This window comes from Paenibacillus chondroitinus NBRC 15376, from assembly GCF_004000765.1.
GTDB classification, from domain to species: Bacteria; Bacillota; Bacilli; order Paenibacillales; family NBRC-103111; genus Paenibacillus_E; species Paenibacillus_E chondroitinus.
The window spans coordinates 57,672-115,342 of record NZ_BILW01000008.1 but is presented as its reverse complement, the minus strand read 5'-3'; the positions used below and the strand labels follow the sequence as shown (position 1 = coordinate 115,342).

The 57,671-nt window shown below is 41.8% G+C and carries 47 protein-coding genes (1 of these 47 only partly in view); 46 read left to right on the top strand and 1 reads right to left on the bottom strand.

Features of this window, described 5'->3' with window-relative positions:
* From PCH02S_RS12415 to PCH02S_RS12385, 7 genes are all read left to right on the top strand, one after another.
* Positions 1–5, top strand: partial view of a WecB/TagA/CpsF family glycosyltransferase gene (locus PCH02S_RS12415; protein WP_127453376.1) — the final stretch only. The gene continues 781 nt to the left of window position 1, outside the view; only the last 5 of its 786 coding nucleotides appear in the window; its start codon lies off the left edge, out of view; the stop codon is at positions 3–5.
* 132 nt (positions 6–137) lie between these two features.
* Positions 138–1,247 (top strand): glycosyltransferase family 4 protein, encoded by a 1,110-nt coding sequence (locus PCH02S_RS12410; RefSeq protein WP_127453375.1) that lies wholly within the window; start codon positions 138–140, stop codon positions 1,245–1,247.
* Positions 1,248–1,512: 265 nt separating this feature from the next.
* The gene (locus tag PCH02S_RS12405; protein WP_164819540.1) at positions 1,513–5,403 is read left to right on the top strand and encodes an S-layer homology domain-containing protein; all 3,891 of its coding nucleotides are present in this window, start codon (positions 1,513–1,515) and stop codon (positions 5,401–5,403) included.
* 389 nt (positions 5,404–5,792) lie between these two features.
* The gene (locus PCH02S_RS12400) at positions 5,793–8,882 is read left to right on the top strand and encodes an S-layer homology domain-containing protein (RefSeq protein ID WP_127453371.1); all 3,090 of its coding nucleotides are present in this window, start codon (positions 5,793–5,795) and stop codon (positions 8,880–8,882) included.
* Between the two features lie 240 nt (positions 8,883–9,122).
* Positions 9,123–12,098 (top strand): S-layer homology domain-containing protein, encoded by a 2,976-nt coding sequence (locus PCH02S_RS12395; RefSeq protein WP_127453370.1) that lies wholly within the window; start codon positions 9,123–9,125, stop codon positions 12,096–12,098.
* A 266-nt stretch (positions 12,099–12,364) separates the two neighbouring features.
* Entirely contained in the window at positions 12,365–15,448 is a 3,084-nt protein-coding gene (locus tag PCH02S_RS12390) for an S-layer homology domain-containing protein (RefSeq protein ID WP_127453368.1), read from the top strand.
* Positions 15,449–15,838: 390 nt separating this feature from the next.
* The gene (locus PCH02S_RS12385) at positions 15,839–19,078 is read left to right on the top strand and encodes an S-layer homology domain-containing protein (protein ID WP_246069052.1); all 3,240 of its coding nucleotides are present in this window, start codon (positions 15,839–15,841) and stop codon (positions 19,076–19,078) included.
* 43 nt (positions 19,079–19,121) lie between these two features.
* Here the strand turns inward: PCH02S_RS12385 and PCH02S_RS12380 are convergent, their stop codons facing one another.
* The gene (locus PCH02S_RS12380; RefSeq protein WP_127453366.1) at positions 19,122–19,820 is read right to left on the bottom strand and encodes a stalk domain-containing protein; all 699 of its coding nucleotides are present in this window, start codon (positions 19,818–19,820) and stop codon (positions 19,122–19,124) included.
* Between the two features lie 104 nt (positions 19,821–19,924).
* Here PCH02S_RS12380 and PCH02S_RS12375 point away from each other — a divergent pair, with 104 nt between their 5' ends.
* The 39 genes from PCH02S_RS12375 (at position 19,925) to PCH02S_RS12185 (ending at position 57,281) form a co-directional block, all read left to right on the top strand.
* On the top strand, positions 19,925–20,479 hold the full coding sequence (locus PCH02S_RS12375) for a hypothetical protein (protein WP_127453364.1): 555 nt from the start codon (positions 19,925–19,927) through the stop codon (positions 20,477–20,479).
* A gap of 145 nt (positions 20,480–20,624) precedes the next feature.
* Positions 20,625–20,897: an alpha/beta-type small acid-soluble spore protein gene (locus PCH02S_RS12370; protein ID WP_127453362.1), complete on the top strand. Its 273-nt coding sequence runs from the start codon at positions 20,625–20,627 to the stop codon at positions 20,895–20,897.
* A 324-nt stretch (positions 20,898–21,221) separates the two neighbouring features.
* The gene (metK, locus tag PCH02S_RS12365; RefSeq protein WP_127453360.1) at positions 21,222–22,427 is read left to right on the top strand and encodes a methionine adenosyltransferase; all 1,206 of its coding nucleotides are present in this window, start codon (positions 21,222–21,224) and stop codon (positions 22,425–22,427) included.
* 192 nt (positions 22,428–22,619) lie between these two features.
* A complete protein-coding gene (locus PCH02S_RS12360) occupies positions 22,620–23,042 on the top strand; it encodes a hypothetical protein (protein WP_127453359.1) in 423 nt (140 codons plus the stop codon).
* Between the two features lie 190 nt (positions 23,043–23,232).
* Complete coding sequence (locus PCH02S_RS12355) at positions 23,233–25,836, top strand: stalk domain-containing protein (RefSeq protein ID WP_127453357.1); 2,604 nt, start codon at positions 23,233–23,235, stop codon at positions 25,834–25,836.
* 95 nt (positions 25,837–25,931) lie between these two features.
* On the top strand, positions 25,932–27,119 hold the full coding sequence (locus PCH02S_RS12350; RefSeq protein ID WP_397370667.1) for a sensor histidine kinase: 1,188 nt from the start codon (positions 25,932–25,934) through the stop codon (positions 27,117–27,119).
* Complete coding sequence (locus PCH02S_RS12345; protein ID WP_127453353.1) at positions 27,097–27,822, top strand: response regulator; 726 nt, start codon at positions 27,097–27,099, stop codon at positions 27,820–27,822. The genes PCH02S_RS12350 and PCH02S_RS12345 overlap by 23 nt, the downstream gene beginning before the upstream one ends.
* Positions 27,823–27,886: 64 nt before the next feature.
* Positions 27,887–28,282 carry a hypothetical protein gene (locus PCH02S_RS12340; protein ID WP_127453351.1) on the top strand — a complete coding sequence of 132 codons (396 nt, stop codon included), beginning with the start codon at positions 27,887–27,889 and terminating at the stop codon, positions 28,280–28,282.
* Positions 28,283–28,332: 50 nt separating this feature from the next.
* Complete coding sequence (locus PCH02S_RS12335) at positions 28,333–30,204, top strand: DEAD/DEAH box helicase (RefSeq protein WP_246069051.1); 1,872 nt, start codon at positions 28,333–28,335, stop codon at positions 30,202–30,204.
* Positions 30,205–30,975 (top strand): ComF family protein, encoded by a 771-nt coding sequence (locus PCH02S_RS12330; protein WP_127453349.1) that lies wholly within the window; start codon positions 30,205–30,207, stop codon positions 30,973–30,975.
* Between the two features lie 112 nt (positions 30,976–31,087).
* Entirely contained in the window at positions 31,088–31,504 is a 417-nt protein-coding gene (locus tag PCH02S_RS12325; RefSeq protein ID WP_164819544.1) for a TIGR03826 family flagellar region protein, read from the top strand.
* Positions 31,505–31,614: 110 nt separating this feature from the next.
* A complete protein-coding gene (flgM, locus tag PCH02S_RS12320) occupies positions 31,615–31,890 on the top strand; it encodes a flagellar biosynthesis anti-sigma factor FlgM (RefSeq protein WP_127453345.1) in 276 nt (91 codons plus the stop codon).
* A gap of 38 nt (positions 31,891–31,928) precedes the next feature.
* Positions 31,929–32,429, top strand: coding sequence for a flagellar protein FlgN (locus PCH02S_RS12315; RefSeq protein WP_127453343.1), 501 nt, complete (start codon positions 31,929–31,931; stop codon positions 32,427–32,429).
* A 28-nt stretch (positions 32,430–32,457) separates the two neighbouring features.
* Positions 32,458–34,059 (top strand): flagellar hook-associated protein FlgK, encoded by a 1,602-nt coding sequence (gene flgK, locus PCH02S_RS12310; protein WP_127453341.1) that lies wholly within the window; start codon positions 32,458–32,460, stop codon positions 34,057–34,059.
* Between the two features lie 34 nt (positions 34,060–34,093).
* Positions 34,094–34,990: a flagellar hook-associated protein FlgL gene (gene flgL, locus PCH02S_RS12305; protein WP_127453339.1), complete on the top strand. Its 897-nt coding sequence runs from the start codon at positions 34,094–34,096 to the stop codon at positions 34,988–34,990.
* Positions 34,991–35,002: 12 nt separating this feature from the next.
* Positions 35,003–35,575, top strand: coding sequence for a DUF6470 family protein (locus tag PCH02S_RS12300; RefSeq protein ID WP_127453337.1), 573 nt, complete (start codon positions 35,003–35,005; stop codon positions 35,573–35,575).
* Positions 35,576–35,674: 99 nt separating this feature from the next.
* Complete coding sequence (gene fliW, locus PCH02S_RS12295; RefSeq protein ID WP_127453335.1) at positions 35,675–36,100, top strand: flagellar assembly protein FliW; 426 nt, start codon at positions 35,675–35,677, stop codon at positions 36,098–36,100.
* Complete coding sequence (csrA, locus tag PCH02S_RS12290) at positions 36,100–36,333, top strand: carbon storage regulator CsrA (protein WP_127453334.1); 234 nt, start codon at positions 36,100–36,102, stop codon at positions 36,331–36,333. Before fliW ends, csrA begins: the two co-directional genes overlap by 1 nt.
* A 268-nt stretch (positions 36,334–36,601) precedes the next feature.
* On the top strand, positions 36,602–37,429 hold the full coding sequence (locus PCH02S_RS12285; protein ID WP_127453332.1) for a flagellin N-terminal helical domain-containing protein: 828 nt from the start codon (positions 36,602–36,604) through the stop codon (positions 37,427–37,429).
* An 84-nt stretch (positions 37,430–37,513) separates the two neighbouring features.
* Positions 37,514–37,801: a hypothetical protein gene (locus PCH02S_RS12280; protein ID WP_127453331.1), complete on the top strand. Its 288-nt coding sequence runs from the start codon at positions 37,514–37,516 to the stop codon at positions 37,799–37,801.
* Between the two features lie 12 nt (positions 37,802–37,813).
* Positions 37,814–39,817, top strand: a complete 2,004-nt coding sequence (locus tag PCH02S_RS12275; protein WP_127453329.1) for a motility associated factor glycosyltransferase family protein — start codon at positions 37,814–37,816, stop codon at positions 39,815–39,817.
* Positions 39,817–40,170, top strand: a complete 354-nt coding sequence (locus tag PCH02S_RS12270) for a hypothetical protein (RefSeq protein ID WP_127453328.1) — start codon at positions 39,817–39,819, stop codon at positions 40,168–40,170. The genes PCH02S_RS12275 and PCH02S_RS12270 overlap by 1 nt, the downstream gene beginning before the upstream one ends.
* Positions 40,167–41,552: a motility associated factor glycosyltransferase family protein gene (locus PCH02S_RS12265; RefSeq protein ID WP_127453326.1), complete on the top strand. Its 1,386-nt coding sequence runs from the start codon at positions 40,167–40,169 to the stop codon at positions 41,550–41,552. The genes PCH02S_RS12270 and PCH02S_RS12265 overlap by 4 nt, the downstream gene beginning before the upstream one ends.
* A gap of 15 nt (positions 41,553–41,567) precedes the next feature.
* The gene (locus tag PCH02S_RS12260; RefSeq protein ID WP_127453325.1) at positions 41,568–42,596 is read left to right on the top strand and encodes a polysaccharide biosynthesis protein; all 1,029 of its coding nucleotides are present in this window, start codon (positions 41,568–41,570) and stop codon (positions 42,594–42,596) included.
* The gene (locus PCH02S_RS12255; RefSeq protein WP_127453323.1) at positions 42,593–43,321 is read left to right on the top strand and encodes a cytidylyltransferase domain-containing protein; all 729 of its coding nucleotides are present in this window, start codon (positions 42,593–42,595) and stop codon (positions 43,319–43,321) included. Before PCH02S_RS12260 ends, PCH02S_RS12255 begins: the two co-directional genes overlap by 4 nt.
* Before the next feature lie 61 nt (positions 43,322–43,382).
* Positions 43,383–44,891 (top strand): flagellar filament capping protein FliD, encoded by a 1,509-nt coding sequence (gene fliD / locus PCH02S_RS12250; protein WP_127453322.1) that lies wholly within the window; start codon positions 43,383–43,385, stop codon positions 44,889–44,891.
* A gap of 12 nt (positions 44,892–44,903) precedes the next feature.
* Positions 44,904–45,284: a flagellar export chaperone FliS gene (fliS, locus tag PCH02S_RS12245; RefSeq protein ID WP_127453320.1), complete on the top strand. Its 381-nt coding sequence runs from the start codon at positions 44,904–44,906 to the stop codon at positions 45,282–45,284.
* Positions 45,285–45,295: 11 nt separating this feature from the next.
* A complete protein-coding gene (locus PCH02S_RS12240; RefSeq protein WP_127453318.1) occupies positions 45,296–45,658 on the top strand; it encodes a hypothetical protein in 363 nt (120 codons plus the stop codon).
* A gap of 19 nt (positions 45,659–45,677) precedes the next feature.
* Entirely contained in the window at positions 45,678–46,034 is a 357-nt protein-coding gene (locus tag PCH02S_RS12235) for a flagellar protein FlaG (RefSeq protein WP_127453316.1), read from the top strand.
* Between the two features lie 30 nt (positions 46,035–46,064).
* The gene (gene pseG / locus PCH02S_RS12230) at positions 46,065–47,189 is read left to right on the top strand and encodes a UDP-2,4-diacetamido-2,4,6-trideoxy-beta-L-altropyranose hydrolase (RefSeq protein ID WP_246069060.1); all 1,125 of its coding nucleotides are present in this window, start codon (positions 46,065–46,067) and stop codon (positions 47,187–47,189) included.
* Positions 47,190–47,219: 30 nt separating this feature from the next.
* Positions 47,220–47,777, top strand: coding sequence for a UDP-4-amino-4,6-dideoxy-N-acetyl-beta-L-altrosamine N-acetyltransferase (gene pseH / locus PCH02S_RS12225; protein ID WP_127453312.1), 558 nt, complete (start codon positions 47,220–47,222; stop codon positions 47,775–47,777).
* Positions 47,778–47,803: 26 nt separating this feature from the next.
* Positions 47,804–48,862 carry a pseudaminic acid synthase gene (pseI, locus tag PCH02S_RS12220; protein WP_127453310.1) on the top strand — a complete coding sequence of 353 codons (1,059 nt, stop codon included), beginning with the start codon at positions 47,804–47,806 and terminating at the stop codon, positions 48,860–48,862.
* Positions 48,863–48,900: 38 nt separating this feature from the next.
* Entirely contained in the window at positions 48,901–49,839 is a 939-nt protein-coding gene (locus PCH02S_RS12215; RefSeq protein ID WP_127453309.1) for an SDR family NAD(P)-dependent oxidoreductase, read from the top strand.
* Positions 49,840–49,903: 64 nt separating this feature from the next.
* Positions 49,904–51,112, top strand: coding sequence for a UDP-4-amino-4,6-dideoxy-N-acetyl-beta-L-altrosamine transaminase (pseC, locus tag PCH02S_RS12210; RefSeq protein ID WP_127453307.1), 1,209 nt, complete (start codon positions 49,904–49,906; stop codon positions 51,110–51,112).
* Between the two features lie 274 nt (positions 51,113–51,386).
* Positions 51,387–51,584, top strand: coding sequence for a cold shock domain-containing protein (locus PCH02S_RS12205; RefSeq protein WP_028556842.1), 198 nt, complete (start codon positions 51,387–51,389; stop codon positions 51,582–51,584).
* A gap of 231 nt (positions 51,585–51,815) precedes the next feature.
* On the top strand, positions 51,816–52,370 hold the full coding sequence (gene hpf / locus PCH02S_RS12200; protein ID WP_127453305.1) for a ribosome hibernation-promoting factor, HPF/YfiA family: 555 nt from the start codon (positions 51,816–51,818) through the stop codon (positions 52,368–52,370).
* A gap of 253 nt (positions 52,371–52,623) precedes the next feature.
* Positions 52,624–55,143, top strand: a complete 2,520-nt coding sequence (gene secA / locus PCH02S_RS12195) for a preprotein translocase subunit SecA (protein ID WP_127453303.1) — start codon at positions 52,624–52,626, stop codon at positions 55,141–55,143.
* 56 nt (positions 55,144–55,199) lie between these two features.
* Positions 55,200–56,319, top strand: a protein-coding gene (gene prfB, locus PCH02S_RS12190) for a peptide chain release factor 2 (RefSeq protein ID WP_127453301.1) whose coding sequence is annotated in 2 segments (ribosomal slippage) — positions 55,200–55,271 and positions 55,273–56,319 — 1,119 coding nt in all. Because the reading frame shifts where the segments join, the coding sequence is not laid out codon by codon here.
* Positions 56,320–56,408: 89 nt separating this feature from the next.
* Positions 56,409–57,281 (top strand): YitT family protein, encoded by an 873-nt coding sequence (locus PCH02S_RS12185; protein ID WP_397370699.1) that lies wholly within the window; start codon positions 56,409–56,411, stop codon positions 57,279–57,281.
* Positions 57,282–57,671 lie beyond the last annotated feature (390 nt).

Sequence of the window (57,671 nt, the reverse complement as noted above, 5' to 3'; positions counted from 1 at the left end):
CATGAAAATTTTTATGAAAATTGGCTGAAAACGGTCATTTCAGACAAAATTAGCAGTAGTATTTGTGGAAAAATGGGAGTATAATTCTCTTCGGCGGATCACCTGCCACCCAAGACAAGAGGAGCTGTGAAGAAGACATGTATGGATTATACGCGATTGGGTTCATCGCTGCCTGCATTATTGCAGTGCTGCTGACACCCCTGGTCAAAAAATTTGCCTTCTGGGTTGGAGCTGTAGATGCCCCCAACCATCGAAAAGTTCATACGCGAATTATGCCGCGTCTCGGAGGTCTAGCTATCTTCCTTGCCTTCGTCGGAGCTTATTTCGTCGTCTCTCCAGCGCTTGATGCCGTTAACTCCAATGCAGCGTTCGGTTTGCTGCTCGGCGGGTTAGTTATCGTCATCACAGGGGCTTTGGATGACCGTTTTCAACTATCCCCCAAATGGAAGCTTCTTGGGCAGCTCATTGCTGCGTGTATCGTCGTTTCCTTTGGCCTCAAAATCGATCTCGTTAACATTCCGTTCGGAGAGACGAATCTGCCTATCGGCTGGTTGAGTATCCCGATTACGATATTATGGATTGTCGGCGTATCCAATGCCATTAACCTGATTGACGGTCTAGATGGGCTGTCAGCGGGAGTATCTGGTATTGCTACTACTACAATTCTTGTTTTAGCGCTTATGATGGGCAATGTAACTGTTATTCTATTGGCTGTGATCTTGCTAGGAAGTATCGTAGGATTCATGTTCTATAACTTCCATCCCGCCAAAATTTTTATGGGCGACTCGGGCGCTTTATTCTTAGGTTTCGCACTTGCGACATTGTCGATCCTAGGCTTTAAACAAGCAGCTGTTGTATCGCTTCTAATCCCGATTATGATCTTAGGCGTACCTTTATCGGATACCTTCTTTGCGATTATGCGTCGTTATGTGAATAAATTGCCGATTTCGGCACCGGACAAAAGCCATCTTCATCATTGCTTGTTGCAGCTTGGCTTCAGCCATCGTACAAGCGTACTGATCATTTACGGTATTGCATCCGTATTCGGCGGCAGCGCGGTAATCTGCTCCGTCTTCATTTCCCAGGATTCCACTTGGGGATTAATCATGATCATTGTTGCTCTATTCCTAGTGATGCTCGTCGGAGCAGAAGCAATCGGCATCATTAGTAAAAGCCGCAAGCCGGTTCTTAATTTCCTGCAAAGACTTGTAGGCAAGACCGTGCAGAGCGACCGGATGGGCAAATAAACAGCACTTATACCTGTTTCACTCAAATCCAACCTTCGGGTTGGATTTTTTTTCTATTTTGTGAACTTATTTCTTTCTCTAAACAATTGAGAGGTTTTGACCGATAAGAAAGGTACAAGAACTTTTGGCGGTATACCGCGTCAAATCATGGAGAATGATAGAAGGATTTGGGAGGGATTGTCGAAAGTAAGTTTGTCTAACCGACGGTTAGCAGCATTGCTATGTCGAATGAATGGAATTTAGAGGACATAAGGAGGAACTAGCTTTGAAGACCAAGCAAAGAAATAAGTGGATTAGCATCAGCCTCATGGTTGCTATGTTGTTGGCCTTGCTTCCACCACTCGGGGCTTCGGCCGCGCCTGTAATTAATATTACGAATTACTACGTACATACTGACCCTAATGATACTACTGTGGTCCAGGATCCTGATCAATTCCTTGATGCATTGATTCCAAGGATTACGGCAAACCCAATTACGCTAAGTGCAGACATTGGGGGCATTTCGGATGATCAGATTACGAACGTTTTCTATGAAATCAAAAATATGACCACAGGTATTACGACACCAAACAAAACAAATCGCGCGATCAAAAATCCTAATAACAGCAACCAAATTACCTTTGAGAATATTCAATTAACGGAAGGTTTAAATAAAATTGTTGTTAAATACGGAAGCACTTCAACGGTTGATTCTAAGCCGGCTTGGGTTTACTTCACACCGGTATCCAACATCACAAATTTGAAAATCAATGATGTTGATTTCGCAGATGGTGGTATGTACCCAGCAACAGGTCCTTATACGAATCTTACAATTACAGGTAATTCTAATAATGCTTATCAAGTAAACGCTACGGTATCGGGAACTACTTATGAAGCAACTAATTTTTCTGGCGGTATTTTTACATTCTTAACAAACACGGGAAGGGCTTCGGATCTCACCTTAACGCCAGGGGACAATCTAATCACTTTCGTTGCCAAGAACCCGACAAACTATTATACAACGTCAAGAAACTTTATTTATAACAATGGCTTAGGCTTTGCTTATAATGGTAAAGTTCGTTTTAAAGAGGCAGCAGCAGGGAACTCAGACCAAGCATTGGTCAATATCCCTAATTTGGTGAGTTCAACGGATAATAACATTGTTTTTACAGCTGATTTAAAGAACAGTAAAGGAAACATTACGGCAGGTAGCCCAGATTACTTATACGCGGATATCAGCGTTGCGGGAAGTGGGACAACTCTCCGTTATACATTTGCAACAAATTCGACAACCCCTATTGGCGGCTACTTGAATGTTAACCCTAATGTTCCTAGTGGAACGATTCCTAGCCTGGTTAATCCTGCGACTGTAACAGGTGGAACAGCTTACGATGTCCATCATATTGAAGCAAACCTACCACTCAGCGGTACTGCGACTTCTCAGGAAATCGACGTCAAATTCGTTACAAGTTTGGGTGGAGAATATACAACCAGATATAATTTTAATTTCGTTAACCCAACTTTGCCTTACATTGATTACACTGCGCAATATTTTGCTCCACCTGTTGGAGCAGGTTATGAAGTTAAGCTTACAGAGCAAGGAACGAATCAAATCAATGAATTTCCTGCAAAACTCAAATTTCATGTTAATGGCAATGCCGATAAAGTGAAAGTAACGATCCCCGGATTTGCAGGCAATGGTGATGTGAACGTTACTGCGGGCGTAGCGGAGATTGATCTTCACGATATTCCGGATGGCACCACCAAGCTGACATTGGTTCCGTGGAATGCGACAACCGGTTATAACCAAGCTGGTGCCAAAGTGTATCAGTTGAATATCTCGAGTGCACCTTACGTCATTGTGAACAGTCTTTATAATGGGAAAGTAGTGAGTAATCCGGCTCAAATCACTTGTGCAGAAGGTGCGGCTCCTTGTATCACAGGTAAAATCGTTAATCTACCTGCGTCAAACTACGGTGATGTTGAGTTGTCTGTTAATGATTCAAATATTGCTTTGCTACCTGGAATGATTAAGACAGACGGAAGCTTCACTATTCCTGCTACAGCATTCATTCTACCTGGTAATACAAGTTCCCTTTTTGATGCAGATGGTAAGAAAACAATTAAATTCTCACTGTACTTGAAGCCTGCAGGCGTAAAAGTGCTTGTTACACAAACGATTTATGAGATCTTCGTTTTAAGCGATTTCGCACCGCTAGTTGAAGAACTAGCCCTTGACCCAGCTATCACGCCTTTTACACCTAGCTCAGTGCCTGGAGCTTTCCTGACGACGTCTGATAAGCTGCAGCTCTCTGGTACAGTGTTAAACGCAAAATTAAATTCAGCAGATGCTACTTCAACAGCTATTTTATATGTAAGAAGTGTTCCTAATGGTTCCACTCTTACTGTTGGTACTACACCGCTACTAGCCCAAATCTCTCAAGTGACCAATCCACTGGATGGTAACCAAATTACGACCAAATTCAAAATATCGACTCCTTTAAGTTTGGATGCGTATGGAGATTATGTGTTAGAACTGGTGGCTAAGAATAAGACTGGTCGTACGACAAGCAAAATGATTACTGTTACAAAACAGCCTGTAGACTATCTGCTTCTTCAACCAACAAATTTCGTTAAAAATGCAGATAAGATTGATCAAGCCAATGTAAATACAAATTTCCAAACTGTCGTGATTCAAGCTGATGGAGCAGACTCCATTATCTATAATAAAACAGAAGCCAAACTTACTGCGCCAGGTATTTTCCGTTTGGATGTACCGAACTTGAAAGCAGGAAAAAATACAGTTAGCTTTGAAGTTATTCGAGGCAGTGCTAAATCAAAAGGTACATTTATTCTCAATAATTTGAATACACCAATTGAAGGTGCACAGTATCGTACGAATATTGCAGCTAAAATGAGCCTGTTCGATGGGGATCTTACATTAACTTTCCCGAAAGACACGAAGTTGATGAGAAATGACCGTACACAAACGGAACAATTCATCACATCTGATCGTAAATTAGTGTTTGGGATTGCCAATCAAGATGACGGGCGTGTAGATAAGGCTTCTGAGACTCAAGCCGGCATGCGCTTTCTTCAAGAGCCAACAGGACGATTCAGAGCTGCCAGTAAACTGTTCTGGATTGATGGCGGTTCGATTGATAGTAGTGCAGCAAGCACAAATGCGACGCTTAAAGACGCTCTACAAGGCAGTGGTAACCTACCATCTCCATCGCTACCTGGACCTGGGGAGACGGCGTTTTACTCCCGTTACATTAAAAATCTAGTTATACCTACGGAACGTGGAACGCTAACGTTGAAATACGATGAAGAGATTCGTAACGACTCTTGGAAGTATCTCACTGTGTACCAATTCGGTACGTTCTTGGATCCAAGCGGAACCGGGAACCAATACGTAGGTTGGAAGAATATTGGCGGCGTTGTAGATGCCAAATCCCATACGATCAAAGTACCGGTTGAAAATTTCGGCTATTTCCAAGTCATGTATATGGATAACAGCTTTAATGATGTAACGAATCATGACTGGGCCCGCGATTACCTGGATATTCTTTATTCCAAAGGGATTATGAATAATAAGACACCTGGACAGTTCTTGCCGAATGACGCTATTACTCGCGGTGAGTTTGTAACGATGTTGGTTAACATTTTTAATATCCCATTAGTAAATGAAGATACAACGTATCATACAAACGATCCGACCAACCCTAACTTCCAGGGTACTTTCGCGGATGTGCGTAGAGGCCTTGGATTGCCGAATAGCAGCAGTTTGTATGACTTCATGCATATTGAAGCCGGAGCACGTGCGGGTATCGTCAGAGGTAACTCTAACGGCTTGTTCCTTCCGACCAATTCTATTAGCCGTCAAGATGCCGCTGTTATGATCGAAAGAGCAGCAAACATGAAAACCAGCGCGGATTCAGTTAAATCACTTGCTAATCTTAAAAAGCAATTCACAGATGCAGGTGACATGGATACCTATTCAATAGCTTCTATAGAAGCAGTTATTAAAGCAGGACTAATGGATGGCATTGAAAACGCGCCTGTTCAAGGACAGAAGAAGCCAACCTACAGCTTTGATCCAAAGGGCAATATGACCAGAGCGCAAGCTGCGGCGATTGCTAACCGCGTTCTTAAGCAACAGAAGAAAATTCCTTAAATCTTGAGTTGAAGTGAACAAAGACTGCTCCGATATAATCGGATGCAGTCTTTTGCTTTTCTTATGGTCAAAAAATCGTTTCAGCTTATCTTAAGCTAACTTTTAGGTTAATTTCAGCTTCTCTACTTATTTAGTTCACAATTAACATGTAAATTGTAAATGTGAGTGATACATGCACAAACCGATAATTATTTATCTAGTAAATAGAGCCTACTGGAAAATACTTATCAATGAAATTTAGTATATACTCACGTATACTAAGTCGTGTAGCCGAGATGATAGCCGCGGAGCTACATAGAACGGCTGAAACAATGATTCAAACTGTCGTCCCGTTGGTTATAAGTTTTTATAACAAAAAACTTTAAAATATTAGGAGGAAACAAAACCTTATGAAGAAAACTCTATCCGTAGTCCTTACATCCGCTATGGCTCTTTCCATGTTTTCATCTCTAGCATTCGCAGCAAAATCGTCTGCGGATTTCACAGATTTGAAAGACCTGGATGCTGCTACAAAAGCGAAATTTGATGCGATGATCTCCGCTGGTATCTTCGACGGCGTATCCGAGACAACATTTGGTCTGAAAGATGAAATGAACCGTGCGCAATTTGCAAAAGTTGCTGCATTGATCATGGGTCTTGACGTTAATAAAGATTTGAAAACTTCCAGCTTCACTGATGTTAGTGTTGACGACGCGGCTAACGGTTATGCACTTCCTTACATCGAAGCTTTGAAAACTGCTGGTGTTACTGACGGTTATGCAGAAGGCCAATACAACCCGGCTGGTAAAGTAACGAAAGAACAATTGGCTACTTTCTTGGTTCGTGTTCTTGGTCAAGATGAAGCAGCTAAAGGTAAAACAGGTACAGATGCAACAGTATCCGGTTGGGCACAAGGTTATGTCGCATTGGCGCTTGAATTGAAACTTCTTTCTAACGGTGAAGATGGTACATTCGGCGGTATGGCTAACGCAACTCGTGACCTGCTTTTGACTGGTGCTTATGAAGCAAAACAACAATACGTACCAGCTGGTAAAGTTTCCGTTACAGGCGCAAAAGCAACAGGTGCGCAACAAGTAACAGTAACTTTCAACAAGCCGGTTGATACAGACAAAGCTACGTTGAGCTTGAAAAAAGGAACTAGCGATGTTGTTACAACTACAAAATTCTCTGATGACAAGAAATCCGCGGTTTTAACATTGACTGATGTAAAAGTAAGCAATGGCGAATACACAGTAACTGTTTCCGGTTTGGATGCAGCTACAGTTGATAAAACAACAGCAACTTTCACAGGTGAAGATGAAGTTCTTACAAAAATCGACTTCGTAAATGCTGGCGACACAATCGCATATGCAGATAAAACGATCGTAAAAGTAAAAGCTTCTAACCAATATGGTGAGAATGCAACAACAAACGCTGGTTCTTACAATGTATACACATCTGCGGCAACATTCACTAAGATCACAAAAGATACTGATGGTACTTTGTTGATCACTTTGGATACAGCTAATGAAAGCACAACACAAGGTGTATCTGTAATCCCAGTAACTATTGTTAACAACGACAGCCACATCACAGCTACGAAAAACTTCAAATTGGGTACACAACCAATCTTGACAAAACTTGAGCTTGGTGATGCTCGTTACTCCGTAGGTACAACACTAAATGGTAAAGGCGAAAACGTGAAATTTGACCTTAACCTGTTTGACCAATACGGTGGTACAATCTCTTACGACTCTTTGATGAACGCAAAAGTATACAGCAACGGTAACACAAGCACGTCTAAATTGTTCGGTGACACAACTGTAATCTGGAACGATTACATCCCAGCTGAAGATGTGAAAACAGAAGTAGAAGATAACGGTAATGATATCCCACAAGTGAAAATCTCGTTGCTCAATGATGTAGATAAAGCTGGCGACTATAACTTCACAGTATTCAACCAAGCAGCTACAGCAAGTGGTAAAGTATCCATTAAATCTTCGAAACTTGCGAACAAAGTTGAAATTGGTGAAATGAACGATGTGATCGCGGCTGGTGACACAGAAGTTTATATTCCTGTCGTAGCTTATGATGCAGCTGGTAACCAATTAAGCATGGATGACCTGACTAGCGATGAAAACATCAAACGTATCCAAGTGAACGTTTCTGGTGTTGAAGGTCAAACAACTGCTAGCATCCTTGATTCCGGTGAGCACAAAGGTTCAATTAAACTGAACCAAATTAGCAACAACACTAAAGGTGCAGTATCGATTACAGCGATCATCGCAACAGCGAATGCAAGCAGCACTTCCACAAAAACATTTACAGTTGCTGACGCTCGTGTACCTGATCACTTCAAAGTAGTAACAGATCCTGCGAAATCCATTGTAAAAGGTGGAGAATCTGATATTGAGCTCGCGGTTATTGACCAATACGGCCAAGTACTTGACGATGCACATTTCACAGATAGCCAAGGTAACAATGCTCCAACTTTCGTTGACGGTTCGAACAACAAGTATCAAGTAAAAGTTGAAGTAACAGCTACAGGTACTGCTGCTGGTACAATCGGCCTGAAAAAAGGTGACGATAACAACAATGCAATTACTTCTGCCATTTTTGGTAAAGGTGAAACTGCTGGTGACTTCAAAGCATTCAATGACGAGTACACACTGTTCACAACTGAAGGTGCTACTGAAGGTGCAAAAGCAGATTACACAGCAACAATCACGAAAAATGGTACTGAGATCTCCAAATTGACAAGAACGATCACAGTTGCTAGTGCAACAGACGACCTAACTTACTCCGTGAACGCTGTTCCAACATTGTTCAACTTTAGTGATAGCGGCGTAGTTGTTGGATCGACTTATGGTACTGATGGTACAGCGATCTCTGCTGATGATCTGAAAGATGTAACGAAATCTCAAGTATTTGCACAAGAAGTTAAACTTACAGCTAAAAACGCTTCTGGCGACACTGTAAAACTTCCAGCTGGTACAATCACAGACATTAAGACATCGAACAACGCAGTTGCAAAAGTAGCGCTTGTTGGTGGTAAAGCATATGTTCTTGGTAACAAAACAGGTACAGCTACATTGAATGTAACGTACAGAACAATTAAAGGTGAAATTAAAACAGCTACTGTTGCAGTAACATCGAAAAACGATGCACTTGCAGTTGACAAAGTTGAAGCAGACAGCACAATGACAGTTGCTACAACTGGTGGCAATGCATTCATCAATCCAGACCTAATTGTTACTGATAACTATGGTGTTGAGTATGAGCAAGAAGATGCTCAAAAAGCTAACGGTGTACTCGGCGTAACATTCTCTGCTAACGGCTACTCCGCTAACGTTTCTGCAGTGTCCATCGATGCGAATGGTAACATTCAAGTAACGAAAACATCTGATGCTGATGGATCCTTTGATCTAACAATTACATCACCAAGTGGTAAATCCGATGTGGTTGCAGTAACTGTAACTGGTACAGCTAATAACAAATAAGATTCACCATTTCAAGAAAGAAGGCCAATTGGCCTTCTTTTTTATTTATATGCTTTGCATAAATCACCATGGGAAATAGTTATCAATGATTTTATCACTAGTCGATAGTATACTAAGTTTGTAGCCGAGATGATATACAAAAAGATATACGAAAATGATTGCAAGGCACTATTCACTCAAAAAGTTAATCCTAAGTTTTTATAACAAAAAACTTTAAATATTAGGAGGAAACAAACCTTTATGAAAAAAACACTTTCCGTAGTTCTTACTTCCGCTATGGCTCTTTCCATGTTCTCATCCTTGGCATTCGCAGCGAAATCCTCTGCTGACTTCACAGATTTGAAGGATCTGGATGCCGCTACTAAAGCAAAATTCGACGCGATGATCTCTGCAGGTATTTTCGATGGCGTATCCGAAACAACCTTTGGTTTGAAAGATGAAATGAACCGCGCACAATTTGCAAAAGTTGCCGCATTAATTATGGGTCTTGACGTAAATCAAGATTTGAAAACATCGAGCTTCACTGACGTTAGTGTTGACGATTCAGCCAATGGTTATGCACTTCCTTATATCGAAGCTTTGAAAACAGCTGGTGTAACTGACGGTTATGCGGAAGGTCAATACAATCCGGCAGGTAAAGTAACCAAAGAACAATTGGCTACTTTCCTGGTACGCGTTCTTGGACAAGACGAAGTTGCTAAAGGTAAAACAGGCACGGACAAAACAGTCTCCGATTGGGCACAAGGTTATGTTGCTTTAGCACTTGAATTGAAACTTTTAACTAATGGCGAAGATGGTACATTTGGCGGCCAAGCTAACGCAACTCGGGATCTTTTATTAACTGGCGCTTATGAAGCAAAACAACAATATGTACCGGCTGGTAAAGTTTCTGTTACTGGAGCGAAAGCAACTGGAGTTCAAAAAGTTGAAGTTACCTTTAACAAGCCTGTTGATGTAGAAAAAACCAAGTTATCCTTGAAAAAAGGTAACTCTGATGTTGTAACAACTACCGCTTTCGCGGCAGATAAAAAATCTGCGGTTTTAACACTAACAGACGTTAAAATCAGCAATGGCGAGTACACAGTAAATATGAGCGGTCTTGATGAAGCTGCTGTTGATAAAACGACAGCTACTTTTAAAGGCGAAGACGAAGTAATGAAAAACATCGAATTCGTATCCGCGAATGACACGATCGCTTATGCAGATAAAGTAATTGTTAAAGCTAAAGCTGTAAACCAATATGGTGAAGCTGCTTCCACAAATGCAGGTTCTTACGATGTATACACATCAGCTGCAACTTTTACGAAAATAACAAAAGACAATGATGGCACACTACTGATCACATTGGACACTAACACAAATGACACGACGCAAGGTGTAACTGTGATTCCAGTAACAATTGTGAATAATGACAGCCATATCACTGTAACAAAAAACTTCAAGCTTGGTACGCAACCAATCTTGACGAAACTTGAGCTAGGCCAACCGCGTTATTCTGTGGGCACCGCTCTAAATGCGAAAGGCGAAAATGTTAAGTTTGATTTGAACTTATATGACCAATATGGTTCTGTTATGTCCTATGAAACACTATCCAGTGAAGACAAGCTTAAAGATACTAGCTTAATCTGGAATGACTATCTTGCAAGTGAAGATGTTAACTATGTAATTGAAGATAACGGCAACGACATTCCACAAGTGAAAATCTCCTTGCTCAAAGATATTGATAAATCGGGAGATTTCGGCTTCACTGTATTTAACCAAGCGGCAACTGCAACAGGTAAAGTGAGCATTCAATCCGCAAAAGTAGCGACTAAAATTGAAATTGGCGACATGAATGATGTGATTGCATCCGGAGACACAGATGTATATGTTCCATTGATGGCTTATGATGCAAATGGCAAGCAACTGAGTGCAGACGATTTGGCAAGCGATGCGAACGCTGAACGTATTAGAGTTTCAATCTCTGGGGCAACGGGCAGCAGCACAATTGCAACTTCGGGTGAGCACAAGGGTATGATTAAACTAGATAAAATTGATGCTGGTTCTAACGGAGCAGTATCTGTGACAGCAGTTATTGCAACTGCGAATGCAAGCAGCACAGCAACTAAAACGTACACTGTTCACGATGCACGTATTGCGGACCATTTGAAAGAAGTAACAGTGCCAGCTAAAAATGCTGTTGCTGGAGCAACTTCTGATTTTGAGTTCAGCGTGATTGACCAATATGGTCAAGTGTTGGATGATTCCAACTATGTAAACAGCAATGGTTCTGTGGTTCCAACGGCAGATGGCAATACGAAATATAGCGTCGTCGCAACAGCAGTAACTTATGATGTAAATGGTAATGTTATTGATAATGCTACTGCGCATGTTCTTACGCCAAATGGCGACGTATTGACGAAAAATACGTACGAAAAAGGTACTAACGACTACAAAGCTTTCAATGATGAGTTCACTTTTGAAACAACAAGCGCAGCAAAAGAGGGGACTTACGTTAAGTTCACTGCTCAAATTCTTAAAGGTGATCAAGAGATTTCCAAAGTAGAAAGAACACTTAATGTTGTTGGTAAAAACGCAGATTTAACTTATAGTGTTGGAACAGTAGCACCATTGTTCAATGCTATGGATAGTGATGTTGTAAAGGACAGTGAATTGTCAATTGCAAAAAGCAAATTATCCCGCGAAGTAAAAATTACAGCTAAAAACGCTGCAGGTGAAATCGTTGAGCTTCCGGCTGTGGCTACACAAATTACAACTTCGAACCCTAGCGTGGCACAAGTTGCGATGGGTACTGGAGAGGATGCCGGTAAAGCTTTTGTTATGGGGAATAAAGAAGGCACTGCAACATTGAGTGTGACTTATCAAACGGTTGACGGTAATGTTAAACAAGCAAGTGTACCTGTAACGGTAAAAAGCGATATGGTTGCTGTAGACAAGTTGGAAGCTGGGGAATCGGAAGCAACGATTTCTACAGGTGCTAATGCTTATGCGGTAGCAGATCTGACTGTAACGGATAACTATGGTGTTGAGTACGACAAAGATGAAGCACCAGCTTACAACTATTTGATGGGTCTGGCATTCTCCGCGGATCAAGTTAAAGGAAAAGTGGAGATTAGTGCTGACGGAACAATCAAAGCTGATAGTGGCACAACATTTGATTTGATCATCACATCGCCAAATGGCAAGTCGACTGTAACGTCGGTAATTGTGAAGTAATTATTTTGGAGGAGAAGAAGGCCCTTCGGGGTCTTCTTTTTTTGCATTTTCCTAGTGCGAGCACAGACTAATCTAGCTATCTACTTGGAAAATACTTGTCAATGAATTAATGGCGAGATAATAGTATACTAATTCATGTAGACGAGGTGATAGAAAAGAAGCTACACGAAATTGATAGCAAGTTATTTCAATGTCGTCCCGTTGTCCCGTTGGTTATAAGTTTTTATAACAAAAAACTTTAAAATATTAGGAGGAAACAAACCCTTATGAAGAAAACTCTATCCGTAGTCCTTACATCCGCTATGGCTCTTTCCATGTTTTCGTCTCTTGCATTCGCAGCGAAATCATCTGCTGATTTTACAGATTTGAAAGACCTGGATGCTGCTACAAAAGCGAAATTTGATGCGATGATCTCCGCTGGTATCTTTGACGGCGTATCCGAAACAACATTTGGACTGAAAGACGAAATGAACCGTGCACAATTTGCAAAAGTTGCTGCATTGATCATGGGTCTTGACGTCAACAAAGATTTGAAAACTTCCAGCTTCACTGACGTTAGTATTGACGATGCAGCTAACGGTTATGCACTTCCTTACATCGAAGCTTTGAAAACAGCTGGCGTAACGGATGGTTATGCAGAAGGTCAATACAACCCAGCTGGTAAAGTGACGAAAGAACAACTGGCTACTTTCTTGGTTCGTGTTCTTGGTCAAGATGAAGCAGCTAAAGGCAAAACAGGTACAGATGCAACAGTATCCGGTTGGGCACAAGGTTATGTAGCATTAGCACTTGAATTGAAACTTCTTTCCAACGGTGAAGATGGTACATTCGGCGGTATGGCTAACGCAACTCGCGATCTGCTTTTGACAGGTGCTTATGAAGCAAAACAACAATACGTACCAGCTGGTAAAGTATCCGTTACAGGTGCAAAAGCAACAGGTGCGCAACAAGTAACAGTTACATTCAACAAACCAGTTGACGTTGAAAAAGCGAAATTAACGTTGAAAAAAGGATCTAGCGAAGTTGTTACAACAGCGAAATTTGCTGATGACAAGAAATCCGCGGTTCTTACATTGTCTGATGTGAAAGTAAGCAAAGGTGAATACACAGTAACTGTTTCCGGTTTGGACGCAGCTACCGTTGATAAAACAACAGCAACTTTCACAGGTGAAGATGAAGTTCTTACAAAAATCGACTTCGTAAATGCTGGCGACACAATCGCATATGCAGATAAAACGATCGTAAAAGTTAAAGCTTCTAACCAATATGGTGAGAATGCAACAACAAACGCTGGTTCTTACAACGTGTACACTTCTGCTGCAACATTCACTAAAATCACAAAAGATACAGATGGTACTTTGTTGATCACTTTGGATACAGCTAACGAAAACACAACACAAGGTGTATCTGTAGTTCCAGTAACAGTTGTTAACAACGACAGCCACATCACAGCTACGAAAAACTTCAAATTGGGTACACAACCAATCTTGACGAAACTTGAGCTAGGTGATGCTCGCTACTCCGTAGGTACAGCACTAAACGGTAAAGGCGAAAACGTGAAATTTGACCTTAACCTGTTTGACCAATATGGCGGTACAATTTCTTATGACTCTTTGATGAATGCGACAGTATACAGCAAAGACAATACAAGCACGACTAAATTGTTCGGTGACACAACTGTGATCTGGAACGATTACATCCCAGCTGGAGATGTGAAAACAGAGATTGAAGATAACGGTAACGATATCCCGCAAGTGAAGATCTCCTTGAACAAAGATCTTGATAAAGCTGGCGATTACGGCTTCACTGTGTTCAACCAAGCGGCTACAGCAAGCGGTAAAATTTCCGTTCAATCTTCAAAACTTGCAAACAAAGTTGAAATTGGCGAAATGAACGATGTGATCGCGGCTGGCGACAAAGAAGTTTATGTGCCAATCGTAGCTTATGATGCAGCTGGTAACCAATTAAGCATGGATGACCTGACAAGCGACGAAAACATCAAACGTATCCAAGTGAACGTTTCTGGTGTTGAAGGTCAAACAACAGCAACAATCCTTGATTCTGGTGAGCACAAAGGCTCCATTAAATTGAACCAAATCAATAACAACACAAAAGGCGCGGTATCCATTACAGCGATCATCGCAACAGCGAATGCAAGCAGCACTTCTACAAAAACATTTACAGTTTCTGACGCTCGTGTACCTGATCACTTCAAAGTAGTAACGGATCCTGCGAAATCTATCGTTAAAGGTGGAACATCTGCAGTTGAGCTAGCGGTAATTGACCAATACGGACAAGTGCTTGACGATGCGAACTTCACAGATAGCCAAGGCAACAATGCTCCAACGTTTGTAGATGGTTCGAACAACAAGTATCAAGTAAATGTTAAAGTAACAGCTACAGGTACTGATGCTGGTACATTCGGCTTGTTAGATCCTGCTGATAAAGAAATTACTTCTGCAACATATGGTAAAGGTGAAAAAGCTGGCGACTTCGAAGCGTTCAATGATGAGTTCACACTCTTCACAACAGAGAATGCTAAAGAAGGTGCAAAAGCTGACTACACAGCAACAATCACGAAAAACGGTACTGAAATCTCGAAATTAACTAGAACAATCACAGTTGCTAGCGAAACTGACGACCTGACTTACTCCGTCAACGCTGTTCCAACATTGTTCAACTTTACTGATAGTGGTGTAGTTGTTAAATCGACTTATGGTACTGATGGTAAAGAAATCTCTGCTGATGATCTGAAAGACGTAACAAAATCACAAGTATTTGCTCGCGAAGTTAAACTTACAGCTAAAAACGCTTCTGGCGACACTGTAAAACTTCCGGCTGGTACAATCACAGGCATTACAACTTCGAACAATGCGGTAGCTAAAGTTGCCCTTGTTGGTGGTAAAGCATATGTTCTTGGTAACAAAACAGGTACAGCTACATTGAACGTATCTTACAGAACAATTAAAGGCGAAATTAAAACAGCTACTGTTGCAGTAACATCTAAAAATGATGCCCTTGCAGTCGATAAAGTTGAAGCAGACAGCACAATGACAGTTGCTACAACTGGCGGTAATGCATTCCTTAACCCAGATCTAATTGTGACAGATAACTATGGTGTTGAGTATGAGCAAGAAGATGCACAAAAAGCTAACGGCGTACTGGGCGTAACATTCTCAGCTAGCAGTTACTCCGCTAACGTTACTGGCGTATCCATCGATGCTAATGGCAACATCAAAGTAACGAAAACATCTGATGCTGATGGATCCTTTGATCTGACGATTACATCACCAAGTGGTAAATCTGATGTTGTTGCAGTCACTGTAACTGGTGCAGCTAATAACAACTAAGATTAATGATTTAAAAAAGAAGGCCAATTGGCCTTCTTTTTTTGTTTTATAGACGTACTATGCACAAATCCAATCGTATTTATGTTGGAATGGATCTGTTGTTCTTTCAAAAAATAAAAAAAGTTTTTTTGAATAATCGCAACTTTTTCGAAACCTGTGCGTTTAATACTTTGAAAGCAAGCAAATAATAAAGAGTTAACCAGATTATAGTTAGCCATACAGATATCACAAAATAACTCTTTACGACGCTATTCGACCAATGTATAATGTAAATTGGTGTGGGTGTCTTTCTTCCTACTTTACGTTTACTAGTTTCCAATGCAGCTACTAGAGCTGCACGCGAACTTAGTTATATAATGCTCTAACTCTGGAAAGGGGGTGAACCAAACTATGAGTAAATCGAGCTCAAATAATACTAGCTTTAACCTAAAAAATAAAACCAAAGATATTCAAGGAGGAGAAAAAAAGGTTATGAAGAAAAGTTTATCCGTAGTTCTTTCTACAGCAATGGCATTATCCATGTTTTCGTCCCTAGCTTTCGCAGCGAAATCCTCTGCTGATTTCACAGATCTTAAAGATCTTGACGCAGCTACAAAAGCAAAATTTGATGCAATGATCAGCGCAGGTATTTTTGATGGAGTGAGCGACACTACATTTGGTCTTAAAGACGAAATGAACCGTGCTCAATTCGCAAAAGTTGCAGCTTTGATCACTGGTATCGAAGTAAACAAAGATCTTAAAACTTCCAGCTTCTCCGATGTTAAAGCTGACGACGCTGCTAACGGCTACGCTCTTCCTTACATCGAAGCTTTGAAAACTGCTGGTATTACTGACGGCTATGCTGAAGGTCAATACAACCCAGCTGGTAAAGTAACAAAAGAGCAATTGGCTACTTTCTTGGTTCGCGTACTGAACAAAGATGCTGATGCTAAAGGTAAAACTGGTACTGACACAACTGTTTCCGACTGGGCACAAGGCTATGTAGCACTTGCTCTTGAGTTGAAACTTCTTCCTGCTGGCGACGGCGGTAAATTCGGTGGCCAATCCAACGCAACTCGTGACCTTCTTCTTACAGGTGCATACGAAGCAAAACAACAATACGTAGCTCCTGGTAAAGTATCTGTTACAGGTGCAAAAGCAACTGGAGCTCAACAAGTAACAGTTACTTTCAACAAAGCTGTTGACACTGACAAAGCTAAATTGGCTTTGAAAAAAGGTACTTCTGAAGTAGCTACTACTGTTAAATTTGCTGATGACAAAAAATCCGCAGTTTTGACATTGACTGACGTTAAAGTTAGCAAAGGTGAGTACACAGTAACAGTTTCCGGTTTGGATGCAGCTGCTGTTGACAAAACTACTGCAACTTTCACTGGTGAAGACGAAGTTCTTACAAAAATCGACTTCGTAAACGCTGGCGACACAATTGCTTACGCTGACAAAACTATCGTTAAAGTAAAAGCTTCCAACCAATATGGTGAGAACGCTACTACAAACGCTGGTTCTTACAATGTTTACACATCTGCTGCAACATTCACAAAAATCACTAAAGATACTGATGGAACTTTATTGATCACTTTGGATACAGCAAATGAAAACACAACTCAAGGTGTATCTGTAATCCCTGTAACAATCGTTAACAACGATTTCCACATTACAGCTACGAAAAACTTCAAGTTGGGTACACAACCAATCTTGACGAAACTTGAGCTTGGTGCAGCTCGTTACTCCGTAGGTGACGCTCTTAACGGTAAAGGCGAAAACGTTAAATTCGACCTTAACTTGTTTGACCAATACGGTGGTACAATCTCCTACGATTCTTTGATCAATGCTAAAACATATAGCAAAGACAACAGCAGCACTACTAAATTGTTCGGAGAAACTACTATCATCTGGAATGACTACATTTCCACTGATGATGTGAAAACAGAATTCGAAGACAATGGAAATGATATCCCACAAGTTAAGATCTCTCTGAACAAAGATCTTGATAAAGCTGGTGACTACAACTTCACAGTGTTCAACCAAGCTGCAACAGCAACTGGCAAAATTTCTGTGAAATCCTCTAAAGTTGCTAATAAAGTTGAAATTGGCGACCTTAACGATGTAATCGCTGCTGGCGACAAAGAAGTATACATTCCAATCGTTGCTTACGATGCTTCAGGCAACCAACTTAGCCTTGAAGATCTGACTAGTGACCAAAACACAAAACGTATCAAAGTTAACGTTTCTGGTGCTGGTTCCCAATCTGTTGCTACAATTCTTGATTCGGGAGAGCACAAAGGAAGCATTAAATTGGATCAAATTAGCAATAATTCAAAAGGTGCAGTTTCTGTTACAGCGATTATCGCAGAAGCTAACGCAAGCAGCACTTCAACAAAAACATTTACTATTGCTGACGCACGTGTACCTGATCACTTCAAAGTAGTAACTGATCCAGCTAAAGGTGCAGTTGCTGGTGGTACAGCTGCAATTGAACTTGCAGTTATCGACCAATATGGTAAAACACTTGATGATGCTCACTACACAGATAATCAAGGTAACGATATTGCTAATGCAAGCACTAACGAGTATCTAGTAACTGTAACAGCAACTACTTACGATGCTGATGGTAACCCATCCAACTTAGCTGGTCTTAAAGCACCAGACGGAGATGTGACTACTTCTGCGGTCTTTGGTAAAGGTAAAACAAAAACTAGATTTGCAGGCACCCCTCAGCAAGTGACAGTTAAACAAGACTTCGAAGCGTTCAATGACGAATTCACATTGTTCACAACAGCTGGTGCTACTGGTGGTACTAAAGTTGAATACACAGCAAAAATCACTAAAAACGGTGTTGAGATCTCCAAGCTGACTAAAACATTAACTGTTGCAAAAGCTACTGACGATCTTACTTACTCTGTGAACGCTGTTCCTACATTGTTCAACTTGAGCGATAGCGGTACTGTTGTTGCATCAACTTACAGTACAATTGATAATCCTACTGTTATTAACAATATCATTGCTGATGACCTTAAAGATGTATCGAAATCTCAAGTGTTTGCACGCGAAGTTAAACTTTCTGCTAAGAATGCTTCTGGCGATGTAGTTAAACTTCCAGCAGGTACAATTACTGATATTAAAACATCTAACAACGCAGTTGCAAAAGTAGCTCTTGTTGGTGGTAAAGCTTACGTTCTTGGTAACAAGGTAGGTTCTGCTACATTGAACGTAACTTACAAAACTGTTAAAGGCGAAGTTAAGCAAACAACAGTAGCTGTTACTTCTAAAAATGATGCTCTATCGGTTGACAAAATTGCTGCTGATAGTGACATGACTATTAAAGTAAATACTTCTGGAGCAGCTGATGGTAACGCCTTTATTACTCCAGATCTAATTGTTACAGATAACTATGGTAAAGAGTATGAGCAAGATGTTGCTCAAAAAGCAAACGGAGTACTTGGTGTAACCTTCTCTGCTAACAGCTACTCTGACAACATTAGCGCTGTAACAATCTACTCAAATGGTAACATTGTTGTTACTAAAAATGATGATAAAGATGGAGCTTTTGATCTGACAATTACATCTCCAAGTGGTAAATCCGATGTAGTTTCAGTAACAGTACAAGGTCCTAAATTTGTTCCAACTCCATAATTAGCTTAATGTTAAATAAAAAGAAGGCCACTAGGCCTTCTTTTTATTTTTGTATATATGTAGTATGTACATATTTGTTGGTATTTATAATGTTCTTTTGACTATTCTCGATACTATTGAAAACGCTCATTTGAAGACTAGAATTGATCTGCGAGTCGTTCTTTCGTGTCATCCAAATCTTAAACAATTCTTTCGTTTGGCCAACTGATTCGAGCACTTTTGATTGGCTGGCAAGTATTTCATTGATACCTGTTTCTCCGCCATATTGTTTATAAATTGAAGTAGCATATTCTAATGATTTATTGTACTCTTCTGTTATCTCTAAATAATCGCGATCAAGCAAATCTTTAAGGTTAGGTACTTGATCTAAATCCATGTACTGCTGCAATTTACTAGCAAACATATAAATCTGCATGTCCGTATCACTTAGCCACTTATAAGCATTCTTTATAGATGTTTCTTTAACATTGTTCTCTCCAGTCTTTTCATTTTTCAAAGATACATTGACACTATACGACGAATCATCCCAAGCAACATCGGCACCTAACTGTCTTAACATATAAATCGGAACCATCGTTCTTCCGTTATAATTAATAGCTGGAACATCTTCTACTTTTAGTTCACTTCCATTTGTTTTTACGCCCACTATGGGATTGCCCTCAAAATCTCCGCGGGTGGAGGAAGCGTTGACGCTGCTGGTGATAAAGAATAAAATCATAGTCACAGTTAGTAATTTTTTCATAGAATCACTCCGTTTGCTAAATTATTTAATTGTAAATAATTCAACAAAAGAAGTAAGATATCCTTTAATTTTACAGATTATTAAGACAGGAGAGTTAATAGCGAATGAATATGAAAAAAATGGTCTTAGCAACAGGCGGTGCAATTCTACTATTATCTACATTCCTTTCAGTTTCCCAAGCTGAAGCTCCAACCCCAGGCTCGTCCACCGATCCGGTGATCACAAAGAGCTATTTTGATCAGAACACGTTAAGCGAAGCCAAGGTGAAGGAGATCGTTGCCTCAGCGATCGCTGCTAGCGCTGGCGGAAGCCAGCCTGGCAATGGGAGCAACGGAGGCGCAGGCACTACCCCAACGCCAGCGGAAATGAAGGTTGTCCAATTGACAAATGGACAAACGCTTTATGCCGGTGCTGGCGCCGAATTTATCGTGCGAAGCGGCAGAGTTCTCACTGTGAGCAGCGATGATAATGGCATCCCGGATGTGACGGGAGGCAAAGATCTTCCAGCGGGGACTGAACCTGCGCTGAATCATCTTTTGATTTTTCCAACAGAGGGTCGTGGCATAAAAACATCTCCGAAAAATACAGCAGACGTTTATGTCATGGTGCGCGGCAGCTATTTGTTGTTAAATGCAGATGGAAGCACGGTTGCGAAATAGTTTCTTCTCCACAATTTTACCCTTAATGACAACTTCTTATGAGGTTTGAGATCGGGAATCTAGCCATAATAAAGGTGTCCCCACTTGGGTCAACTGTTTACGGAGCATGGTTTTTAATAATAAAAACTCTGAGGAGGCGTTTATTATGGCTAGAAGTAACAACAAGTTGGTTCCTCAATCAAAAAAGGCTCTGGATGCACTCAAATACGAGATTGCTGCTGAGCTAGGATTGCCTGTGGGTAAGCAAATATCGGCAAATGCAGATACGGAATTTGCGACTGAGTTAGGTTCTATTCCCTCTTCTTCAGTGAAAGAGGATTATTGGGGACATATCTCTTCAAGAGATACTGGGGCTGTTGGGGGTACAATAACAAAAAGGCTGATCCAACGCGCGGAAGAAGCTTTGTTTTCTCTCTAAGATTAGAAATTATTCATAATTTATTCATGATTACATTCATTGACACTAGACGACAAATAAAGTAAGATAATTTATTGAAGGTCAATGTTTAATTTAACCTTTTCCAATCGGGAAAGGTTCATTTTTTTGTTGTCTTTATTCATGAATAGCTTGTTTTAAAATTTAGCAGTGCGGAATTCAAAGTTCTTGTCAGCGCTGAGCGCAAAAGAGGGATTCCGTTTGGCGTGAAAAGCTGCCGCTAAAGCCGGGCCCACTTTTTTTCATATAGAGGCATCGAGTAGAAGCTTTTCAAACATACTAAATGATATTAGGAGGATGAATGATATGGCGCAAGTACGTGGACGTCGTTTATTTACATCCGAATCCGTAACAGAAGGTCATCCGGATAAAATTTGTGACCAAATTTCTGACTCGGTATTGGATGCATTTCTTGCTAATGATCCCAATGCTCGTGTAGCATGTGAGGTATCTGTAGCAACTGGTTTGGTTTTGGTAATCGGTGAGATTACTTCTAGCTCTGAATATGTTGATATTCAAGCAATTGCAAGACAAACGATCAAAGAGATCGGGTACACACGTGCGAAGTACGGTTTTGACTACCAAACTAGTGCGGTTCTTGTTTCTTTGAATGAACAATCTCCTGACATCGCACAAGGTGTTAACAAAGCTCTTGAAGCTAGAGAAGGCTCTATGTCTGAAGAAGAGATTGAAGCTATTGGTGCCGGTGACCAAGGTCTGATGTTCGGATTTGCAGTTAATGAAACGCCAGAACTTATGCCGCTTCCGATTTCGATTTCTCACCAATTGGCTCGTCGTTTAACAGAAGTTCGTAAAAACGGAACGCTTCCATACCTGCGTCCTGACGGTAAAACACAAGTAACAGTTGAGTATATGGATGACAAACCAGTGCGTGTTGATGCGATTGTAGTATCTACACAGCATAGCGAAGATGTTACTTTAGAGCAAATCCAAAAAGATATTAAAGAACATGTTATTGCTCCTATCGTACCAGCACACTTGTTGGACGAAAACACAAACTATTTCATCAACCCAACGGGCCGTTTCGTAATCGGAGGACCTCAAGGGGATGCTGGTTTGACTGGCCGTAAAATCATCGTCGATACGTATGGCGGTTACGCGCGTCACGGCGGCGGTGCTTTCTCAGGTAAGGATCCAACAAAAGTTGACCGTTCCGGTGCATACGCAGCACGTTATGTTGCGAAAAACATCGTAGCTGCTGGACTTGCTGACAAATGTGAAGTTCAATTGGCTTACGCAATCGGTGTAGCACGTCCTGTATCCATTGCTGTGGATACATTCGGTACGTCTAAAGTAAGTGAAGAGAAATTAGTTGAGTTGATTCACAAAAACTTCGATCTTCGCCCAGCAGGTATCATTAAAGAGCTTGACCTGCGCCGTCCAATTTACCGTCAAACGGCTGCATATGGTCACTTTGGCCGTAATGACCTGGATGTTCCTTGGGAGCGTACAGACAAAGCTGAGCTTTTGAAAGCTCAAGCATTAGTTTAATATAGTTAGAAAAGCCATCCTATTATGGATGGCTTTTTACTTTCCAGTAAAACAGAACATATGTTTGACTAACAATATAAAAAATGGTAATATATACATATACTAAATAACTTTTTATCACGAGAAACTCGTATGTTATACTGTAATTACGATTATAAGCATCTATTATAGATGGATCGGGGAGTGATGGAAATGGATAATGAGTTGAAAGAGGCTCTATCAGCTCTGCTGAAGGCAGAATTTTTGCCGATGTATGATAAGATAGATCTAATGGATAAACGTATGGATGGAATTGAAAACCGTCTGACAGGGATTGATAATCATCTTGACGGGATTGAAAACCACTTGACAATCATCGATACTCGTCTTGAAGGTATCGATAACCACATGGCTGGCATTGACACCCGTTTAGATGGTATCGACAACCACCTGACCGGCATAGACTCTCGCCTAGACAAGCTTGAAATAGAACAAACTCAAGTTAAACAAGCTGTTTTAGAAACCAATGCGACTGTTAAAAGGATTGAACTCATCCAAGAACAGCAGCATTCCATTATTGAACTTTTGTCAGCTCGATCTATAGAGCATGAAGCGAAAATAAAACGCATACTGTAAATTTTACAGGTTTTGTATCTCAAGCAGAGAGCAGACCCCATAAGGGATGACTCTCTTTTTTGTGTTTCTTTGGTGTATAAATACAACTACAGCCCTATCGTAACTTTTTCCATAGTTTAAGAGTCTATATAAGTATCGTGAAAATGATAGATAATAGACTTAGACTGAAAGAGGAGTGTGGAAAAGCAACATGACGGTACAGAAGCAAGTATGGATTGGTGCGCTGGCTTGCGCATTGGTGTGGCAATTGGCAGCTGGGACTACGGTAAGTGCGGCGGCTTCAACGTTGACACTTAGTTCACAGGAAACAATTACATCAGGCGCAATCATGAAGAATTATGTGTGGACAACAACTAGAAGCAATAAGGATGTTTCGGTAAACGCCAATGTCATTGAGGTCGACTTGACGAATCCGAACGTTAAGATAGACGCAATGGCAGGGACGAATACGCAGTTTACGAAGAACCAAAGCGTTTTGGGCATGGTGAAGGATAGCGGCGCAGTAGCAGGTGTGAATGGAGATTTCTTCAATACACAGGCTGAAGGTGTCCCGGAGGGCGCTCAAATTACAAATGGAACCGTGATGGCGACGCCCGCAAAAATATCGGGATTATATTCTTTTGCTATAACGAAGAACAATCAGCCGATCATTGATATTCTTGACTTTGAGGGTAAGGTAACAGCGAAAGATGGAACATCTTTTGACCTTGGCGGTGTGAATAAAACGTATTATTGGGATGATAACAATGTCGCGATGATTGCTGATGGACTTTTCCTATATACAAGTGCTTGGGCAATGACACAAAGAGCAGTAGATGGTACGCACGTTCCAACTGAGGCACTTATTCAAAATGATATTGTCAAGGAAATTGCGGTAGATACGAATATTAAAAAGATTGCTCCTGCAGATGGCTATATACTTAGAGGTTCAGGCTTAGCTAGGGAGTTTATCGTAAATCACCTCAAAGTCGGAGATAAAATTACCACCAAATATGATATGGTACCGCATGATGCTTCCAAAACATATGATTGGAAAAATTTCAAAATGCTTATCGGAGGAAGCACGCTGTTAGTTGACGATGCGAAACCGAGTTACTTCACAAGAAATATTAATGATTTTAGTGGTTATAGCCCGCGCTCACGTACAGCATTAGGTTATTCCAAAGATATGAAAACGGCTTATATTATAACCTCTGATCGCAGTGCGGGTAGCGCGGGTATGACATTGCCAGAGCTTCAGCAGTTTATGATAAGTGCTGGAGTTTGGAAGGGTTTAGTGCTTGATGGTGGTGGTTCCACACAGATGGTATCTAGACCCCTAGGTGATTTTGACCCGAAATTGGTGAATAAAACGGAGAATGGCAACCAACGATCCGTTGTAAATGGTGTAGGTGTATATTCAACGGCGCCTAAAGGTGAGTTGAAAGGCCTTATTTTAAAAGGTCAAAATATTTTATTCATGAATGAATCCAGCCCTTATCAATTTAAAGCATATGACGATTATTATAACCCGATTTCAGTGGATGGTATCGTTCCACAATGGAGTAGTTCCACAGCAAATGGTGGCTTTAAGGATAATGTATTTACACCTACATTACCAGGTAAAACGCAGATTACTGCGAAGTCAGGGAAAGGATCTGCATCTATGGATGTCGAGGTTATCGGTCGGGACCAAATTACTTCGATGAAATTCAATTCAGGTGCTTTTTCATTGACCGAGGGTGGGGATTTTAAGCTGCCAATTACGGTGACAACCAAAAGCGGTGCAACAAGAGAACTGCCCGCGGCATCAGCAACATGGGAACTTAGCGGAGTAAAAGGGAGCTTGAAAGATGGTATTTTACATGTAGATAGTGCTTCAGGTTCTCAAGCTGCTCAGGTTATCGCAAGGTATGATGGTTATAGCACCATGGTTACTCTTCCAGTAGGACAAGAAAAGGTATGGTACGATCTTGATAATTCTGCGGTTATAACTACTGGTGATAAATATCCTGCTGAGGTTGTTTCTTCTGTAAATATTGAACAAGCGAATGGAAATAAGAATTTAGCGATTACTTACGATTTTACAAAAGGTACAGGTACGAAAGCTGCATATGCCCGATTTGATGGTACGGATGGTGTGCAAATTGCAGGTGAACCTGAGTTCATTACAGCTAAGGTCCTCGGAGATGGAAGTTTTAACTGGGTGCGTGCTGAAATTGTTGATGCTGATGGCAAATTGAACTATGTCAGCTTCACAGAAAATACGAACTGGACAGGCTGGCGCAAACTAACGGCTGATGTCTCCGATCTTAAATTCCCCATTAAGCTTAAGAGCGTTTATGTAGCTAATCCGGCGAATGGACAGGATGAAAGAGCTTCGAAAGGGAAAATTAGTATAGATGATATCTCGTTTATTTATAAAGGACAGTTGCCGGCTTTACCGAAGAATTCAGTAAAACTTACAGTGAACAAAAAGCAAGTAACAGTAAACTCAAAAGCAATGACGTTAGAGCAAGCTCCAACGATTGTGAATGATAATACACTAATCCCAATTCGATTTGTTACAGAAGCTCTCGGCGGTAATGTGAAATGGGATGACAAAGAACGGAAGGTTACCGTTATTCGCGGGGATAAGCTAATCGATTTGTGGATTGATAATGCAGATCTACTGGCAAATGGGGATCGTGTCACAGCGGAAGTAGCGCCAAAAATTATGAATAATGTAACTATGGTTCCACTTCGTGTAATTTCTGAGAAATTAGGGTTTAAAGTAGGCTGGGATCCCCAAAATTATGGGATAACTATTGAATAAATAGTGCTAGAAGTTCACTTCAAATTGTAAGAACTATGTTACAATATGGGGTAGACTAATTTCTAATATTGTTATTAAAAAGGAGCATGTTTCATTTGCAGCCAGACGCTATAGATCGTGTCATAAAAAACGCAATTAACGTCATGGAGAGCAGCAAGTATCAGATGTTCGAGATCGCTGAAGCTTCTCGTTTGGAGAAAGAATCGCTTACTCGTGAACTTGAAGAAATTAAGCATGAAACAAGCATCACGATTGATTTAGTCGACAAGTTAGAGAAGGACTACAAGCGCTCCCGCATTCGACTCACGGAAGTCAGTCGTGACTTCAATAAGTATCGTGAGGAAGATATTAAGGTTGCTTATGAAGCGGCTATTGCCTTTCAATTACAACTCACTATTGCTAGAGAGAAAGAAAATAATCTGAAGACCAGACGCAATGACCTGCAAGTGCGAACTAAGAATGTGGACAAGCAGGTGGAACGGGCTGAAACGATCGTTTCTCAGATGAATGTAGTTTTAGAATACTTATCCGGAGATCTCAATCAGGTCACTCGCATATTAGAATCGGCTAAAAACAGGCAACTGCTTGGTTTAAAGATTATTCTGGCGCAAGAGGAAGAGCGAAAGCGTATTGCGCGTGAAATTCATGATGGTATGGCTCAGACCTTGGCAAATGTTGTGTTGCGAACAGAAATTGCTCAGCGCATGCTTATTAAAGAAGATATCCCCGCGGTTAAGGAAGAACTAGTGGATTTGAAGGGACAAGTCAGAGGGGGACTTGAAGAAGTTCGCAAGATCATCTTCAACCTCCGCCCGATGGCGCTCGACGATCTAGGTATCGTACCGACTCTGCGTAAATATGTTCAAGATTGCGAAGAGAAATATCGAATTCGTACGCAATTCAATCTCGTAGGCAAGCAGACTCGCATTCCATCAGGACTTGAAATTGCGATTTTCCGACTGGTGCAAGAAGCTCTATCTAATGTAATAAAACATGCGAAAGCAACTTTCTTATCTGTTGAGCTAACACTGGAACCTGATCAAGTACAAATCTACGTCGTAGATAATGGGGTCGGCTTCGATGTGCCGCAAACAGAGCAGAAAATAGCTAAGGGAAATAATTTTGGTTTATTAGGCATGCGTGAGCGTGTTGAACTTCTGGAAGGCACAATGATCATTGATTCCGCCAAAGATTCCGGAACCAAAATTACAATGCTAATCCCTATTGGCGGCGGTGCAGAGAACAAGGAGGAAAATCAAAATGGACAACACGGCGAGTCATAAACGCAATGTGCGAATTGTTATTGCGGACGATCACCAGCTGTTTCGCGAAGGTGTTAAACGGATTATCAATATGGAAGATGATATGGAAGTCATTGGAGAGTGTGGCGATGGGATCCAGGTTATCGAGCTGTGCAATCAAATCACGCCAGATATTGTTCTCATGGACATCAACATGCCACTTGAGAATGGTGTAGTCGCGACTGAGCGCTTAAAGCTTATTTTCCCTGATATTAAGGTTATCATTCTTTCGCTACATGATGATGAAAGCTATGTGTTTGAAACCCTTCGCAAGGGAGCTTCGGGTTATTTGCTTAAGGATATGGAAGCGGAGTCGCTTATAAATGCGATTCGTTCTGTGGTGGCTGGTCACGCCTACATTCACCCCAAAGTTACAGGAAAGCTAATCAACCAACTAAGACGCATGACGTATTTAGATGACGTCGGTGTGGTTGGATCAGGACAGGGCGCTAAGGATTCTGCGCTTAAGTACATACATAATACCAACAGTCCACTTACCAAACGGGAAGCGGAAGTTCTTCGTTTAATGGCAGAAGGCAAAAGCAATAAACTGATCGGAGAATTCCTCTACATCAGCGAAAAAACGGTGAAGAACCATGTCAGCTCCATTCTTCAAAAGATGGAAGTTGATGACCGTACACAAGCGGTTATCATCGCGATTAAGAATGGTTGGGTAACCCTGTAAGACTCCCGTTGTTGGAACCCCTCTACTTTTTGTGCATACACTGCAATTAAGGGAGGGATCCGCTATGTGGATTGGGTTACTTTGGATCTTGGGTTGCTACGGAATCAGCATCGCAGTGCTTCATCTATTGTTCGGAGCCCGCAAGGGTAGAAAGAAGAAGCCTGCAAAAGTTCTGCTTGTCACCAAAAATAACCAAAATCAAATTGAATGGTATATTCGCTCTTTATTTTTTTTCTCTGGATTAAAAGGCTACGAAGTTACGGCAACGATCTACGATGAAGGGTCTTCTGACGACACAAGGCAAATTATTGAGCGACTATCCCATACCCATTTGCTTGATTTGAGATACCAAATGGATTTTGATGCAGTTGATCAATTTAGGAGTCAACATGAAGGGGAATCTGTTGTTGTTGTTCATCTTAGCAACAGGGAAGATCTTGTGAAAATACCTGTGGGATAGTAGTAATCGCTTACTTGCAGGTGGTACTAAAAAAGAGAGTAAGGTGAGCAATGAAGGTTCAACTTTACGCCGTTTGTTTAAATAAAGAGTGGAATTGGCATTTGACTATTCACCCTATGACAGACATTCAATATTGGTTCGAGCAATACGCAGCCGACGCCGGCCTCGTACTGTTCGAACCTTTTATTTCGTTTGGGCAAGGTGTGCGCCTGCTTGGCAAACTAAAATCTGCAAATTTAAAACAAACGGTTCAAAACGATGAGAGTATGCTGAGGCAGTTCCACCAGGCAGCCAAAGATTGCGGTTTGCTAAATTGCGACAAAATTGCAATGAAGAAAATAACATTTAGAGAGCAAGGATTGCTCCCTAGAATGATTTTAGATTATGGCATTTATACAAAGGTTGTATTAGCTTGCAGCGGTAGGACATTGCTTGTAGAGGAATTTGAGCAGCTGTTAAATGCAGCGAATTTAGAACTAGGCGCAGGGGAAGCGTGGATGAGTTATCTTCAGCTAGCTCTTCTTAACGGAGATATAAAATTAGAGAATGGGCTTCATATAAAGGAGTACAGGGAATGGCGCCGAGGTTATCAAAAAAGGATGATTTACTCCTGTAAACGTTGCGGAAGCGGTGAGGAGAGTTTGTATTGGTCAGCCTGCCATTTCTGTGGACAAGACTGTCCCTACTGTGAGGCGTGCTTGACGATGGGGCGGGTAAGGTTTTGCTCGTTGCTTATATCGGGAGGAACAGCTGGGAATGGAGAGTTAGTGGTGAAAGAAGCGAGACAGTCATTTGATAATCTCGAAAACTACATTAAGCCATGGGGACTTAGTGAAGCTCAGACTAGAGCATCTTTGGAGGGGCTGCAATTTATTACGGGCGAGAGGGGAAAGGATAGACACGGACTGCTGGACAAAGAGCCTCGAAAGTTTTTAATCTGGGCGGTTACCGGTGCGGGAAAGACGGAAATGATATTCCCTTTCGTTCACCTAACGGTGGCCAACGGAGGGCGAGTGTTGATTGCAACTCCACGAAAAGACGTAGTGTTAGAGCTTCAACCAAGAATATCGCGAGCTTTCTCAGACTATAGTGTCGTTACTCTTTATGGTGGTAGCGAGCAGCGATGGGAGCAAGGGCAAATTACTATTGCCACTACACATCAACTCATGCGTTTTGATGAGGCGTTTGATCTTGTCATCATTGATGAAATAGATGCATTTCCATACCATAACAATCCAATGCTCGCTTATGCTGCAGCTAAAGTTTGCAAACGAAGTGGTGTGAATATATTGCTATCGGCTACACCGCCGAAAAGCGTTAGGCAAGCGGCTGAACGAGGCCATTTGCCACATGTGCGGGTACCGGTGCGTTTTCATAAGAGTCCCCTGCCAGTACCGGTGCTCATAGTCGCCCCATCCCTAAATAAATCTATAAATACTCGAACTCTGCCTAATTCGTTAATTGCTAAGCTGGCAGCTTCAGTGGAACGAGGCGCACAGTTGTTTGTTTTTGTTCCCAACATTCGCCTGGTGGAGCCCACGGTGGAGCTACTAAGGGTAAAGTTACAAGGGGGTAATATGTTATGCATTGAGGGGACCTCGTCAAAGGACTCTGACCGAACTGAGAGGGTTCAACGTTTTCGTAACAGGGACATACGAGTTTTGGTGACAACGACGATTTTGGAACGGGGAGTCACTGTACCTAAATCGGATGTCTTTATTTTAGATGCAGATTCAAAATTATTTGATGAAGCAGCGCTTGTTCAGATGGCGGGGCGTGCAGGTAGATCAAAAGACGATCCGGCTGGAAAGGTTTATTTTGCAGCCAAAGAAATCACACGATCACAAAAGGAGGCTATTCGACAAATCGAGAAAATGAATCGCATAGCACGTAAACGGGGTTATTTTGAAAGGAGGAAGTGAATGAGTGATTGGAAAAATTGGCTAGGTGCAATGAGAGGAACTTTCTTTTCACTGCTCAGTCCATTAAAGGAAGAGTGTTTGCTGTGTAAACAAGTTAGTTCTGATCGCGTTAAGCAGTTGGGACTTTGTCGTTCGTGTTATATGAGGATACCGTGGATTCGAGCAGCACTTTGTACGATATGCGGACGAGGAGAGGTATGTTATGACTGTCAAAGAAGGGGACACGCTTATTTCTCAAAAAGCCGCAGTGCTGTGAGATACGATGAAATGATGAAAGAACTATTAGCACGTTATAAATATCGAGGAGATGAGCGACTTAAGGCTGTTATTGGTCAAATGCTTGTTCATGCGTATTACTTATTGCAAGAGGAAATGAGAGAATTCGACACGGATCCGGGCTCAGCTAAGCGATTGATTACATTCGTACCAGTTAGTGAACGTAGATTGCTGGAGCGCGGTTTTAATCAAGCCGAACAAATGGCTATTGAATTAGGGCGAAAAGTCGGGCTTCCTGTCTTCCCACTGCTTAATCGCTCGAAACATACAGATAAACAAAGCTTTAAGAATAGGAGTGAGCGTCTTGATGATCTAGTACATGTTTTTGAGATAAACGAGTTGCTACTTAAACAGCTGTTGGGTTGCCAGGCAGCTTCGTACATCATATACATTGTAGATGATGTATACACCACAGGGAGTACTATGAATCAGTGTGCAAGAGTTTTAGGCGAATCCCTTCCAGCAAGAGTGTTCGGTATTACATGGGCGCGATAGGGCTACAGCCGGGTTCTCGAAAAATAGAGATATGCAAACGCTGTCGGATTGCGGTAAACTGGAATTAAATATTTAGGTTAAGGGAACAATAGAAGGGGGCCATATAATGGGCATGAACGTTGCTAATTGTCCACGCTGTGGGAAGATTTTTGTTAAGGGTTTTGCTGAGGTATGCCCGAATTGCTTGAAAGATTTGGAGCAGCAGTATGATAAATGTCTGAAGTATTTGCGTGCAAACAAAGGCACTACTATAAATGATTTAAGCGAAGCGACGGACGTATCTATTAAGCAAATTACGAAGTTTATTCGTGAGGGCCGAATTTCAATCGTAAGTGCCCCGAATATGGCTTACCCTTGTGAGGTGTGCGGGACGTTGATTCGGGAAAACACGCTTTGCGAGCCGTGCCGAATGAAGCTTGTGAAAGATGTGCGGAACACGGTCGAGGACGAGCGGAGAAATGAAGAACTGAAGAAGCAAGAGGGCAAAATTAGCTTTAAAATTCATGAACGTTTAAAAGACAGACATTAATTTTGTTCGAAATCGCTGATTGAGATATAAAATATTATACGTATGATGCCGATAATAACTCTAAAGATTATCGGCATTTTATTTATGTCAAATCATAGGAGTGGTTAAGTGTGAAAATTAATGACAATCAGCGAATTGGTGCTGTAAACCCTTATAAAAAAACTGGCGATGCTAAATTTATGTCCCATGCCGTCAATAAGAAGGAAAAGGCGAAAGATCAGGTCGAAATTTCTGCTGAGGCTAAGGAAATGCTAGATGCAAAGGGAATTGTACGGACGCAAGAGCAGGCACAGCGAATCGAGGAATTGAAAGCTTCTGTAGCTTCGGGCACCTATTATGTGGATGCGAACAAAATTGCAGAAAAGTTGCTCCCTTATCTCAAGTAATATATATCATGACAATAAGACGGAATAGGTGAACGAGTGTGTCGATACAGCTTTTGATGGAAACCATGTCTAAACTGCAAGAAGCTCATGAAGCATTGCTCGTATTAGCACGTGAGAAGCCTCGCGTACTCGTCAAAAACGATGTAGAGCAATTAAATAACATTGTAAACAAAGAAAGCAGATGGATTCGAGGTATCCAAGAGCTGAATCTAGAAAGAATTCAACATATCGGGTCCTATTTAATTTCAAGAGGTTATAATCCAAACCCTAAGATAACGGTTGCAGATTTAGTGAAAATCATTTTTAAAGCGGAAGAAAAGCAGCTGTTAATTCAAGCACAACAAAAATTAGTGGAAACTATGAAAACTTTAAAGGTTGAGAATGAAATTAATCAGCAATTAATTGAACAGTCTTTATCCTTTATCAATTATACGGTTGATTTAGTGCTAGGAGTACCTGAAGATGATGTAATCTATCAGAGACCAAATCAAGTGCCCTATGGGGCGAAGCGTCCGGGACTATTCGATACAAAAGCCTAATAGGGTTTACGAGAGGAGATTTCGATTCATGCGTTCCACATTTATGGGTATAGAGATTTCGAAAAGGGCTCTTTTTACGCAACAAGCAGCGCTTAACACAACTGGTCATAACATCGCGAACTCTAATACGAAAGGCTATTCGAGACAAGTCGTTAACATGGTAGCTGCAGCGCCGCTTGAATATCCTGGTTTGCAGAGGAGTACTGTCCCTGGTCAAATGGGTCAAGGTGTTGAATTTGACCATATCACAAGGATTCGTGAGAAATTCTTAGACGATCAGTTTCATAATGAGAACAAGAATCTTGGCGATTGGAGCACTCGAAAGGATACACTGGATAAAATCGAATCGATCATTAACGAGCCTTCCGATACTGGTATTCGCCAAACAGTCGAAGGTTTTTGGAATGCTTGGCAGGAGTTAAGTAAATCTCCTGAGAACACTACGGCAAGAGTATTAGTCAAAGAACGGGCGCTGGCAATGACGGACGCATTTAACCAAGCATCTAGGCAACTTCAAGATCTCTCTTCCGATTTAACGACGAATATCGGTATTAAGGCGACGGAAGCCAATACAGCGATTGGACAAATTGCAAAGCTCAATGAAGAAATTTTTCGTATCGAGGGGCTAGGGGACGATGCGAATGATTTGCGGGACCAAAGGGATCTTCTCATGGATAATTTATCTAAAATTATCAATATAACTTATACAGAAGATAGCAACGGCTATAACGTGAAGATGGGCAGCGTGCAACTAGTTAGTGGTAAAGATGTGGCTAATACATTATCTACAGATTCGTTAACGAGTGCTGCTCAGTCAGGGGACCTTAACAGTGGTGAGGTCTATGGAATGCTGCAATCTAGAGATAATTATGTTGCAGGTTATAAATTTCAGCTTGATGCCATGCTGAAAACCATGGTTCAAGGTGATGTTGAAACGACACTGCCAAAAGGAATGGTTGTCCCGGAGGGAACTACGTTAACTGTAGTTAACTCTGACGGGACAACTTCTCAGCAGCAATTTAACGGTGCGGGACGCACATTGACAAGCGATCTTAAGGTTGTTGTCAAAGGGTTTAATGGTTTACACCAATTAGGGTATTCTGGTTCGAGCCCTTTGAAGTCGGGTGTTCCGTTCTTTACTTTAAAATCTGGAGCGACGGAATTTACTGCCGACAGTATCACGGTTAATCCTGCTATTCTAAGCGATCCTTCCAATGTCTCCACATCGACTCGAACGTATATAGATACCGATGGTGTAGAAAAAGTCGTTAAGGGTAATAACGATATGGCACTATTGCTGGCAGGTCTTAAGGATAACAAAATCAGTTTCGAAGATGCAGCCGGGGGAAACACCGTTTTAAAAGATGGTACTTTTGATGAGTTCTTCCGGTCGATTGTCGGACAACTGGGTGTTCAAAGTCAGGAAGCTACGAGGCAGGCAACGAACCAGCAAACTTTAGTTGATCAAGTTGACTCTAACAGACAAGGCGTAAGCGGTGTTTCGTTAGATGAGGAAATGTCTAATATGATTAAATTTCAAAAAGCTTACAGTGCTGCAGCTCGTGTAATGACAACGTTCGATGAACTCTTGGATAAAGTAATTAATAGTATGGGGACAGTAGGCAGATAAGAAGACTAATATTGTATGGTAGGTGAATGCTAATATGACCACCCGTATTACTCAAGGCATGATGAATAATCAATTATTGCGAAATGTAACTGCAAATTTATCGAGAATTAATGAAAATCAGAACCAGCTCTCAACTGGTAGAAAAATTAATAAACCCTCAGACGATCCTGTCGGGATAAGTTTCTCTTTGCGTTATCGCAGCGAGGGAGCCGCGAACGAACAGTACAAGAGTAATGCGGACTCTGCAGTTTCTTGGCTTGATTTCACAGATACAACGTTAAATCAAGCGAATACTGTTATTCAGCGAGTTCGAGAGTTGACGGTTCAGGCTTCCAATGGGACTAATCCGCAATCAGCACTAGATGCAATTAAGAAAGAAATCGATCAGCTATCAGAACAGATGGTTACGATTGGGAATAGTCAATTTAACGGGAAATACGTTTTCAATGGCCAGTTAACCGATAAAGCGCCATATAACTCAGCCACAGCATCGACGGATGTTGCTGATCAAGGGGAAATTAAGTTTGATATTGGTGTAGGTGTAAGAGTAACGGCTAATGTTTCTGGCGATAAAATTTTTGGTGCTGCTGGAGCTAGCGACAATATTTTCATGATTATGAAGGATTTATCGGCTGCATTAGCTTCCGGCAATCAAAATGATATTGGCGCTTGTATTGGCAAGATTGATAGCCGAAATGAAGCTTTTTTACAGGCTCGTGCAGATGTAGGGGCAAGACAAAATCGAATTGAATTAGCGCAATCTCGTCTTGAAGATATAGGTACAAATCTTCAAACTCTCCAAGCTAAGGAAGAAGATGCGGATATTCCGGCTGTCATTACTAATTTAAAGACGGATGAAAATGTTTATAATGCGTCCCTTTCAGTAGGTTCTAAAATTATTAGCACAAGTCTCGTTGATTTTCTACGATAGGAGCGGTTTAGAATGACGTTTCCAATTCCTCAAATACAGATACGTCAACAACGTGCTCAAATAGGTATTGATGCTGATCTAGGTCAGCTGGACATCAAGCAGCCTAAAGCTACTCTCGAAATAACGACAGAACCGTCCAAGTTGGAAATCCACTCGGAAAAAGGTGTGCTCTATATTGATTCCAGTAAAGCTTGGGATGCGCTGGGATTGGGATCGTCTTTAGAAACAATGAGTAGAATTTATTCGAAAGCTCGTGATGTAGCACTGCAGGGAATTGCTAAAATTGTAGAAAACGGCAATCGATTAGCGGCTATTCAAAATGGTGGAAACGCTATTGCGGAAATTGCGAAAGAGAAGGGCGACGAGTTTTTCGAGTTTGAATTCTTAGGTAATGCTTCCATGGACAATGTTGAGTTGCATTATGAACCAGGCAAACTTGACATTCAATTCAAGGAAGGTAAAGTTAACGTAAATACACATCCAAATCCCCCGGAGATTAATTATATTCGGGGTAAGCTCGAAATTTATATGATTCAGTACCCTAAAGTGGAGATAATCCCACCACAAATTGATATTAAAACCTAGCTTTTTTGAAGATTGGTCAACATACACGGTAAAAACAAATAATAAAACATAATGCTATAGCGCAAGCTATAGCATTATGTATTTAGGAGAGATTATTGCATGCTTGATCTTTTACAAGGCAAAGTTCTTCGTTTTAATGGAAGCATTCTAGGATTCGAAGAACTGGATGAATTTGAAGTCTCTGTCGTTGAAGAGGGCAGCCCGTATGCATATCTACAAAGTGTGCAAGATGAAAATATAAGCTTTTTGGTAGTGACACCTTTTGTTTTCTATCCAAACTATACATTTGAGATTGAGGACAATGACAAAAGTTTACTTGGGTTGAATTCCAATGAAGAGGTTGCTGTTATTAATATAGTAACGATTAAGGAGCCATATATAAAATCCACAGTGAATTTGTTAGCACCGCTGGTGTTGAATATTGCAACTGAGCACGGTCGTCAATTGGTGCTACCTCCACAATCTAACTATGGCACGAACGATCCTCTATTTAAAGAAGCCCCTGAAGAAAGCGGTGAGCGTTAATGCTGATCTTAACGAGAAAAAAAGGGCAATCAATTATTCTCAATAACAATATTGAGATTGTAATATCGGCTATTGACGGAGATCAAGTAAAGATTGGTATTAGTGCTCCTAAGGAAGTCAGTATTTTGCGAAAAGAGTTGTATGAGGAAGTGCAGCGAAGTAATAAAGAGGCGATACGCTCCAAAATAGATCTAGATAATTTGAAAAAGTTAATGGATCTTAAAAAGTCATAACAAACCGAATTTAGACTCACTTTATCCTAATTTTTGAGAAATAAAGAGGTCGAGGTTGTGTTTTCGCATGCCTTCGTAAAATTTGTAATAAATTCCCTTGATAAAAAAGTCGAATTCCCTCCAATTTTGCAAAAATTCCTCTAAACATTTTTAAAAATAAACCGATATATATATTAATCGCTCCTCTGGAGGGCGGCCGACCTACCAGAGGTGTGCAATACATTAGGACACATGGATGTGTTCTTTACAACTCAAGGAGGAATATCAAATGATTATTAACCACAACCTACCAGCACTTAACACGTACAACAAATTGGTTGTTAACAACAACAGCACTGCTAAAGCTATGGAGAAGTTGTCTTCCGGTCTGCGCATCAACCGTGCAGGCGATGATGCAGCTGGTTTGGCAATTTCCGAGAAAATGCGTTCCCAAATCCGTGGTTTGGACCAAGCTTCCCGTAACTCCCAAGATGGTATCTCTTTGATTCAAACAGCTGAGGGCGCATTGAGCGAGACGCAAAACATTCTGCAACGTATGGGTGAACTAACTGTTCAAGCAGGTAACGACACGTATACAACGACTGACCGTAACAAAATCGGTTTGGAAGTTCAACAATTGCAAAAAGAAATCAACCGTATCTCCTCTGCTACAGAGTTCAACACTAAGAAATTGCTGAACTCCAAAATCAGTAAAGTTGGTTTCCAAGTTGGTGCGAACTCCGGTCAAACTATCACAATGTCTGTACTTGTAAACGCGAAAGCAAGTTTATTGGTTGGTGCGAACTACGGATCCAAATTCTCCTCGATCAAGTCGAGTACTGTTGGTTCCATTATTGCCGCTATCAACAAAGGTATTGGCTCGGTTTCCAAAATTCGTGCAAACCTTGGTGCATACCAAAACCGTTTGGAGCACACTATCGCTAACTTGGATACTTCTTCCGAAAACTTGAGCGCCGCTGAATCCCGTATTCGCGACGTAGATATGGCGAAAGAAATGATGAACTACACAAAGAGCAACATTCTTTCCCAAGCAGCACAAGCTATGTTGGCACAAGCAAACCAACAACCACAAGGTGTTCTTCAATTGCTGCGTTAATAGATTCGGATTTATCAAAAGCCAACCCGTTTGCGGTTGGCTTTTTTAAAACAATTGATTTAGGGCGAATGAATGGAGGCAATTATGTACGACGAAAGCGTCGAGGCACTGCATGAGAAAGTGAAGCGTGTTTGTTACGCTTTTTACCGCTATGAAATTAAGAATGGCCTGAGTCAGTTCGAGGCTCTAACAGAAGAAATAGACCACATTTTGATGAATGAACATATCTCTGAAGCGCAGCAGGAGGAATTGATAGAACTGCTGAAACTAATTTTACTAGCTGTGGATAATAGAGACTATTTAATTGCAGCTGATTTATTAATGTATGAATTGCTCGGTCGAATAAAGGCTGCTGCCGGTTCTTCCGAATAGAAGGAGCTTAGTATGAACTATTACGACAGCAATGCACAGTTCTTAACTGAATACAACGAATGGCTGTTGGAACAAATGGAATTGATTAGTGCCGATGATCTTGAAATCATTCACGTCGGAGATGATATTGCCTTTAAGCTGGCAGATGAACAAGGAAATGAATTTTTCTCTGCAAGTATGTATGATCCGGGGTATGAAGCGGAACAGTTCTTAGACGGTGTTAATTTTGACAATACGGGATATATCCTTTTGGGGATGGGTTCTTCAGCAATCCTCAAACAAATATTAGGAAACAAAACCGAGACTGCTTGGGTTTTAATTATAGAGAAAGATACTAGGCTAGTGAAGAAGTTCTTGCAAGAAGTTGACTTATCACCGTATTTATCGGGGAAATTGCAGCGGGTTATTATTCTAACTGATCTTATGGGTGATATATCAGGGATAATGAATCATTATATTTTCTCTTTGATTGGATATTATTTTTTGCAAACCGATTTGCTTCGTACGTTTGCAAGTTACCGTCGTGATGCTGAATATTATGAGTCAGTCACTAGCATTATTATTAATCAATTGCGTACCACGGTAGCTGCTATGGGTAATTCGATGGAAGATACATTGCTCGGCATGTCCAACGAATTGAAAAATGTTCCAATTGTTTTACGCTCACCAAAGATTAAAGATTTAAAAGAGAAGTTTAAAGGAAAACCGATCATATGTGTAGCTTCTGGTCCTTCGTTGGACAAGCAGCTTCCACTGCTTAAACAGATTAAAGGAAAGGCAATGATTATCAGCGCAGAGTCAGCTTTTAAAGTGCTGCTTAAGAACGATATTGCTCCGGATGTTTTGTGTATTTTGGAACGAGGTCCCAATTCTTATGAGCTTAGTACAAACGGTGTAGAAATACCGGAAGAGACTGCTTTAATTGCATTGACGTTGATGGACCCGCGCCTTCCAAAGGTGTGGAACTCGCACGTTGTACCCGTATTCAAATCCAATATTACACATTCCCGACTTATGAGCGAAGCTCTTGGAGATTTAGGGACATTATACAATGGAAATTCTGTAGCTCATCTGAGTTATTCTGTGGCACAACATCTCGGTGGGTATCCGATTGTTTTCATAGGTCAAGATTTGGCTTACTCGGAAGAAGGAACTACGCATAGCAAAGACAGTTTCTATGTTGATCAAAGTGATGAGAATATAACCGATGAACAGCGTAAGCAGATCTCTGCTTCTTTGCAGCCGGATGAAAACTTTTATAATAAAACGGTTTACGTAGATGGGTATTATGGCGGTAAAGTCAAAACGAGGGAGCTTTGGCGGCAATTTTTATTTTGGATGGAACATATGCTTGCGATTATGCCAGCCCCGTTAGTAATCAATGCTACTGAGGGCGGTGCAGAAATCAAGGGAGCCGTCAATATGCCATTTCTGGAAGTAATCGAACAGTATTGTCAGGAGCGAACTCCTTCAATTCCGGAATTGTTTCGTGATATTACGCAACCCATGGATTCCGAACTGCACGATAAAATGAGAAACATGATTGATTTCTTTAACGAGCGTTTGGGTGAGTTGGAGCGTATCAGCACGTTTGCTGCAGAGATATTGCATGCAATCGAGCAATTGCTAGTGGAGCAGCCATTTTCGCAGGACAATTCAGTAGACTTTTTGGAAATGAAAGCGAGTCGAATTATACGTAATGTAGAACTCCTAATAAAGGATATGATAAAGGATTCATTCTGTATGTTTTTCCTCTCTCCGCTTCTAACTAATTATCATGTGAAAATGAACCCTATTTCCCGCGTATCCTCAATCGAGCGCTTGAAATCTATTTTAGTTCATCAAAGCAATTTCATGATGTGGATTATAGATGGAAGAGATCAAATTATGAAAGTATATGAAGAAGGAATTCGAGAGGCAGTTGCTGAACTAGGGCTAAATAGTGAAGAGCTGTACTTCGAGGCTAAGCAGAAATGGGAACCACCGAATTTGGAGCTAGAGGAGGATAACGGTTAATGCAAGACATCGTTCAGGAAACATTGGAGAGTATGATAGACTATGTTCCTAAATTGGCGGCAGCTTCTGAAAAGATAGCTCATGATATTCAAACCCACCAAGAGGGATGGATCGATACATTGCTTGCCTATTTAGAAGGGCTAAATTGGTTAGTAGAAGCAGTTGCGGGACTTCAACGGTTGGATCAATTCCTATTGGAAGACTGGAATATTGAGCTCATTAAGCCGCACATGGATCAAATGGCAGAAGCGTTGGAACAAAATGACTTTGTATCTCTTTGTGATCTGTTGCAATATGAATTGCGTCCAATGTTGGAATCTTGTGAAGAGCAACTAAGGGGAATGGTTCATTGAATATCCAAGATCACTTTGTTCAAAGGGATGTTCCAAGATTCAATGGGCCTGATGTGACACTAGAGAGAGCTAAAAATGGATCCTTTACGGCTTTCGTACAAGAATCCGGGACTCAAGCCATTTATTTGCATAGTCGTTATGATCCTATTTCAGAAGCGGGACGATTTGCTGCTGCTCATTTGAGCGGCGGTGAAGGGGAGAGCGCGGATCGCATTGTTCTTTATGGTCTTGGATGTGGGTACCACGTTAGCGCCTTGCTGGAGAAAACTGAACAAATGGGAACTCCAATTGAAGTATGGGAGACGAATGTTGCAGCCTTTTTTCATATTGAAAAGTCGGGAGTATTTAAAGACATTATGAATTGCCGGCGGCTAACAATAATCGTTACGGACGATATAAAAGTTTATGGGGAACGGTCGAATGCTTGGCAAGATGAACACGTACATGTCATCGTCCATGAGCCGTCATTGCGCGCGGTGCCAGAGGAATTATCTTCTTTCAAAAGTATCTTGTTGGATTACAAAATTAAGCGCAATAGTGCAATCATCAATAGGGAATTAATGAATCGCAATTTTATGCAGAACACCCAGCAGGAGTGGCCGTCGATTTCTGCTTTTCAAGATTTTCCCCTTTCTGTTCCAACCATTCTTATCAGCGCCGGACCATCTCTTGCGAAATCGTTACCGCTCTTGCAGACTGCAGCCAAGCATTGTTTACTAGGAGCTGTAGGGACAGCATCTTCCTTGTTGGCTCGTCATGGAGTAATCCCTGACTTTGTAATTATGACCGATCCGCAAGAGGGAATGATTAAGCAGTTGGAAGGTTGGCAGCCATCATCCATTCCCTTGTTTTTCCTAAGTACTGTTCACACAGAAGTCGTGGAACAATACGCCGGTCCGAAATTCATTCTTTTTCAGGAGGGCTTTGTACCAGCTGAAGAAATGGCTTCGCTTCATAGCGAACAACTTGTACAGACGGGAGGGTCCGTTTCGACGACTCTCTTTTCTCTAGCTCGATTATTATGCATGAGACCGATCTGCCTTGTAGGTCAAGACCTTGCCTATACAGATAACCAAACGCACGTAGTGGGAACACCACTCTACAAAAAATGGGAACATCAAGCGACAGGAGTGCGCGTTGCAGCGTTCGACGGGCTTGGAACCGTAATGACCTCGCGTAATTTGCTAATTTATAAGAAATGGTTTGAGGAACAAGCCAGAAACAACGATGAGGTTTTCTTCAATGCTACGGAAGGCGGCGCTTATATTGAAGGGTTTGCACATGTAACATTATCGGAATTTTTAACTAGTGTCCAAGTGAACGATGTTTCTAAGGCACGTGAGGCATTTCAACAAATAGTATTATCCGCATCTATGAATTGATTTGGAGTTGGAAGCATGAACTATGAAGGCAAAAAAATATTAATTATTGGTGGTACTGGAACTCTTGGTCAACATCTTACACGTTTTTTATTGCGACAGAATCCACAGGTTATTCGAATTATGAGTCGTGATGAGTACAAGCAGTATGAGATGCAGCAAAACTTTACAGAACACTTATCTAAACTGCGGTTTTTAATAGGGGACGTTCGAGATGGACAAAGACTTCTACGTGCCATGGAGGATATTGATTTCGTCTTTCACCTGGCAGCTATGAAACATGTGCCGTTCTGCGAATACAATCCATTTGAAGCCGTTCAGACGAATATCATAGGTACACAGAACATGATTCAAGCGGCAATTCAGTGCGGGGTTAAAAAGGTTCTTTTCACTTCTACCGATAAAGCTATTTCGCCGACTAATACGTACGGTGCTTCTAAGCTGATGGCTGAACGCCTTATATCAGCAGCCGAATACCAGAAAGGACCGAAACAAACTGTATTTGCATCCGTCCGTTTTGGGAACGTAATGGGGTCAAGGGGATCTGTCATCCCTCTTTTTGTCAAGCAGATTATGGAAAAAAATAAGGTTACTATAACTGATCGACAAATGACTCGTTACATGATGACGGCGACACAAGCGATTTCGTTGATGCTTAAGGCTAACGATATTTCTCAGGGCGGAGAAGTGTTTGTTTTAAAGATGCCGACTATTTTGCTGGTTGACTTGGCTGATGTTGTTATTGAGGAAGTCTGTACTAAATTTGGAATCTCCGAAGAAGTTGTTCGTGAAGAAATTGGCTTGCGCCCAGGGGAAAAACGATATGAAGAATTAATGACCGAAGATGAGACGTTGCATGCCTGGGAAACACCAGATATGTTTATCATTCCTTCTGCATTTCGTGACATGAAGTTGGAAATCTCTTATCCTAATGCTCAAAAAATGCAGCAACATGCAGTGAATTCCCATCAAGAGCAGCCGATTGATCGTGATACTCTCCGTCAGTGGATAATGGAGGAAGGTTTAATCAAGGGGGAATTATTATGAAAAACGTGGTCATCATTCAGGCAAGAATGGGTTCGACGAGACTCCCCGGAAAAGTGTTGACAAACTTGGCTGGTAAAACGGTCCTTGCGCATGTTATTGAAAGAGCACAGAATTTTAAGAACGTGCAGGAGATTGTCGTTGCAACCACGACTGGTGCTCAAGACGCTCTGATTGTCGAGGAAGCGATTTCTCAAGGTGCTACAGTTTACCTCGGCAGCGAATATGATGTTTTGTCGCGTTATTATGAAGCTGGTCTGCAGGCAAAAGCGGATACGGTCATTCGCATTACTTCCGATTGCCCGCTGATTGATCCCGAAGTTTCCTCCCATATTATCCAGGAATATCTGAATGAAGGCGGCAAATACGACTATGTAAGCAATACGTTAAATCGTTCCTACCCGCGCGGATTAGATACAGAAGTATTTTCTTTCGCGTCTCTAGAGGCTGCGCATCGGCAATCTCAAAGAGCTCATGACCGCGAACATGTTACTCCTTATATATACAATACACCTAAATATTTCAATTGCCGTTCTGTTCTAAGTGACGAGGGTATTCTCGATTACCGCTGGACACTTGATACACCTGAAGACTGGGAATTAATATCGAGAATTTATAACTCATTGTATCTGCCAGGCCAACTATTTACCTGGAAAGAAGCGGCTTCACTAATGCGCAAAAATCCTGACTGGGCAATGATTAATTCCCATGTAGAACAAAAACAGTAAATCTAATTAGTGCTTTTGCCGATATATATTGTAAACACTAGCGAATGCGAAGGTGATTTCATTGACGACTCGAATAAGCGGACTTGGTACAACTGGCTTGGATATTGATTCGATTGTTAGCCAAATGATGAAGGTTAAACAAGCTCCTATCGACCAGATGATTCAGAAAAGGACATCTCTCACATGGCAACGTGATGCTTACCGCGATGTGAATACCGATATGTCGAGCTTTATGAACGAAGCACAGAAGTTGACGCTCCAGGCTACTTTTATGACACAGAAAACAACTTTATCGACTACTGACGCTGGTAAAGTACAGGTTTCACCTACAGCAAAGGCTTTGACCGGGAATTTTTCCTTAAAGGTAGATCAGATTGCAAAAGTTGCTACGGTTGGAAGTAACGGGCCGATCGGATCGTTCACCGCTACAGCTGGTACAATTAATGTAGCAGGTTCGTTGGGGAACAAAGACATCACAATTAATGCAGGAGATAGTGTAAGTCAGATTGTTGCAAATATCAATGGAGCAACAGCATCTACCGGAGTGAAAGCAGTTTATGATCAGCTTTCTGATAAGGTGACGTTCGTTAGTAGTCAAACCGGCGCGGCAGCTAAAGTAAACATAAAGGAAATCTCCGCCACATCAAATTTAACCAATATGAAGATCGATCCCGCTAATCAGAATATTGATATTCCTGGTCAGGATGCAGAAGTTTATTTCAACGGCAGCACAGATGTGATTAAGGCGTCTTCTAACTCCTTCACGTTAAATAATATAAACTTTACTCTGTTAGCCGATCCGGTAAATACTCCTTACACTATAAATGGTTCTAATAATTTGGATGTAGATAATGTCGTTTCAACAATTAAAGGTGTTTTCGATAAATACAACACGTTAATCGATAAAATGAATAGCAAAATCAGTGAAACGAAATATCGGGACTATACACCGCTAACTGATGATCAGAAAAAGGAAATGAAGGACGCGGATATTACCCTTTGGGAAGAGAAGGCGAAATCAGGGCTTCTGCGTAATGATAGCATATTAAGTTCGGGTTTAAACGCAATGCGAAACGATCTTTCGAGCAATGTCTCTGGTATTGCTGGAGATCAATATAATGATTTGTCCGATATTGGAATTACCACGTATCAGAGCAGTGGTTCAAGCAGCTACTTGGCTTATTTAGAAAAAGGTAAAATTTATATTGATGAAGATAAATTGCGTACAGCACTAATAAATAATCCGGATCAGGTGGCCAACCTTTTTACAAAGGATGGGGCGCGTGATGCAAGCGGGAATTTAACAAACGTAAATGATGCCGGTATAGGTACGCGTTTGTATGATACCTTGAAAAAAGATATTATTGCCCAAATTACTGCGAAAACGCAGGTCGTTCCAACACAGAGCTATTTGAATCAGCAAATTAACGATTACACGACTCGCATTCAAACAGAGCAGGATAAATTATCTGACTATGAGCAAAGTTTGTACAATAAATATACTGCACTGCAAACTTCTTTAGAGAATCTAAGTTCTCAGGGTTCGCAGCTTGCAAGTTACTTTAAATAATGGAGGAACCATATGATTCAACCAGCGGCAAAAAGCTATAAACAAAATCAAGTGGATACGGCTCCTTCTGAAGAACTTACACTTATGCTTTATAATGGAGCTATTACATTTGTTAAACGAGCGAAGCAAGCAATCGCTGAAAGAGATTATAATCATGCTCATCAGCATATTACTCGCGTTCAAGATATTGTCGACGAATTGATTATTACGCTTGATAGGAAATACCCGATTTCTGAACAATTGCTCTTACTTTACGATTACTTGAAGAGAAGGCTTGTTGAAAGCAATGTCTCTAAAAACATTTCCATTTTGGAAGAGGTCGAAGGCTTTTTTATGGAGTTTCGCGATACGTGGAAACAAGCAATTACACTTGCCCGCAGCCAAAAACAGTAGGAGGCGCCTACATGGGATCCACTGAAGTATTGTTTCAACAACTCATGGACAGAACAGGCGATATGCTCCGGATCATTCAATATTCTCCACAGGATCAGCCTCTCGAAGCGATGGATCCACTGTTTGCAGAGCGGGGGCTGTTATTAAAGCAGTTGGATGAAAATTTACGGCAGGATGCGAATGTCGACAAATACCGCTCATTCTATGATAAGCTAAAGGTCAAGGAAGATGAATTACAGAAAGCCATTCAAGCCTCGCTGCAAGAGACGGAAGCAAAGATAAAAGATATTCGAAAAGCTAAAACGATATCCACGCAATATGAATCTTATTTGCGACAAACGCCATATGGGGCCTTTTTCGACAAAAAAAAGTAAATAGCCTAGGGAGGGCAAAATGGAAATTCGACCGATTACTGATGTTTCAGGTCTACAGGAGCGATCTGCTGCTAAGGAATACCCGGATGAGCATAAGGTACCTCAACAAGAGGAAGCTCCTGGTGTCGAAATTCAACAAGAACGAGCATATAACAAAACAGAGATTACTAAGGAACTTGATCATCTCAATAAAATATTGCAGTCTAAAAACTCCCATCTTCATTTTGTTTTACACGATAAACTGCAAGAATATTACGTACAAGTTGTGGATGACAAAACCAATGATGTAATTAAAGAAATTCCGTCCAAGAAAGTTATGGATATGGTGGCTAATTTTTATGAGAAACTGGGAATTATTGTAGATAAAAAAATTTAACCCCTAAGTATGGGAGGGGTTCTTTCCTTGATGAAGGGGTTTGATGCTTTGCAAATTGTTATTCGTGCAGATGCTTCGACGGAAATCGGTACTGGGCATGTCATGAGGTGTCTGACACTAGCCGATAAGTTTAGACGGAATGGAGCTATGGTACAGTTTGTTTGTCGAGAACATCCCGGCCATTTATGTGATCTAATTCAACAAATGGAATACCCTGTTTTACGACTTCCATATTTTGAGCAAAAAGTGAATGAAGCAGAGGGGGCCTATGCTTATTCACACTGGTTGGGTGTACCTTGGGAAGAGGATCTAGCTCAAACTTCCTCTATGTTAAGCATCCTAGGGACAGCTATTGACTTGCTTATCGTAGACCACTATGCAATTGATATAAGATGGGAACAGAACATTCGGAGTTTCGTGAACAAAATTATGATTGTAGATGATCTAGCTAATAGGCATCATGATTGCGATATACTGTTAGATCAAAACCTCTATAATAATATGGAGAATCGATACGATGGCATGATTCCTGAGTACTGTATGAAGTTTTTGGGACCTTCTTATGCCTTATTGCGCGACGAGTTTCAGGTTGCACGAACATTTGCACAAATAAGGGAGAAGGGTGTCCGCAGAATTCTTGCTTTTTTCGGTGGTAGCGACCCTACCAATGAAACCCAAAAGGCACTTGAAGCTTTTATTTTATTGGAGGAAACAGAACTTAAAATTGATGTGGTTGTGGGCAGTTCGAATCCCAATAAGGCGAAGATTGCTGAGCTTTGCTCTAAACTATTAAATGCGGAATATTATTGCCAAACCAATCAAATGGCCGAATTGATGGTTCACGCGGATTTAGCAATTGGGGCTGGCGGTTCCACTACGTGGGAAAGGTGCTTTTTGGGGCTCCCTGCGATAACAATTACGACGGCTGATAACCAGATCGAAGTTACAGAAGTTGTTGCGAGTAGAGGTGCGATTCAGTATTTAGGCCATTACAGTGAGGTATCCCCTCCTACGATTGCGATAGCGATTAAAAAGTACTGTGAGAATCCAGGTTTGTTAGCCGACATTAGTCGTACAGGAATGGAAATTATGGGGCAACTAGATGCTGTTGACGCGGTTAGTGTTGTAAGCAACCTTTTAAACTCCGTAAAATAAGCCGAAATCTAAAGTTCACGAGGAAAAGCTATGCGACCGTATAACGATTATAAGCTTCGTATTATGTCAGAATCGGATCTGAAAATTGTCTTGCAGTGGCGGAACTCAGAACGCGTTCGAAAGAATATGTATTCTGACGAGCTGATTTCTTGGGATGACCATTGTTCTTGGTTTTCGCGGATTCAAAACAGTCAAGAGTCGCGACATTACATATTTGAACTCAATCGTACACCGATTGGGGTCATCAATTTTACTTCTATTAATAGTGTGCACAGTAAGTGTAATTGGGGATTTTATCTCGGCGAAACAGATGTTCCTCCTGGAAGTGGGTCAGTTCTGGGGACTCTAGGTATGTCTGAAGCATTTGAACATTTGAAAATTCGTAAATTGTGCGCAGAAGTATTCGCATTTAATGAGAAAAGTTTACGATTTCATAGAAGGTTAGGTTTTACACAAGAAGGTATTTTATCACAACACGTATGGAAGCATAATTACTATGAAGATATTGTGTTATTTGCGTGTTTTGCCGATCAATGGGGCGGAATAAAGAAAGATTTATTACTGCAATATGGTGAAAAGCTATACTAATTATCATAATCGCCGAGGTGGGCAGCATGTATCATCCTGAAATTATCATTGAACATCGAACAATCGGGCCTAAGCAAAGGCCGTTTATAATAGCGGAAATGTCCGGCAATCATAATCAATCTTTAGAGCGAGCGCTTGAAATTGTAGATGCCGCAGCTAGAGCGGGAGCACATGCCTTAAAGATTCAAACTTATACAGCAGATACTATGACTATAGAGTCCGACCAAAGCGATTTTTTTATCAATGATGCTGAAAGCTTGTGGAATGGGCAGTCTTTGTATGCTCTATATCAGCAAGCTTATACGCCATGGGAGTGGCATAAAGCAATTTTTGATCGCTGTAAAGCACACGGGATGATAGGTTTTAGCACACCGTTTGATGAGACTGCGGTAGATTTTTTGGAATCCTTAGGAGTATCCTGCTATAAAATTGCTTCATTTGAGAATACGGATATACCACTACTCCGTAAAGTTGCTTCCACAGGCAAGCCAATTATTGCATCAACAGGTATGGCAAGTATTGCTGAACTGGATGAACTCGTTCAAACCGTTCGAGCTGCGGGATGCCAAGATCTTATTTTATTAAAATGTACGAGTTCTTACCCAGCTACTCCGGACAATTCCAACATTCGAACCATTCCGCATATGCAGCAACTTTTTAATGTCCAGGTCGGTTTATCTGATCATACATTAGGCGTTGGTGTAGCTGTAGCAAGTGTTGCCTTAGGGGCAACTGTAATAGAGAAGCATTTTACCTTAAGTAGAGCTGATGGTGGGGTCGACAGTGCTTTTTCATTGGAACCTCATGAGATGAGCAGCTTAGTGGAAGAAACAGAGCGTGCATGGCAAGGGTTAGGTGCTATTTCTTATGGCGTTAGTGAGAAAGAAAAGAACTCCACAAAGTTTCGTCGCTCGTTATATGCAGTTAAAGATTTGAAAGCGGGAGAAATTTTTACATCTGAAAATTTACGTGTTATTCGACCGGGCCTTGGTCTTCCGCCTAAATACTTAGATACCTTGCTTGGTAAAAGAGTAAACAAAGATATTCCAAGAGGAACTGCTGTCACATTAGATATGATACTATAACTAATTTAAGCCTCACCTAGAAGAAGGGGAAGATACAGATGAAAGTATTGGTTACGGGCGGAGCAGGTTTCATTGGTCGTTGGGTTGTAAAAAGGTTATTAGAAGATGGACAGAATGTCTGGGTCTTAGATGATTTATCCAACGGAGAAGAAAATAATATTGAAGAATTCAAGTCTCATCCAAGATTCCAGCAATTTCTTCACGGTGACATCAAAAACGAAGAGACTTTAAGTCAATTGTTCGAAAATGGTTTCGATGTTTGTTATCATCTTGGTGCAAGTATCAATGTACAAGATAGCATCGATGATCCTAGGACGACTTTTAATAATGACACGTTAGGAACATTCTATGTGTTAGAACAATGTCGTAAACATCAAGTGAAGATCGTATTTATGAGTACTTGTATGGTCTATGATCGTTGTTTAGACGAGTCGGGAATATCTGAAACGCATCCAATTAAGCCGGCCTCTCCCTATGCTGGTGCAAAAATTGCTGCTGAAAATATGGTTCTATCTTATTTTTTTGCATATGGTTTACCGGCTGTTGTAGTTCGCCCATTTAATACTTATGGACCGTTCCAAAAGTTTGGTGGCGAGGGTGGAGTCGTGGCTATTTTCATCAAGAAGAAGCTTAACGGGGAAACTTTACACATCTATGGAGAGGGAACGCAGACGAGGGATTTGCTCTATGTTGATGATTGCGCTCGATTTGTTGTGGAGGCAGGATACTCTGACCGTGTTGATGGACATATTGTAAATGCAGGTCTAGGGCGTGATATTGCAGTAAATGATTTGGCCAAATTAATTGTTGGGGACGAGAACAGAATCAAGCATGTAGAGCATATTCATCCGCAGAGCGAGATTCAAAAACTTCTTTGTAATTCATCTAAGGCGAAAGATCTCCTTGGATGGCAGCCCCTTACAACACTTGAAGAAGGTTTAAAGCTAACTGAAGAGTGGATTCAAACTATTATCTAAGAGAAGGGCTGATATGCGAATTGACGCATTTCAGCCTATTTTTAAAATATCGGAGGTATTTCAAATGGTTAATACAAAAAATTCGCAACCAGTGCTCTTCGAGGACGTTCCAGTTCGGGATACAATGCTTCCTTATGGTAGACAGTCTCTAGATGAGACAGACATTGAAGCTGTTATTGCAACGCTTCGATCTCCCTTTTTAACACAAGGACCAAGAATTAAGGAATTTGAGGATTCAGTAGCACGTTATGTAGGTGCTAAATTTGCAGTGGCTTTTTCAAATGGGACAGCAGCGCTTCATGGAGCTTGTTTTGCTGCAGAAATAGGTGAAGGGGATGAGGTAATTACAACTTCAATGACCTTTGCTGCAAGTGCAAATTGTGTACGTTATTGTGGTGGTGAAGTGGTATTCGCAGATATTGAATTGGATACTTACAACATAGATAGTGAGAAGATTAAAGTTTTGATCTCTCCTAAAACAAAAGCGATCATTCCCGTAGATTTTACAGGCCAGCCCGTAGATTTAGTAGAAATTATGCAGCTTGCAAAGGAGCGAAATCTAATAGTAATTGAAGACGCTGCCCATTCGCTGGGTGCTGATTACAAAGGTCGAAAAGTTGGTTCAATCGCAGATATGACGATGTTTAGTTTCCATCCTGTTAAACATGTAACTACTGGAGAGGGTGGCGTAATTACTACTAATTCAGATGAGTTATATCAGAAATTGCTTCTTTTTCGAAGTCACGGTATTACCCGGGAAAAAGAATTGCTTGAATCACAGGCTGAAGGTGACTGGTATTATGAGATGCAAGAACTAGGGTTTAACTACCGTATGACAGATATTCAGGCGGCGTTAGGTTCCTCACAACTGAAAAAAATAGATGAGTTTGTTGCCCGTAGACGAGAAATAGCAAAGCAGTATTCAGAAGCTTTTGCGCATACACCAGCAATTATTACACCCTATCAGAAACCAGATCGCAATTCTAGCTGGCATCTCTATATTATTCAACTCGATTTATCAAAGTTAACTGGAAGTCGTAAGGATATTTTTGATGCATTGAGAAAACAAAACATTGGTGTTAATGTTCATTATCTTCCTGTGCATTACCACCCTTACTACAAGAGATTAGGGTACAAGAAAGGGATTGCACCAATAGCGGAAAATCTTTACGAAGGTATTATTTCTCTTCCGCTGTTCCCGGCCATGATAGATCAGGATATCCAAGATGTTATAAACACTGTAAATAAAGTATTAACATTTTACGCGAAGTAGATGGTTTTTTGTCTTGTGAGGCCTGTGGATAATGTGCACAAACCTGTGCATAACTCTGTGAATAAAGTGAATAAACCCGCGCCACGACAATATTCTACAAATTTTGCAGTTATCCACGATTTGTATATACCCGAATTTTCAAAAAATTTACTTGATTGGCAAGTTTCAAATTGACAGGTCAAGCAGACGGGTGTTATAGTCAAAAAGTAAGGGCTTACATTATTCATTTGCTTATGATTATTACATTTTTTAAAACGAAGGGAATGTGTACGTTATGCAAGGTAAAGTGAAATGGTTCAACGCAGAGAAAGGCTATGGTTTCATTGAGCGTGAAGATGGTGGAGATGTATTCGTGCATTTCTCAGCTATTCAATCCGAAGGATTCAAAACGCTGGACGAAGGTCAAGCAGTAGAGTTTGACATCGTAGAAGGCGCACGCGGTCCGCAAGCAGCTAACGTTAGCAGACTATAATCATCCGGCACGGTCGGTGCCGCTAGTATACACCTACGAACATGCACACCTTGGGAATCATCCCGGGGTGTTTTTTTGCGTAGCTTCGCATCTACCTTGACAAACGCGTTCATCCTAAACGGAAGACGAAGTCATTTATCATTGGTATACATATTATGGTCGGAATTTAAAGGAATTATGAAGATGGGGTGGAATGTAGTATACTGTAAGTAGGAAGGGAGATGTTTAACTATGATGATTAGCATTCGCGGAGAACACCTTGAAGTAACTGAGGCCCTCAGGGACTATGTCGAGAAAAAATTAAACAGACTAGATAGGTATTTTGAAGCTCCCCTTACATCCGATGTACAAGTAAAGCTAAGTGTGGTCAAAGATTTGCAAACCATCGAGGTCGCCATTCCTTTAACTGGCGTGCTGCTTAGAGCAGAGGAACGCAACTCTGATATGTATGCTTCGATTGATTTGGTTGTGGACAAGTTAGAGCGCCAAATTCGCAAGCATAAAACGAGAACCAACCGCAAAATTCGCGAAGAAGGCGGCAAGCGTGATTTGTTTAAAATGGAAACATCACCTGTCACTTTCGTGGAAGAGGAAGAAGACTTTGAATTGGTCCGCAACAAACGCTTCGATTTGAAGCCGATGGATGTGGAGGAAGCGATTTTGCAAATGAATTTGGTTGGTCACAGTTTCTTTGTTTTCTCCAATATGGACACAGATTCTGTCAACGTAGTTTATAAGCGTAATGATGGCAAGTACGGATTGATTGAACCGGCTATTTACAAATAAAATAAATACTTACCAAGAGCTTGATTCGATTCGGTCGAATTGAGCTCTTTTCTATTGATAGAGCATTGTAGATACGTTTATTTTGCATGCATGCATTTTCGATAACGTTTCAATACTATAGAAATAAGCTAAAACGTGAAACTTTTGAAGGCCATAAGCAGTTTATATGAATGTAGGCCGAGGGTTTGTTGCGGCAGGGCAGTCAAAGGTGGTACAATTTAAGGATACGAATGCAATAGAAAGGGGTTCACCGATGCTAGGACTAGTGAAGAAGATTTTTGGTGATTCCAATGAACGGGAAGTTAAACGGATGTTGAAAGCCGTTGAGTATATCAACGAGCTTGAAGCAGGCATTGAGCCATTATCTGATGAAGAGTTAAGAGGCAAGACTGTGGAGTTCCGTAATCGCTTGGAAAAGGGCGAGGAATTGGATGATTTGCTTCCTGAAGCTTTTGCCGTAGTCAGAGAGGCGGCCAAACGTGTATTGGGTAAACGTCATTACGACGTTCAACTTATTGGGGGTATGGTGCTGCACGAAGGCCGTATCGCCGAGATGAGAACTGGGGAAGGGAAAACGTTAGTTGGAACACTTCCTGTTTATTTGAATGCCTTGCTGGGTAAAGGCGTTCACGTGGTAACGGTCAATGACTATTTGGCACAACGTGATAGCGGCGAAATGGGCCAGATTTATGAATTCCTTGGTCTGACGGTCGGGGTCAATCTGCATGAACTTTCCCATGAGGAAAAGCAAGCAGCTTATGCCTGCGATATTACGTATGGAACGAACAATGAATACGGGTTCGACTACCTGAGAGATAACATGGTGCTCTACAAAGAGCAGATGGTACAGCGTCCGCTTTATTACGCGGTTATCGATGAAGTTGACTCCATTCTGGTCGATGAAGCTAGAACGCCTCTTATTATTTCGGGACAAGCTGCCAAATCAACGGATTTGTATTATTCGGCGGACCGTTTTGTGTCCAATTTGAAAATAGAAGAGGATTACACGATTGATATTAAAGTGCGTTCCGTAGCTCTTACGGAAGAAGGGGTTGCGAAAGCAGAGCGCGCATTCGGCATTGAGAACTTATTTGATCATCAGAATGTGAACATTAACCACCATGTGACTCAAGCCCTTAAAGCGCGTTTCATCATGAGACGTGATGTGGACTACGTCGTGCAAGACGACGAGGTTATGATTGTTGATGAGTTTACAGGCCGTATTATGACAGGCCGTCGTTATAGTGATGGGCTCCACCAAGCCATTGAGGCCAAAGAGCAGCTGCAAGTTCAGAATGAGAGCATGACGCTGGCGACGATTACGTTCCAGAACTATTTCCGGATGTACCGCAAGCTTGCGGGTATGACCGGTACGGCGAAAACGGAAGAAGAAGAGCTCAAGAAAATTTATGGGCTTGAAGTTATCATTGTTCCAACGAACCGTCCGATGATTCGTAAAGATATGCCGGATGTCGTGTACAAGTCGGAAAATGGTAAGTTCAGAGCGGTTGTTGAGCAAATTGTGGAGAAACACAAGCTGAATCAACCGGTTCTTGTTGGTACGGTTTCGATCGAGAACTCCGAAAGACTTTCCGAGATGCTCAAAAAGAAAGGCGTACAGCACAAAGTCCTCAACGCCAAATACCATGCGGAAGAAGCTGAAATCGTATCACGTGCAGGTCAACCGGGATCGGTGACGATTGCTACGAATATGGCGGGCCGCGGTACGGACATTATGCTTGGCGAAGGCGTACATGATATCGGTGGACTGCATATTATAGGTACAGAACGTCATGAAAGCAGACGAATCGATAATCAGTTGCGCGGTCGTGCAGGCCGTCAAGGCGACCCTGGTTCGTCGCAATTCTACCTCTCTCTAGAGGATGAATTGATGAAACGTTTCGGAGCAGAAAACATCATGGCGATGATGGACCGTCTCGGAATGGAAGAAGACCAGCCGATTGAGAGCAAGTTGATCTCGCGTGCCGTTGAATCCGCACAAAAACGCGTGGAAGGAAATAACTTCGACGTTCGTAAAGTGGTCCTTCAGTATGACGATGTGATGAACCAACAACGTGAAATTATTTATAAACAGCGCCGCGAACTGCTGGAATCCGAAAATATCCGCGAAGTCATCGAGGGTATGATTAACGCAGTGATTGAGCGCGTTGTGAAAGCGCACTGTCCGGAGGAGCAAATTCCGGAGGAGTGGGAGCTTACAGAGGTCGCGAATTTCGTGAACAACAACTTCCTACAGGAAGATGCGCATATTAGCGATCAAGATATTTGGGGCAAAGAGCAAGAAGAGATCATTGATTTGATCAAAGATCTTGTCAGCAAACGTTATGACGAGCGTGAAGAAGAGATCGGACCGGAATTCATGCGTGAATTCGAGAAGGTTGTTGCGCTTCGTGCAGTAGACAGCAAATGGATGGATCATATTGATGCGATGGATCAATTGCGTCAAGGTATCCACTTACGCGCATACGGCGGTACGGATCCGCTTCGTGAGTACCAGTTCGAAGGTTTCGAGATGTTCCAGGAGATGATTGATAACATTCGCGAAGAAGTTGCGATGTATATCATGAAAGCTCATGTTCAAAGCAACCTGGAGCGTCAAGCCGTAGCCGAAGGGCAGGCGGTGGATACGAAGAACGAAGCTGGCGGCAAGAAACCGGTTGTACGCGATGAGGAGCAACGTATCGGACGTAACGACCCATGTCCATGCGGCAGCGGTAAAAAGTTCAAACAGTGCCACGGACAAGGCAGCTAAGCGAAGCTGACGCGATCCGGTTAACAAAGGCACAAGAGAATAAAGAGGTGTAAGACATGCTGGAACCAGAAGTGAAACAGGATTTAAGAGAAACAGCAAGGCGACTAACCGAATTACGGGGGTCTCTTTGACTTAGATCATAAGTTGGAAGCGATCGGCGATTTTGAGGAAAAAATGGGGGCCCCGGACTTCTGGGACGATAACGAACGCGCCCAGAAGACCATCTCCGAGCTCAACGCGATCAAAAGCGTTGTGGATCAGTTTCAGGGCTTCACGAACGAGTTTGACGACCTGCAGGTCATGGTCGAGCTCGAGGAAGAGGAAAGCGATGCAGGCCTGGTGGCTGATATTGAGAAAGGCATCGCGGCCTTGAAGACCAAGCTCGAAAGCTTCGAGCTTGGCCTGTTACTGAATCAGCCGTATGATCGGCTGAATGCGATTCTAGAGCTGCATCCGGGGGCCGGCGGCACGGAGTCGCAGGACTGGGCGGAGATGCTGCTGCGCATGTATCGCCGCTGGGCGGAGAAGCGGGGCTACAAAGTCGAGGTACTCGACTATTTGCCCGGCGACGAAGCCGGCGTGAAGAGTGTCACGCTGCAGATCACGGGCTTCAACGCCTACGGCTACTTGAAGGCGGAGAAGGGCGTGCACCGGCTCGTGCGGATTTCGCCGTTTGATGCCTCAGGCAGACGCCACACGTCCTTCGTGTCGTGCGACATCATGCCGGAGATCGAGGACGATACGGAGGTTGAGATCCGCACGGAGGATCTCAAAATCGATACCTATCGGGCAAGTGGCGCCGGCGGTCAGCACATCAACACCACGGATTCGGCCGTGCGGATTACGCATATACCGACAGGGGTCGTGGTGAGTTGTCAGCAGGAGCGTTCACAGATCAAGAACCGCGAGAAAGCAATGAAAATGCTGCGTTCCAAGCTGTATGAGAAGAAAATCGAAGCGCAAATGAAGCATTTGGCTGAAATTCGCGGCGAGCAGTCCGACATTGGTTGGGGCAGCCAAATTCGTTCGTACGTTTTTCATCCGTACAGCATGGTGAAGGATCACAGGACTTCGGCGGAGACCGGGAATATCGGTGCGGTCATGGACGGGGATCTGGATTCCTTTATTGATGCCTACCTGCGTCATCAGATTCGCAAGCCGGACAACGCGGAGTAGTGTCCTTACGACAGAGGAAACGCATAACAAAAGCAATTGACGATCATCCTACACCTAACAGGTGTAGGATTTTTTGTGAGAGGAGGCCTATCGTGGCCAGAAGAGAACCACTGATACGGATAGGAAGTCCTGCACATACCGTATTTGAATATTCCTTGCTAGTTATAGGCTCGTTGGTCATGGCAGCAAGCTTTAACTGCTTTTTGAACCCGAACCAAATTGCGACCGGCGGGGTTTCGGGCATTTCGACCATCATTCAACACCTTTCAGGTTTGAATCCAGCTATCACCCAATGGGCGCTGAACATTCCCATTTTCCTTTTAGCCTTATGGCTGTTGGGGGGACACTTCGGTGTGAAGGCGGCAGTTGGTTCGGTCATATTTCCGCTATGCGTCCTGGTCACCAGCCATATAGGCGTGCCGACGCACAATCCTTTGCTCGCTGCCGTTTATGGCGGAATTGGTGTCGGGCTTGGACTAGGAATTGTTTTTCGCGGACGTGGATCGACAGGCGGACTTGGGCTGGCCGCGCAAATTTTACATAAGTACACAGGATTAAGCTTAGGCTTCTCTGTTGCGGTATTTGACGGCCTGGTGATCATCTCGTCAGCGCTAGTGTTCACGCCGGAGAATGCGCTGTACGGAATGATCGGCTTATTCGTGACGACCAAAACGATTGATATCGTGCAGGTCGGCTTCAACTACGCAAAAGTAGCTTTCATTATTTCGGACCATTCGGATGCGATTCGCAAAGCCATTTTGTTTGATTTGGATCGCGGGCTGACCGAGCTTAACGGATCCGGCGGTTTTACCGGGGAGTCGCGCAATGTGATGATGGTCGTCGTGAAGCAGAACGAGGTAAGTCGATTGAAAACGCTGGTCCAGTCGGTGGACCCGCAGGCGTTTGTCATTTTGAGCGAAACGAATGAGGTGTTGGGTGAGGGCTTTAAGCGGCATGCTTAGAAGCCTTGCGGCTGGCCATATTACATGAAGACGTGCTTAGTGCACGTCTTTTTTGTGTGAATGGACTACGGCGCATGATATCGAAAAGGTAACTTGATTGTATTTTTTGCAACATGGCAGCGACATCTGCATAAAGCCCGGTCCTATCTTGTATAAAGTGCAATCATTTCGGTTAAAAAGCACTGTAATCAGCCCCTTTTAGCTAAAATAGTTGCACAAAGTACAGTGAGGGGGAAGACTAGGCCTCAAATGTAGCGATAATGATGTATAAAGTACAACATAGAATGATCCCTAATGACTGATGCAATGACCGAGAATATCCTGACACAGCTTCAACAATCTCCCGAAAAGAGTCACAGACGGCCATAAAAAAATGTTGCTTGTCCATCA

Bases quoted from the DNA above. Each gene is read 5' to 3' on its own strand.
- PCH02S_RS12410 (WP_127453375.1), top strand. From the start codon at position 138: ATGTATGGATTATACGCGATTGGGTTCATCGCTGCCTGCATTATTGCA.
- PCH02S_RS12400 (WP_127453371.1), top strand. From the start codon at position 5,793: ATGAAGAAAACTCTATCCGTAGTCCTTACATCCGCTATGGCTCTTTCC.
- PCH02S_RS12395 (WP_127453370.1), top strand. From the start codon at position 9,123: ATGAAAAAAACACTTTCCGTAGTTCTTACTTCCGCTATGGCTCTTTCC.
- PCH02S_RS12390 (WP_127453368.1), top strand. From the start codon at position 12,365: ATGAAGAAAACTCTATCCGTAGTCCTTACATCCGCTATGGCTCTTTCC.
- PCH02S_RS12385 (WP_246069052.1), top strand. From the start codon at position 15,839: ATGAGTAAATCGAGCTCAAATAATACTAGCTTTAACCTAAAAAATAAA.
- PCH02S_RS12380 (WP_127453366.1), bottom strand. From the start codon at position 19,820: ATGAAAAAATTACTAACTGTGACTATGATTTTATTCTTTATCACCAGC.
- PCH02S_RS12375 (WP_127453364.1), top strand. From the start codon at position 19,925: ATGAATATGAAAAAAATGGTCTTAGCAACAGGCGGTGCAATTCTACTA.
- PCH02S_RS12370 (WP_127453362.1), top strand. From the start codon at position 20,625: ATGGCTAGAAGTAACAACAAGTTGGTTCCTCAATCAAAAAAGGCTCTG.
- metK (WP_127453360.1), top strand. From the start codon at position 21,222: ATGGCGCAAGTACGTGGACGTCGTTTATTTACATCCGAATCCGTAACA.
- PCH02S_RS12360 (WP_127453359.1), top strand. From the start codon at position 22,620: ATGGATAATGAGTTGAAAGAGGCTCTATCAGCTCTGCTGAAGGCAGAA.
- PCH02S_RS12355 (WP_127453357.1), top strand. From the start codon at position 23,233: ATGACGGTACAGAAGCAAGTATGGATTGGTGCGCTGGCTTGCGCATTG.
- PCH02S_RS12345 (WP_127453353.1), top strand. From the start codon at position 27,097: ATGGACAACACGGCGAGTCATAAACGCAATGTGCGAATTGTTATTGCG.
- PCH02S_RS12340 (WP_127453351.1), top strand. From the start codon at position 27,887: ATGTGGATTGGGTTACTTTGGATCTTGGGTTGCTACGGAATCAGCATC.
- PCH02S_RS12335 (WP_246069051.1), top strand. From the start codon at position 28,333: ATGAAGGTTCAACTTTACGCCGTTTGTTTAAATAAAGAGTGGAATTGG.
- PCH02S_RS12330 (WP_127453349.1), top strand. From the start codon at position 30,205: ATGAGTGATTGGAAAAATTGGCTAGGTGCAATGAGAGGAACTTTCTTT.
- PCH02S_RS12325 (WP_164819544.1), top strand. From the start codon at position 31,088: ATGAACGTTGCTAATTGTCCACGCTGTGGGAAGATTTTTGTTAAGGGT.
- flgK (WP_127453341.1), top strand. From the start codon at position 32,458: ATGCGTTCCACATTTATGGGTATAGAGATTTCGAAAAGGGCTCTTTTT.
- flgL (WP_127453339.1), top strand. From the start codon at position 34,094: ATGACCACCCGTATTACTCAAGGCATGATGAATAATCAATTATTGCGA.
- PCH02S_RS12300 (WP_127453337.1), top strand. From the start codon at position 35,003: ATGACGTTTCCAATTCCTCAAATACAGATACGTCAACAACGTGCTCAA.
- fliW (WP_127453335.1), top strand. From the start codon at position 35,675: ATGCTTGATCTTTTACAAGGCAAAGTTCTTCGTTTTAATGGAAGCATT.
- csrA (WP_127453334.1), top strand. From the start codon at position 36,100: ATGCTGATCTTAACGAGAAAAAAAGGGCAATCAATTATTCTCAATAAC.
- PCH02S_RS12285 (WP_127453332.1), top strand. From the start codon at position 36,602: ATGATTATTAACCACAACCTACCAGCACTTAACACGTACAACAAATTG.
- PCH02S_RS12280 (WP_127453331.1), top strand. From the start codon at position 37,514: ATGTACGACGAAAGCGTCGAGGCACTGCATGAGAAAGTGAAGCGTGTT.
- PCH02S_RS12275 (WP_127453329.1), top strand. From the start codon at position 37,814: ATGAACTATTACGACAGCAATGCACAGTTCTTAACTGAATACAACGAA.
- PCH02S_RS12270 (WP_127453328.1), top strand. From the start codon at position 39,817: ATGCAAGACATCGTTCAGGAAACATTGGAGAGTATGATAGACTATGTT.
- PCH02S_RS12260 (WP_127453325.1), top strand. From the start codon at position 41,568: ATGAACTATGAAGGCAAAAAAATATTAATTATTGGTGGTACTGGAACT.
- PCH02S_RS12255 (WP_127453323.1), top strand. From the start codon at position 42,593: ATGAAAAACGTGGTCATCATTCAGGCAAGAATGGGTTCGACGAGACTC.
- fliS (WP_127453320.1), top strand. From the start codon at position 44,904: ATGATTCAACCAGCGGCAAAAAGCTATAAACAAAATCAAGTGGATACG.
- PCH02S_RS12240 (WP_127453318.1), top strand. From the start codon at position 45,296: ATGGGATCCACTGAAGTATTGTTTCAACAACTCATGGACAGAACAGGC.
- PCH02S_RS12235 (WP_127453316.1), top strand. From the start codon at position 45,678: ATGGAAATTCGACCGATTACTGATGTTTCAGGTCTACAGGAGCGATCT.
- pseG (WP_246069060.1), top strand. From the start codon at position 46,065: ATGAAGGGGTTTGATGCTTTGCAAATTGTTATTCGTGCAGATGCTTCG.
- pseH (WP_127453312.1), top strand. From the start codon at position 47,220: ATGCGACCGTATAACGATTATAAGCTTCGTATTATGTCAGAATCGGAT.
- pseI (WP_127453310.1), top strand. From the start codon at position 47,804: ATGTATCATCCTGAAATTATCATTGAACATCGAACAATCGGGCCTAAG.
- PCH02S_RS12215 (WP_127453309.1), top strand. From the start codon at position 48,901: ATGAAAGTATTGGTTACGGGCGGAGCAGGTTTCATTGGTCGTTGGGTT.
- pseC (WP_127453307.1), top strand. From the start codon at position 49,904: ATGGTTAATACAAAAAATTCGCAACCAGTGCTCTTCGAGGACGTTCCA.
- PCH02S_RS12205 (WP_028556842.1), top strand. From the start codon at position 51,387: ATGCAAGGTAAAGTGAAATGGTTCAACGCAGAGAAAGGCTATGGTTTC.
- hpf (WP_127453305.1), top strand. From the start codon at position 51,816: ATGATGATTAGCATTCGCGGAGAACACCTTGAAGTAACTGAGGCCCTC.
- secA (WP_127453303.1), top strand. From the start codon at position 52,624: ATGCTAGGACTAGTGAAGAAGATTTTTGGTGATTCCAATGAACGGGAA.